The sequence below is a fragment of the Massilia sp. PWRC2 genome, assembly GCF_049896725.1.
Classification (GTDB): Bacteria; Pseudomonadota; Gammaproteobacteria; order Burkholderiales; family Burkholderiaceae_D; genus JAFCUW01.
Genome location: NZ_JAFCUW010000008.1, coordinates 227,152 through 282,788 on the forward strand (window position 1 = coordinate 227,152; position 55,637 = coordinate 282,788).

56 protein-coding genes and 1 tRNA gene (2 of these 57 only partly in view) are annotated in these 55,637 nt (G+C 64.5%); 24 read left to right on the forward strand and 33 right to left on the reverse strand.

Translation table 11 applies throughout. The features are described from left to right. Nucleotides 1–519 carry the 3' portion of a GNAT family N-acetyltransferase gene (locus ACP7BZ_RS16725; RefSeq protein ID WP_426115152.1) on the forward strand. 177 nt of this gene lie to the left of the window's left edge, so the window shows 519 of its 696 coding nt (coding positions 178–696); the start codon falls outside the window, past its left edge; its stop codon occupies nt 517–519. Here ACP7BZ_RS16725 and ACP7BZ_RS16730 read toward each other — a convergent pair. Then, complete coding sequence (locus tag ACP7BZ_RS16730) at nt 516–1,073, reverse strand: DNA-deoxyinosine glycosylase (RefSeq protein WP_426115154.1); 558 nt, start codon at nt 1,071–1,073, stop codon at nt 516–518. The two genes, ACP7BZ_RS16725 and ACP7BZ_RS16730, sit on opposite strands and share 4 nt — an antisense overlap. A 63-nt stretch (nt 1,074–1,136) precedes the next feature. Here ACP7BZ_RS16730 and ACP7BZ_RS16735 point away from each other — a divergent pair, with 63 nt between their 5' ends. Continuing rightward, nucleotides 1,137–1,574, forward strand: a complete 438-nt coding sequence (locus tag ACP7BZ_RS16735; RefSeq protein ID WP_426115156.1) for a DUF962 domain-containing protein — start codon at nt 1,137–1,139, stop codon at nt 1,572–1,574. 156 nt (nt 1,575–1,730) lie between these two features. Here ACP7BZ_RS16735 and ACP7BZ_RS16740 read toward each other — a convergent pair whose 3' ends face one another. After that, complete coding sequence (locus tag ACP7BZ_RS16740; RefSeq protein WP_426115158.1) at nt 1,731–1,892, reverse strand: hypothetical protein; 162 nt, start codon at nt 1,890–1,892, stop codon at nt 1,731–1,733. A gap of 155 nt (nt 1,893–2,047) precedes the next feature. Here ACP7BZ_RS16740 and ACP7BZ_RS16745 point away from each other — a divergent pair, with 155 nt between their 5' ends. Both ACP7BZ_RS16745 and ACP7BZ_RS16750 read left to right on the forward strand, forming a co-directional pair. Further along, nucleotides 2,048–2,995, forward strand: a complete 948-nt coding sequence (locus ACP7BZ_RS16745; protein ID WP_426115159.1) for a DMT family transporter — start codon at nt 2,048–2,050, stop codon at nt 2,993–2,995. Continuing rightward, complete coding sequence (locus ACP7BZ_RS16750) at nt 2,992–3,480, forward strand: GNAT family N-acetyltransferase (RefSeq protein WP_426115161.1); 489 nt, start codon at nt 2,992–2,994, stop codon at nt 3,478–3,480. Before ACP7BZ_RS16745 ends, ACP7BZ_RS16750 begins: the two co-directional genes overlap by 4 nt. Nucleotides 3,481–3,640: 160 nt before the next feature. Here ACP7BZ_RS16750 and ACP7BZ_RS16755 read toward each other — a convergent pair whose 3' ends face one another. From ACP7BZ_RS16755 to ada, 11 genes are all read right to left on the reverse strand, one after another. Continuing rightward, nucleotides 3,641–5,137 (reverse strand): glycine betaine ABC transporter substrate-binding protein, encoded by a 1,497-nt coding sequence (locus ACP7BZ_RS16755; protein WP_426115299.1) that lies wholly within the window; start codon nt 5,135–5,137, stop codon nt 3,641–3,643. Between the two features lie 59 nt (nt 5,138–5,196). After that, nucleotides 5,197–6,393, reverse strand: coding sequence for an imidazolonepropionase (gene hutI, locus ACP7BZ_RS16760; protein ID WP_426115301.1), 1,197 nt, complete (start codon nt 6,391–6,393; stop codon nt 5,197–5,199). Between the two features lie 35 nt (nt 6,394–6,428). Beyond that, entirely contained in the window at nt 6,429–7,106 is a 678-nt protein-coding gene (locus ACP7BZ_RS16765; protein ID WP_426115163.1) for a HutD/Ves family protein, read from the reverse strand. Then, a complete protein-coding gene (locus tag ACP7BZ_RS16770; RefSeq protein ID WP_426115165.1) occupies nt 7,103–8,473 on the reverse strand; it encodes a formimidoylglutamate deiminase in 1,371 nt (456 codons plus the stop codon). Before ACP7BZ_RS16770 ends, ACP7BZ_RS16765 begins: the two co-directional genes overlap by 4 nt. After that, nucleotides 8,470–9,288, reverse strand: coding sequence for an N-formylglutamate deformylase (hutG, locus tag ACP7BZ_RS16775; RefSeq protein WP_426115167.1), 819 nt, complete (start codon nt 9,286–9,288; stop codon nt 8,470–8,472). Before hutG ends, ACP7BZ_RS16770 begins: the two co-directional genes overlap by 4 nt. Before the next feature lie 36 nt (nt 9,289–9,324). Beyond that, complete coding sequence (gene hutH, locus ACP7BZ_RS16780) at nt 9,325–10,893, reverse strand: histidine ammonia-lyase (RefSeq protein WP_426115169.1); 1,569 nt, start codon at nt 10,891–10,893, stop codon at nt 9,325–9,327. Continuing rightward, nucleotides 10,890–12,590, reverse strand: coding sequence for a urocanate hydratase (hutU, locus tag ACP7BZ_RS16785; protein WP_426115171.1), 1,701 nt, complete (start codon nt 12,588–12,590; stop codon nt 10,890–10,892). Before hutU ends, hutH begins: the two co-directional genes overlap by 4 nt. Before the next feature lie 52 nt (nt 12,591–12,642). Continuing rightward, nucleotides 12,643–13,116, reverse strand: a complete 474-nt coding sequence (locus ACP7BZ_RS16790) for an NUDIX hydrolase (protein WP_426115173.1) — start codon at nt 13,114–13,116, stop codon at nt 12,643–12,645. Nucleotides 13,117–13,119: 3 nt separating this feature from the next. Continuing rightward, nucleotides 13,120–13,821, reverse strand: coding sequence for an alpha/beta hydrolase (locus tag ACP7BZ_RS16795; protein WP_426115175.1), 702 nt, complete (start codon nt 13,819–13,821; stop codon nt 13,120–13,122). A gap of 12 nt (nt 13,822–13,833) precedes the next feature. Next, entirely contained in the window at nt 13,834–15,525 is a 1,692-nt protein-coding gene (locus ACP7BZ_RS16800) for an amidohydrolase (protein WP_426115177.1), read from the reverse strand. Between the two features lie 126 nt (nt 15,526–15,651). Further along, nucleotides 15,652–16,755, reverse strand: coding sequence for a bifunctional DNA-binding transcriptional regulator/O6-methylguanine-DNA methyltransferase Ada (ada, locus tag ACP7BZ_RS16805; RefSeq protein ID WP_426115179.1), 1,104 nt, complete (start codon nt 16,753–16,755; stop codon nt 15,652–15,654). 184 nt (nt 16,756–16,939) lie between these two features. On the opposite strand from ada, the gene hutC reads away from it, so the two are divergent. The 7 genes from hutC (at nt 16,940) to ACP7BZ_RS16840 (ending at nt 22,676) form a co-directional block, all read left to right on the forward strand. Next, the gene (gene hutC, locus ACP7BZ_RS16810) at nt 16,940–17,659 is read left to right on the forward strand and encodes a histidine utilization repressor (RefSeq protein WP_426115181.1); all 720 of its coding nucleotides are present in this window, start codon (nt 16,940–16,942) and stop codon (nt 17,657–17,659) included. 250 nt (nt 17,660–17,909) lie between these two features. After that, nucleotides 17,910–18,236 carry a thioredoxin TrxA gene (gene trxA, locus ACP7BZ_RS16815; RefSeq protein WP_426115183.1) on the forward strand — a complete coding sequence of 109 codons (327 nt, stop codon included), beginning with the start codon at nt 17,910–17,912 and terminating at the stop codon, nt 18,234–18,236. Nucleotides 18,237–18,368: 132 nt separating this feature from the next. Continuing rightward, on the forward strand, nt 18,369–19,631 hold the full coding sequence (gene rho / locus ACP7BZ_RS16820) for a transcription termination factor Rho (protein ID WP_099787178.1): 1,263 nt from the start codon (nt 18,369–18,371) through the stop codon (nt 19,629–19,631). A gap of 178 nt (nt 19,632–19,809) precedes the next feature. Continuing rightward, on the forward strand, nt 19,810–20,079 hold the full coding sequence (locus ACP7BZ_RS16825; RefSeq protein ID WP_426115185.1) for a type B 50S ribosomal protein L31: 270 nt from the start codon (nt 19,810–19,812) through the stop codon (nt 20,077–20,079). 98 nt (nt 20,080–20,177) lie between these two features. Beyond that, entirely contained in the window at nt 20,178–21,959 is a 1,782-nt protein-coding gene (locus ACP7BZ_RS16830; protein WP_426115187.1) for an ArnT family glycosyltransferase, read from the forward strand. A 96-nt stretch (nt 21,960–22,055) separates the two neighbouring features. Then, nucleotides 22,056–22,526 carry a hypothetical protein gene (locus ACP7BZ_RS16835; protein ID WP_426115189.1) on the forward strand — a complete coding sequence of 157 codons (471 nt, stop codon included), beginning with the start codon at nt 22,056–22,058 and terminating at the stop codon, nt 22,524–22,526. A 65-nt stretch (nt 22,527–22,591) separates the two neighbouring features. Then, a tRNA-Leu gene (locus tag ACP7BZ_RS16840) sits at nt 22,592–22,676 on the forward strand. A gap of 57 nt (nt 22,677–22,733) precedes the next feature. On the opposite strand, the gene ACP7BZ_RS16845 is transcribed toward ACP7BZ_RS16840, so the two are convergent. From ACP7BZ_RS16845 to ACP7BZ_RS16870, 6 genes are all read right to left on the reverse strand, one after another. Continuing rightward, complete coding sequence (locus ACP7BZ_RS16845) at nt 22,734–23,681, reverse strand: ornithine cyclodeaminase family protein (RefSeq protein ID WP_426115191.1); 948 nt, start codon at nt 23,679–23,681, stop codon at nt 22,734–22,736. 13 nt (nt 23,682–23,694) lie between these two features. Continuing rightward, nucleotides 23,695–24,828, reverse strand: coding sequence for a glycosyltransferase family 4 protein (locus tag ACP7BZ_RS16850; RefSeq protein WP_426115193.1), 1,134 nt, complete (start codon nt 24,826–24,828; stop codon nt 23,695–23,697). Nucleotides 24,829–24,856: 28 nt separating this feature from the next. Continuing rightward, entirely contained in the window at nt 24,857–25,957 is a 1,101-nt protein-coding gene (locus tag ACP7BZ_RS16855; RefSeq protein ID WP_426115195.1) for a glycosyltransferase family 4 protein, read from the reverse strand. A 29-nt stretch (nt 25,958–25,986) separates the two neighbouring features. Further along, the gene (locus ACP7BZ_RS16860) at nt 25,987–26,916 is read right to left on the reverse strand and encodes an NAD-dependent epimerase/dehydratase family protein (RefSeq protein ID WP_426115197.1); all 930 of its coding nucleotides are present in this window, start codon (nt 26,914–26,916) and stop codon (nt 25,987–25,989) included. 1 nt (nt 26,917) lies between these two features. Next, nucleotides 26,918–27,961, reverse strand: coding sequence for a GDP-mannose 4,6-dehydratase (gene gmd / locus ACP7BZ_RS16865; RefSeq protein ID WP_426115199.1), 1,044 nt, complete (start codon nt 27,959–27,961; stop codon nt 26,918–26,920). Nucleotides 27,962–28,164: 203 nt separating this feature from the next. Continuing rightward, nucleotides 28,165–30,477 carry an NADP-dependent malic enzyme gene (locus tag ACP7BZ_RS16870; RefSeq protein WP_426115201.1) on the reverse strand — a complete coding sequence of 771 codons (2,313 nt, stop codon included), beginning with the start codon at nt 30,475–30,477 and terminating at the stop codon, nt 28,165–28,167. Nucleotides 30,478–30,707: 230 nt separating this feature from the next. On the opposite strand from ACP7BZ_RS16870, the gene ACP7BZ_RS16875 reads away from it, so the two are divergent. From ACP7BZ_RS16875 to ACP7BZ_RS16915, 9 genes are all read left to right on the forward strand, one after another. After that, a complete protein-coding gene (locus tag ACP7BZ_RS16875) occupies nt 30,708–31,190 on the forward strand; it encodes a rubrerythrin family protein (protein WP_426115203.1) in 483 nt (160 codons plus the stop codon). A 40-nt stretch (nt 31,191–31,230) separates the two neighbouring features. Then, complete coding sequence (locus ACP7BZ_RS16880) at nt 31,231–31,395, forward strand: rubredoxin (protein ID WP_426115205.1); 165 nt, start codon at nt 31,231–31,233, stop codon at nt 31,393–31,395. Continuing rightward, nucleotides 31,396–32,586 (forward strand): NAD(P)/FAD-dependent oxidoreductase, encoded by a 1,191-nt coding sequence (locus ACP7BZ_RS16885; protein WP_426115207.1) that lies wholly within the window; start codon nt 31,396–31,398, stop codon nt 32,584–32,586. It begins immediately after the preceding gene. A 34-nt stretch (nt 32,587–32,620) separates the two neighbouring features. Then, a complete protein-coding gene (gene thiL / locus ACP7BZ_RS16890; RefSeq protein ID WP_426115209.1) occupies nt 32,621–33,589 on the forward strand; it encodes a thiamine-phosphate kinase in 969 nt (322 codons plus the stop codon). Nucleotides 33,590–33,675: 86 nt separating this feature from the next. Beyond that, complete coding sequence (locus ACP7BZ_RS16895; protein ID WP_426115211.1) at nt 33,676–34,173, forward strand: CinA family protein; 498 nt, start codon at nt 33,676–33,678, stop codon at nt 34,171–34,173. A gap of 5 nt (nt 34,174–34,178) precedes the next feature. Then, the gene (locus tag ACP7BZ_RS16900) at nt 34,179–35,066 is read left to right on the forward strand and encodes a metallophosphoesterase family protein (RefSeq protein ID WP_426115213.1); all 888 of its coding nucleotides are present in this window, start codon (nt 34,179–34,181) and stop codon (nt 35,064–35,066) included. A gap of 47 nt (nt 35,067–35,113) precedes the next feature. Continuing rightward, complete coding sequence (locus tag ACP7BZ_RS16905; RefSeq protein ID WP_426115215.1) at nt 35,114–35,842, forward strand: hypothetical protein; 729 nt, start codon at nt 35,114–35,116, stop codon at nt 35,840–35,842. A 10-nt stretch (nt 35,843–35,852) separates the two neighbouring features. Beyond that, nucleotides 35,853–36,359 carry a hypothetical protein gene (locus ACP7BZ_RS16910; RefSeq protein WP_426115217.1) on the forward strand — a complete coding sequence of 169 codons (507 nt, stop codon included), beginning with the start codon at nt 35,853–35,855 and terminating at the stop codon, nt 36,357–36,359. Between the two features lie 9 nt (nt 36,360–36,368). Continuing rightward, a complete protein-coding gene (locus ACP7BZ_RS16915) occupies nt 36,369–37,391 on the forward strand; it encodes a cation diffusion facilitator family transporter (RefSeq protein WP_426115219.1) in 1,023 nt (340 codons plus the stop codon). 152 nt (nt 37,392–37,543) lie between these two features. On the opposite strand, the gene cysK is transcribed toward ACP7BZ_RS16915, so the two are convergent. From cysK to tcdA, 3 genes are all read right to left on the reverse strand, one after another. Then, a complete protein-coding gene (cysK, locus tag ACP7BZ_RS16920) occupies nt 37,544–38,476 on the reverse strand; it encodes a cysteine synthase A (protein ID WP_426115221.1) in 933 nt (310 codons plus the stop codon). A gap of 79 nt (nt 38,477–38,555) precedes the next feature. Next, nucleotides 38,556–39,035, reverse strand: coding sequence for an FKBP-type peptidyl-prolyl cis-trans isomerase (locus ACP7BZ_RS16925; RefSeq protein WP_426115303.1), 480 nt, complete (start codon nt 39,033–39,035; stop codon nt 38,556–38,558). Nucleotides 39,036–39,107: 72 nt separating this feature from the next. Beyond that, nucleotides 39,108–39,980: a tRNA cyclic N6-threonylcarbamoyladenosine(37) synthase TcdA gene (gene tcdA / locus ACP7BZ_RS16930; protein WP_426115223.1), complete on the reverse strand. Its 873-nt coding sequence runs from the start codon at nt 39,978–39,980 to the stop codon at nt 39,108–39,110. A gap of 94 nt (nt 39,981–40,074) precedes the next feature. On the opposite strand from tcdA, the gene pdxH reads away from it, so the two are divergent. Together pdxH and ACP7BZ_RS16940 are read left to right on the forward strand one after the other, a co-directional pair. Then, nucleotides 40,075–41,253, forward strand: a complete 1,179-nt coding sequence (gene pdxH, locus ACP7BZ_RS16935; RefSeq protein WP_426115225.1) for a pyridoxamine 5'-phosphate oxidase — start codon at nt 40,075–40,077, stop codon at nt 41,251–41,253. A gap of 115 nt (nt 41,254–41,368) precedes the next feature. Further along, the gene (locus ACP7BZ_RS16940; RefSeq protein WP_426115227.1) at nt 41,369–42,589 is read left to right on the forward strand and encodes a class I SAM-dependent methyltransferase; all 1,221 of its coding nucleotides are present in this window, start codon (nt 41,369–41,371) and stop codon (nt 42,587–42,589) included. 10 nt (nt 42,590–42,599) lie between these two features. On the opposite strand, the gene msrA is transcribed toward ACP7BZ_RS16940, so the two are convergent. Beyond that, the gene (gene msrA, locus ACP7BZ_RS16945) at nt 42,600–43,133 is read right to left on the reverse strand and encodes a peptide-methionine (S)-S-oxide reductase MsrA (protein ID WP_426115229.1); all 534 of its coding nucleotides are present in this window, start codon (nt 43,131–43,133) and stop codon (nt 42,600–42,602) included. 137 nt (nt 43,134–43,270) lie between these two features. Between msrA and ACP7BZ_RS16950 the strand changes: the two genes are divergently transcribed. Both ACP7BZ_RS16950 and ACP7BZ_RS16955 read left to right on the forward strand, forming a co-directional pair. Next, entirely contained in the window at nt 43,271–43,783 is a 513-nt protein-coding gene (locus ACP7BZ_RS16950) for a flavin reductase family protein (protein WP_426115231.1), read from the forward strand. Nucleotides 43,784–43,847: 64 nt separating this feature from the next. Next, on the forward strand, nt 43,848–45,044 hold the full coding sequence (locus ACP7BZ_RS16955) for an acyl-CoA dehydrogenase (RefSeq protein WP_426115233.1): 1,197 nt from the start codon (nt 43,848–43,850) through the stop codon (nt 45,042–45,044). Nucleotides 45,045–45,144: 100 nt separating this feature from the next. Here ACP7BZ_RS16955 and ACP7BZ_RS16960 read toward each other — a convergent pair whose 3' ends face one another. From ACP7BZ_RS16960 to ACP7BZ_RS17005, 10 genes are all read right to left on the reverse strand, one after another. Next, complete coding sequence (locus tag ACP7BZ_RS16960) at nt 45,145–46,299, reverse strand: hypothetical protein (protein ID WP_426115235.1); 1,155 nt, start codon at nt 46,297–46,299, stop codon at nt 45,145–45,147. A 174-nt stretch (nt 46,300–46,473) separates the two neighbouring features. Beyond that, on the reverse strand, nt 46,474–47,154 hold the full coding sequence (locus ACP7BZ_RS16965) for an OmpW/AlkL family protein (RefSeq protein ID WP_426115237.1): 681 nt from the start codon (nt 47,152–47,154) through the stop codon (nt 46,474–46,476). A gap of 91 nt (nt 47,155–47,245) precedes the next feature. After that, nucleotides 47,246–48,598, reverse strand: coding sequence for an SGNH/GDSL hydrolase family protein (locus tag ACP7BZ_RS16970; protein WP_426115239.1), 1,353 nt, complete (start codon nt 48,596–48,598; stop codon nt 47,246–47,248). Between the two features lie 147 nt (nt 48,599–48,745). Next, nucleotides 48,746–49,780: an L-threonylcarbamoyladenylate synthase gene (locus ACP7BZ_RS16975; RefSeq protein ID WP_426115241.1), complete on the reverse strand. Its 1,035-nt coding sequence runs from the start codon at nt 49,778–49,780 to the stop codon at nt 48,746–48,748. Next, nucleotides 49,777–50,967, reverse strand: a complete 1,191-nt coding sequence (locus ACP7BZ_RS16980; protein ID WP_426115243.1) for a 5-(carboxyamino)imidazole ribonucleotide synthase — start codon at nt 50,965–50,967, stop codon at nt 49,777–49,779. Before ACP7BZ_RS16980 ends, ACP7BZ_RS16975 begins: the two co-directional genes overlap by 4 nt. Beyond that, nucleotides 50,964–51,464 (reverse strand): 5-(carboxyamino)imidazole ribonucleotide mutase, encoded by a 501-nt coding sequence (purE, locus tag ACP7BZ_RS16985; protein WP_426115245.1) that lies wholly within the window; start codon nt 51,462–51,464, stop codon nt 50,964–50,966. Before purE ends, ACP7BZ_RS16980 begins: the two co-directional genes overlap by 4 nt. Further along, entirely contained in the window at nt 51,464–52,360 is an 897-nt protein-coding gene (locus ACP7BZ_RS16990; protein WP_426115247.1) for a phosphoribosylaminoimidazolesuccinocarboxamide synthase, read from the reverse strand. The genes purE and ACP7BZ_RS16990 overlap by 1 nt, the downstream gene beginning before the upstream one ends. Nucleotides 52,361–52,444: 84 nt before the next feature. Continuing rightward, nucleotides 52,445–53,509: a class II fructose-bisphosphate aldolase gene (gene fba / locus ACP7BZ_RS16995; RefSeq protein WP_426115249.1), complete on the reverse strand. Its 1,065-nt coding sequence runs from the start codon at nt 53,507–53,509 to the stop codon at nt 52,445–52,447. Nucleotides 53,510–53,572: 63 nt separating this feature from the next. Then, on the reverse strand, nt 53,573–55,021 hold the full coding sequence (pyk, locus tag ACP7BZ_RS17000; protein WP_426115251.1) for a pyruvate kinase: 1,449 nt from the start codon (nt 55,019–55,021) through the stop codon (nt 53,573–53,575). A gap of 60 nt (nt 55,022–55,081) precedes the next feature. Next, nucleotides 55,082–55,637, reverse strand: partial view of a phosphoglycerate kinase gene (locus ACP7BZ_RS17005; RefSeq protein WP_426115253.1) — the 3' end only. It continues 650 nt past the right edge of the window; only the last 556 of its 1,206 coding nucleotides appear in the window; the start codon falls outside the window, past its right edge — the gene reads right to left on this strand; its stop codon occupies nt 55,082–55,084.

Consider the following 55,637-nt stretch of genomic DNA (forward strand, 5'->3'; position numbering starts at 1 on the left):
TGCGCCGCCGGTGAAGTGTTTTATTGCGAGGGCTGGGACGGCGCCTGCCCGGACGGCTGGCGCATCGATGCCCAGACCAGCATGCTGCGCATGGTGTGGGAGGGCGGCCCTGGCCGCGCGGGCTGCGCGCCGGACGCCATCGCGCTCGGCGCCAGCGAAGGCGACGCCGCCGTCGCCCTGGCAGAACTGTGCCGCCCTGGCCCGTTCGGCCCGCGCACCCTCGAGCTGGGCGATTATTATGGGTATCTGGATAACGGCCGCCTGATCGCCATGGCTGGCCAGCGCATGCGGGTGCCCGGCTACACCGAAATCAGCGGTGTCTGCAGCCATCCCGAAGCGCGCGGCCGCGGCCTGGCGCGCCAGTTGATGGGCCGCTTGATCGACCAGCAGATGGCGCGCGACGAACGGCCGTTTTTGCACGTGATGCGCACCAACGCCGCCGCTCACGCCCTCTATCAGCGCATGGGATTTAGCGATGACATCGAGTCGACCGTGCGCGTGCTGACGCGGCTGGCTTAGCTGTCGCGGCCAGCAGACGTGCCCAGCGCTTCGTCGCGCAAGGCCAGCCAGGCCGCTAATTTTTCGCTGTAGGCCAGCGTGTAGGCAGGACTGCTCGACGGCAGGCTGACGATACGGTAGCGGCCCGCCTGCTGCTGCAAGGCCTTCATACCAATGCGCGCGGCCGTGCCGCCATTGAAGGCGATGGTGTGCAAGTGCGGCAGTGTCGCCAGCAGACTGACCAGGTCATTGTTGGCCCGGTCGCGGATATTGCCATCGAGGCTGCCGGCGCGGCGCGCTTCGGCGATCACATCCCACAGTCCGACATGGGCGGCGAGCAGGGCGGCCAGCCGCGCCGCATAGTCGAGCGGCGGCAGGTCGACGCCCACCACGGCGCCCATCAAGTGCCAGAAGCGGTTTTGCGGATGGCCGTAATACTGGCCCCGGGCCAGCGAAGCGTCGCCCGGCAAACTGCCCAGCACCAGCACGCGCACAGCGGCGTCGACGACGGGAGCGAAGCTGCGCTTGCGCGCCGCTGCGGGCGATGGCAAATCAGGCAAATTGACTAAAGACATGCGCCATTTTAGCCCAGCGACAGGTGTAGACTTAGTATAAAAAAACCACCAACGGAGACTCCCATGAACGACCCACGCCAGATCGACCGCCTGCTCGCCCAGTACAGCGCCAGCCATCTGCACCCGGCCAATGAACTGATCCACATGGTGTGCGTACCGCTGATCGTGTTTTCTCTGCTGGGCTTGCTATGGTGGCTGCATCCGCTCGTTGCCATCGCCCTCAGCGGCGCCGCCCTCGCCTATTACGTCGCACTGTCGCCGCCTTTCGCGCTGGGCATGCTGGCGATGCTGCTGGGCATGCTGGGACTGCTGTGGACGATGCCGCCGTTGACGGTGCTGCCGGTCTCCGCGTGCATCTTTGTGCTGGCCTGGATCGGCCAGTTCATCGGCCACCAGATCGAAGGCAAAAAGCCGTCGTTTTTCGACGACCTGCGTTTTCTGCTGATCGGTCCCCTGTTCGTGCTGGGCTTTCTGTATCGCCGCCTGCGGCTGGCATACTAAGTACTCGCCAGTAAATTATTGTGATTTCTAGCTGCTATAAACGGCGCGCTGCTGCGTTGCTCACCGCTAGCAATGCCCGCATTGCGTCGCGGCGAGCGCCTTGCATCGCAGCCGTTTCTGTTCGCTACAAATCCACAATAAATTTCCGGCGAGTACTTAGGCCGCACCGGCAGTAGCTGGTGGCGCTTGCTGCCGCTGCCGCTGCTGTCGCTGCTGTCGCTGCTCTTGCTGCTCCTGCTGCTCGAGCAGCACCAGTGCCGTGCACAGCGCCACATAGCCCAGCAATAACCATACTTTCAGGTGCAGCGATCGGCTCATCAAGGTCCCCGTCTTCGAACCATCGATGATAGCGGCGGCGGCTAGCGCCCCGCCAGCGAGCGCGGTCCCCTTGCGCCAGCTCACATCATCAGGCTGCGGCTGTCGTTTTCTTGTTGATGTCCACAAGAAACTATGAACTCCCATATACTTCTGGCATGCCCTCTCCCCTCCTATTCCTGCTCGCCTCGCTGATCTGGGGCTCGACCTTCTGGGCCATCACCTTGCAACTGGGCGAAGTGGCGCCGATGGTCTCGGTGGTGTACCGCTTCGCGCTGGCTGCTGCCGTCCTGTTTGGCTACTGCCTGCTGCGCGGCCAGCGCCTGATGCTGCCGTGGCGCACCCAGCGCTGGCTGATGGCGCAGGGCTTTCTGACGTTCGGCCTGTCGTATATCTGCACCTATACAGCCGAGCAATACCTGGTGTCGGCGCTGGTGGCGGTGCTGTTCGCCCTGATGGTGTTCTGGACGCCGATCTGCGCGCGCCTGCTGTTCGGCAGCGCCATCGGCTGGCGCGTGTGGGCCGCCGGCAGCGTTGCCATGGCCGGCGTCGGGCTGCTGTTTTCCCATGCGATCGGCACGGCACTGCACGACATCGGCAGCGGCGGCCACTTTCTGCTGGGCCTGGTGCTGGCGATCAGTGCCACCATCGCCAGTTCGGCCGGCAATGTGCTGGTGAGCAAGGTGCGGGCCGCCTCCAGCAATGTGTTTTTGACCACCGCCTGGTCGATGGCATGGGGTACCGCGCTGGTGCTGGCACTGATCGTCGTCAGCGGCACGCCGCTGGTGTTGCCATCAGCCCCGCGCTACTGGATCGGCCTGCTGTACCTGTCAATGTTCGGCTCGGTGATCGCCTTCATCGCCTATTTCACCCTGATCAACCGGATCGGCGCCCACAAAGCCGTGTACGTGGGTGTGACCTCGCCCGTCATTTCGGTGCTGCTATCGATCCGCCTCGAACACTACCGCCCGGGCCCCCTCGAATGGCTGGGCATGGCGCTGTGTCTGGCCAGCGTGGCCTGGGCGGTGCGCGCGCCCAGCCCGGCCAAAGTTGCCTTCGCCCCGCTTTCACCTCCTGTGTCCCCCCCTGTTACCGAGACCCCATGACCGCTTTTACCATCCGCCCTGCCCAGCCCACCGATGTGGCCCATATCCACGCCATGATCATCGAGTTGGCCGTCTTTGAAAAACTCGAACACCTGGTGGTGGCCACCGAGGCCCTGCTGGACGACGCGCTGTTCGGCGCCCGCCCGTCGTGCGAAGCGATCGTTGGCGAAGCCGATGGCGAGGTGGTCACCTTCGCCCTGTATTTCCACAATTTTTCCACCTTCCTGACGAAAAAAGGCCTGTATCTGGAAGACTTGTATGTCAAGCAGGCGCAGCGGGGCAAAGGCTTCGGCCGCCAGATGCTGGTGGCGCTGGCGCGCATCGCCACCGAACGGGGTTGCGGGCGCTTTGAGTGGTCGGTGCTGGACTGGAACGCGCCGGCCATCGCGTTTTATCAGGGTGTGGGCGCTGACGTCATGCCCGAATGGCGCATTTGCCGCGTCGCCGGCGACGCCTTGACGGCGCTGGCCAGCGGCGAACGCTAAAGCTGCCGCTGCGGCCAAAAAAATCCCACGGTGGTGGCACCGTGGGTAAGCCCATGCATGCGATGGGAGGGGAGATTGCTGGCGCCATGCAGTACTGCTGGCGTGAAAGCGATCTTACCCCCGAGCAAAATCTGGACGATTGACTGCGCTCAAACTGCGTTCAAACTTGAGACTGCTTGCGCCGGCGCGCCGGCGTCAGGCGCCGCTCCAGCAATTCAAAGCCGGCCTGGGTCAGCAGCGCCAGCACGGCAGCAGGAATCGCGCCCGCCAGCAGCATGGTGTTGTCATTTAAGGCCAGGCCAATGGTGATGCGTTCGCCAAAGCCGCCGGCCCCAATAAACGCGGCGATGGTGGCGGTGCCGACACTGAGGATGGCGGCCGTCTTGACGCCGGCCAGGATCACTGGCAAAGCCAACGGCAAATCGACATGCAGCAGGCGCTGGCGCGGCGTCAAGCCGAGCGCCAGCGCCGCCGTGCGCAGGCCAGCCGGTACCTGCAGGATGCCGGTACAGGTATTGCGCACGATGGGCAGCAGCGCATAGACGAACAGGGCGACCAGGGCCGGTACCGTGCCGATCATGCCCAGCAGCGCAATGAGCATCGCCAGCAGCGCCAGCGACGGCACCGTCTGCAGCACGCCGGTCAGGGCCAGCACCGGCTGGCGCAGGCGCGGCGCGAACGCCGCCAGCACCCCCAGCGGAATGCCGGCCAGGCAGGCCAGGCCGACGGCGGCGAATACCAGGAACAGGTGCTGGCCGGTCAGCTGCAGCAGCTTGTCGTCGAACAGGCGCGCCATCAGGGTGCTGCGTACGGGCGCGCCGGCGGCGGGCGCGTGGCGCAGCCAGTCGGCAGCAACGGTCGCAAAGCTGCGCTGCTGCACTTCGACAGCGGCGTTCATGGCGATCATGTCGGCGGCCGCGATGCGCCCTTCCAGCGCGCTAATTGCTTGCCACTGGGCGGGGAAGCGCTGCGGTGCATCGAGCCGGTACAGCAGCACGGCATCGTAGCGGGGAAAATAATGGAGGTCGTCGTCGAGCACGCGCAGTTTATATTGGGCGATCTTGGCGTCGGTCGAATAGATATCGATAACGTCGACCTGGCGCCCGGCCTGGGCGGCGTAGGCGATGCCGTGATCGAGCCCGCGCGGCGTTTGCGGCAAGCCGTAACGCTGGGCCAGCCCCGTCCAGCCATCGGCGCGGCCGATGAATTCGTGCGACAGGCCGAACTTGAGTTCAGGGTGCGACGCCAGCTGCGACAGGCGGCTGATGGCGCCACGGTCGGCGCTGTCTGCGCTGTCGCCGCGCACGGCCAGCGCGTAGGTATTATTAAATCCCAGCGGCACGCCGACCCCGAGGCCGATTTTTTGCAGCGCCACGCGCATCTGCGCCAGGCTGGTAGGTGTGGGATTTTTGAGGATTTCCAGATCGATGGTGCCCAGGTATTCGGGATAGACATCGATACTGCCCGCCTGCAGCGCCGCCAGCACGATGGCGGTATTGCCCAGACCCTGGCGGTGGCTGGCGCCACCATGCGGCGCCGCCGTTTGCGTGAGGATCTCGCCCAGCACGTACGACTCGGTAAACCGTTTCGAGCCGATTTTAAGGACGCCATCGTCGGCCCTCGCCAGCGGCGCCAACGCCAACAGAATGAGAACCATCGCGCTGCACCAGCGCGCCCCCGTCATCAATATAGTAGGCACGCGCGCTCCAGCCGTTGTCAATCGCGCCAGCTTACCACCGGCGGGCGCAGCACGCCCGCATTGACCACGCCGGTGCAGGGATTGGCGCCCATGGCGTAACACAGATCGGCCGGCCGCTCGATGCGCCACAGGGCGAAATCGGCGCGCTTGCCCACTTCGATGCTGCCGATATCGGCCTGGCGGCCGAGCGCGCGGGCAGCCTGCATGGTGCAGCCGCGCAGTGCTTCGGCGGGCGTCAGGCGCCACAGGGTACAGGCCATGTTCATCGCCAGCAGCAGCGAGGTCAAGGGAGAGGTGCCTGGATTGCAATCGGTGGCCAACGCCATCGGCACGCCGGCCGCGCGCAGCGCCGCAATCGGCGGGGCGAGCTGCTCGCGCAAAAAATACCAGGCGCCCGGCAGCAGCACCGCCACCGTGCCGGCCTGCGCCAGCGCCGCCACGCCGTCCATCGTCAGGTGCTCGAGGTGATCGGCCGACAGTCCCTGGTAGCGCGCCACGAGAACGGCGCCGCCCTGGTCGGACAGCTGTTCGGCGTGCAGCTTGACCGGCAGCTTCAAGGCGCGCGCCGCTGTAAACAGGCGCGCCGTCTGCGCCGCCGTAAAACCGATGGTTTCGCAAAAAGCGTCGACGGCGTCGACCAGCCCCTCGGCGGCCAGCGCCGGCAGCATGACCTTGATCAGGTGATCGATGTAAGCGTCGGCCCGGCCGCTAAATTCGGCGGGCAGCGCATGGGCGCCGAGAAAGGTGGTGACGATATCGACCGGCAGATGGCGCCCCAGCGCACGTGCGGCCAGCAGCATGGTGCGCTCGCTGGCAAGCGTCAAGCCGTAGCCCGATTTGACTTCCAGCGTGGTCACCCCTTCGGCCAGCAGGCGCAGCACGCGCGGCGCGCTCGACGCCAGCAGCTGCGCCACGCTGGCAGCACGGGTGGCCCTGACGGTGGCCATGATGCCGCCGCCAGCATGGGCGATGTCGGCATAGCTGGCACCGTGCAGGCGCGCCTCGAATTCGTCGCTGCGGTTGCCGGCGTGGACGATGTGGGTATGACAGTCGATCAGTCCGGGGGTGAGCCAGGCGCCATCGCCATCGATGACGGTGGCGCCGGCCAGCGGCGCATCAGCGCGCGCGCCCACCCAGCTGATGCGACCATGGTCGACGCGCACGGCGCCGTCGCGCCGTTCACCCAGGCCGCCCAGGCCAGCCACGTCAGCCATGCTGGCCAGGTGCAGATTGAGAAAAACGCTGGCGCTCACGCCGCGGCGTCCGGTCGCGCTGCCTGTTGTGCTGCCTGTTGTGCTGCCTGTTGTGCTGCTTGTTGTGCTGCTTGTTGTGCTGCCTGTTGTGCCTCCGGCCGCGCATACAGGTCGACAATAAACACGGTGGCGTCGAGCGCTTCCAGGGTCCACAGCGTGCCCGGTTCAAACACCACGGCATCGAAACGCACCAGGCCAATGCGTTCATCGTCGCTGCTGACGGTGAGACCTTCGCCGCTGGCGAGGAACACCAGGCTGCGCTGGCCAGCGGGCGCGAAGGCGGCGCTGCCCATGATGCGGCGGCGGCCGAACTTGTGCTGGCAGGTGGCCCGCCGCGTCATGACGTTGAAGTCGAGCGTAGGGCCGCCGTGCACGGTGGCGTTGACGGCGGCCTGGCCATCGAAGGCGATGGTGCTGTCGTCGACTCCTTGCAGCACATGGCGGGTGCCGTCGACATCGAGCGTGAGGGCGCCGCCCTCGACCAGCGCCAGCGTACGTTCAACCCCGGCAAATTGCGAAAACGGCCCGCTGTGGGAAATCGTCGCCAGGCTCACCCGCCAGTCAAAGTCGTGCACGGTGGCGCCCGGCGGGCCGATCGCCAGTTCCATGGTGCTGCCGGCGCCATTCTTCCATGGCACCGATGCCAGTGCGGCAAACGGAATCAGCGTCGTCATAGATCCTCCCGCAGTTGCGCCAGCGCCGCCCGATAACGGCTGGCTACCTGGTCCTGGGCCGCATGGCGGCCCCCCTCGATGACCCAGCGCCCGCCCACCAGCACGTCGCGCACCAGGTTGTCATTGCCGGCGAACAGAAACAGACCCATCACCTCACTGGCGGCGGCATCGGCCAGATGCGGGTGGCTGGCGTCAAGTACCAGCAGATCGGCGCGTCGACCCGGCGCCAGTGCGCCCAGCGGCCGTCCGCTGGCCTGGGCGCCGCCGCGCAGCGCTGCCTGCCACAGATAGTCGCCGACGCGGCGCTCGCGGCCATCGACGGCGATCGCGCGGCGCTGCCGCTGCAGGCGCTGGCCATACTCGAGCCAGCGCAACTCTTCGACCGGGCTGTGGCCGGCGTGGCTGTCGCTGCCGATGCCAAAGCGGCCGCCAGCGCCGATGAAGGGCGCCAGCGCAAACAGGCCGTCGCCCAGATTCGCCTCGGTCGATGGACACAGACCGGCGACGGCGCCGCTGGCGGCCAGCGCGGCGCATTCTGCCGTATCGAGATGGGTGGCGTGCACCAGGCACCAGCGCTCATCGATGGCGATGGCATCGAATAATGCGCTGAGCGGACGGCGGCCGCTGTACGCCAGGCAGGCGTCCACTTCGGCCTGCTGCTCGGCGATGTGGATGTGCAGCGGTCGTCCGGCCGGCAGCGCCGTCGCCAGCGCGGCCATTTGATCAAGCGAGGCGGCGCGCAGCGAATGGGGGGCGGCGCCCACTTCGAACTGGCCGTCGCGCAAGGAGGAAAGGCCATCGACCATCGCCAGCACGCTATCGACATCGCTGCGAAAGCGCTGCTGGTGCGGGCCCAGCGCCTGGCCTCCAAAGCCGCTGCAGGCGTACAGCACTGGCAGCATGGTCAGGCCGATGCCGCACTCACGCGCGGCCAGCGCAACGCGCTCGGCCATTTCGGCCGGCCGCGCGGCGGCGCTGCCAACGACGCTGCCATGCAGGTAATGAAATTCGCAGACAGCCGTAAAACCATGGCGCAGGCAATCGATGAACAGCTGCGCCGCCACCGCCTGCAGCTGGTCCGCGGTGATGCGGCCGGCAAAGCGGTACATCAATGCGCGCCAGCTCCAGAAATTGTCGTCGCCGGTCGTCGCCGCCGTCTCCGTCAATCCCGCCATGGCCCTTTGAAAAGCGTGCGAGTGCAGATTGATCATGCCGGGGATGACCCACTGCGCTGTGCTCATGGCAGCCCCACTGTGGCCAACTTCCACCGTGGTGATGACGCCGCCATCATCCCAGCCGATCAGGACATCGCCGGCCCAGCCAGCGGGCAGCAGCGCGTGGCGCGCCAGCAGGGTGCCGGCGCTCACTGCCGCACCCAGTCGACGGCGGCGCCCACCATCGCCTGCAGCAGCGGGCGAATCGCTGCCGCCAGGTCAGGACGATAGGCGAGCGGGGTGGCGTCCGCCCCTTGCAACAGTAAGGGGTCCATGTCAGGCTCGTTCATGTACAGGCACTGGCACATTTCTAACTGGATGGCGTGCACGCCTTGCTGCGGCCGGCCATAGCGGCGGGTGATATAGCCCCCCTTGAAGCGGCCATTGAGCGCCGTGCTGAACGCCGGCGGCACCGGCGCCAGCAGCGCTTCGGCCAGACCGCCACCGCAGGCGGCGCCATCGAAGGTGCCGATATTGAAGTCGGGCAGGCGGCCATCGAAAAAACGCGGCACGCGCGAGGCGATCGAATGCGCTTCCCACAGCACCACGGCGCCGTGTTGCGCCAGCAGGCGATCGAGTTCGGCCTGCAGCTGCTGGTGATAAGGCTGCCAGTAGAGCGTCAGGCGCTGCGCCACTTCGGCAGCATCGGGCGCCAGGCCGGGCAGGTACAGGGGCTCGCGCGCAAAACTGTCGAGTGGACACAAGCCGGTGGTATCCATGCCGGGATACAGATTGGTGTCTTCGGGCGGGCGGTTCACATCGATGACATAACGCGACTGCCGCGCCGCCAGCGTCGACGCCCCCATCGCACCGAGAAAATCGTACAGGCGGGGCAGGTGCCAGTCGCTATCGGTGCTGGCCCGGGCGCTGGCGGTCAGGCGCGCCGCCAGCGTTGCTGGCAGCGCGCTGCCGGCATGCGGCATCGACACCAGGATCGGCAAACTGCCAGCAGCGAAATCGAACTCCATGGACACTCCCGGTTGCGCAGCGGATGACGCGGCGCATTACAGCGCCGCCCGCTGCAAGCTACTAAACAGCGGCTGGCACGCAGCGCTCAGCGCGCCATCGAACACCAACTGCCGCGCTGCCTCGATGTCGGGCGCAAAAAAGCGGTCGGCGGCGTAAAACGCCACTTTATTGCGCAGCTGCGCATGCACATGCTCGAGGTGGCTCGAGCTGGTCAGCGGCCGGTGAAAGTCGATGCCCTGCGCCGCCGCCAGCAGTTCGATGCCGATGATGACAGCCGTATTGTGCGCCATATCGTCAAGACGGCGCGCCGCAAAGGTGGCCATGCTGACGTGGTCTTCCTGGTTGGCCGAGGTGGGCAGGCTGTCGACGCTGGCCGGGTGCGCCAGCGACTTGTTTTCCGACGCCAGCGCGGCAGCGGTGACATGGGCGATCATGAAGCCGGAATTGACGCCCGGCTCGCGCACCAGGAAGGGCGGCAGGCCGGACAGGCTGGCATCGATCAGCAGGGCAATGCGGCGCTCGGCCAGCGCGCCGATTTCGGCGAGCGCCAGCGCCAGCGTGTCGGCAGCAAAAGCGACCGGCTCGGCGTGAAAATTACCGCCCGAGATAATCTCGCTGGCGCCGCCGGCGCCCGTAAAAATCAGCGGATTGTCGGTGACGGCATTCGCTTCGATCAGCAGGGTGCGGCCGGCATTGCCGATCAGGTCGATCACCGCGCCCATCACCTGCGGCTGGCAGCGCAAACTGTAGGGGTCTTGCACGCGCTCGTCACCCACCAGGTGCGAAGCGCGGATGGCGCTGCCGGCCAGCAGCGCGCGGTAGACGGCGGCGGCCGCGATCTGCCCCGGCTGGCCGCGCACCGCGTGCACGCGCGCATCGAACGGCGCATCGCTGCCGCGCGCGGCATCGAGGGACAGCGCGCCGCTGACCATCGCCGCTTCCAGCAGGCGCTCGGCCATGAACAACCCGTGCAGCGCCAGCGCGGTCGACACCTGGGTGCCGTTGATCAGCGCCAGGCCCTCCTTGGCCGCCAGCGTCAGCGGGGCGATGCCGGCGGCCGCCAGCGCCACGCCAGCGTCGATCAGCACACCATCGACGCGCACCGGGCCGACTCCCAGCATGGCCAGGGTCATGTGCGCCAGCGGCGCCAGATCGCCCGAGGCGCCCACCGAACCCTTGGCCGGAATGGCTGGCATGATGCCGGCGTTGTAGAGGGCAATGAGGGTTTCGAGTACCAGCGGCCGCACCCCCGAATAACCGCGCGCCAGGCTGCCGATCTTGGTCAGCAGGATCAGGCGGACGACGGCGTCGGACAGCAGCGCGCCAGTGCCGACGGCGTGCGACAGGATCAGATTGCTTTGCAGCTGTTCGAGGCGGTCGTCGGCGATGCGGGTTGTGGCGAGGATGCCGAAGCCGGTGTTGATGCCGTAGGCGGCATCGCCCTTGGCGACGATGGCGCGCACGGCGGCGGCGGCGGCGGCGACAGCCGGCCAAGCGCTGTCATCGAGCTGCAGCGCTGCGTGCGCCTGCCAGGCGGCGCGCAGGTCGGCCAGCGTCAGGGCGCCCGGTGCCAACGTCAAGGCTGTCAACGTCAAGTTGGTCATGGGATCATCGGTAAATCGAGGTGGTGGCGCCTGGCGCAGGCGATGGCGGCCGGATAGCCGGCGTCGGCGTGGCGCATGACGCCCGAGCCGCTGTCGTTGACCAGCACGCGCGCCAGCCGGCGGGCGGCGCCGGCGCTGCCATCGGCGACGATGACCATGCCGGCGTGCTGCGAATAACCCATGCCGACACCGCCGCCGTGGTGCAGCGACACCCAGGTGGCGCCGCCCGCCGTGTTGAGCAGGGCATTGAGCAGCGGCCAGTCGGAGACGGCGTCGCTGCCATCCATCATCGCCTCGGTTTCGCGGTTCGGGCTGGCCACCGAGCCGGTGTCGAGGTGGTCGCGGCCGATCACGATGGGGGCCCGCAGTTCGCCCGTGCGCACCATCTCGTTAAAGGCCAGGCCGGCCAGGTGGCGCTCACCGAGACCGAGCCAGCAAATGCGCGCCGGCAGGCCCTGGAAGGCGATGCGCCGGGCTGCCATGTCGAGCCAGTGGTGCACTTCGGTCTGGTCGGGAAACAGCTGTTTGATCTTGGCGTCGGTTTTATCAATGTCGGCGGGGTCGCCCGACAGCGCCACCCAGCGGAACGGTCCGCGCCCTTCGCAAAACTGCGGGCGGATATACGCCGGCACGAAACCGGGAAAGGCAAAGGCGTCGGCCACGCCCTGGTCGAAGGCCACCTGGCGGATGTTGTTGCCGTAGTCGACCACCTCGATGCCCATCGCGTGAAAGTCGAGCATGGCCTGCACATGGCGGGCGCACGACGCCGCTGCCGCCGCTTTTAGTCCGGCATGCTGGGCCGGATCGCGGCGCGCCGCCTGCCACTGTGCGATGCTCCAGCCGGCCGGCAGGTAGCCGTTGATTAAATCGTGGGCCGACGTCTGGTCGGTGACCAGGTCGGGCGCGTGACCGCCCGCGCGCACGCGCGCGACCAGCTGCGGCAGCAGTTCGGCCGCGTTGCCCAGCAGGCCGATGGAAATGGCGTCGCCGTGCGCCGTGTGGTGGGCGACCAGCGCCAGAGCGTCGTCGAGATCGCGCGCCTGCTTGTCGAGGTAGCCCGTGCGCAGACGAAAATCGATGCTGCTTTGCTGGCACTCGATGGTCAGCGAGACGGCGCCGGCAAAGCTGGCCGCCAGCGGCTGGGCGCCGCCCATGCCGCCCAGGCCGGCCGTCAAAATCCAGCGCCCGCGCCACACGCCGCCAAAATGCTGGCGGCCCGCTGCGGCGAAGGTTTCGTAGGTGCCCTGGACGATGCCCTGGGTGCCGATATAAATCCAGCTGCCGGCGGTCATCTGGCCATACATGAACAGGCCCTTGCGATCGAGCTCGTTGAAATGCTCCCAGGTGGCCCACTTCGGCACCAGGTTCGAGTTGGCGATCAGTACGCGCGGGGCCTCGCTGTGGGTCTGGAACACGCCGACCGGTTTACCGGACTGGATCAACAGGGTTTGATCGCCCTCGAGCAGGCGCAGCGATGCCAGGATCTGGTCGAAACAGGCCCAGTCGCGGGCAGCGCGGCCGATGCCGCCATAGACCACCAGGTGCTGGGGATGTTCGGCGACGGCGGCGTCGAGATTGTTTTGCAGCATCCGATAAGCCGCTTCGGTCTGCCAGCTCTTGCAGGAGAGCGTGCTGCCGCGCGGGGCGCTGATGACACGGGCGGGGTCAAATCGCGGGTCGAAGCGGGGATCTGGCATGTCAGCTCCTGGGCAAGGGTGTCAGGAAGTCTAGGTTGTCTATACAAGCGCGTCAAGCGTTTTGCTGCGCCGTCGTCACACTGGCAAGAAGGCGCGACAAATCTTGCGGCCAGATGGTTTCGCACGTTTGCGCCAGATCAAGCATCGACCACCAGCGGTGCGCTGTCATGCAGCGTCGTTCGTAAGCGGTCCAGCCGGCGTGGCTGATGGCTTGCGCCGCCACTGGCACATGAAAATAGACTTCGTCGTCGCGCACGCTGGCGCCGCTGTCGACCATGAACAGTTGCTGGCGGCGCGCTACCGGTGCGCCGACGCTGGTGACGATGATGCCGGTTTCTTCGCGCAGTTCGCGGCGCGCGGCCGCTTCGCAGGTTTCACCGGGGTCGACGCCGCCGCCGGGGGTGGCCCAGTAGCGCTGGCCGGCGAGGGCGCCGTCGCGGTGCATAAACTGGAAGAGCAGCACGCGCCCGGCCGGGTCGGTGACCAGCAGGCGCGCGGTCGGACGGCTGGAAACCGCCGGCGTCATCGATTAACGACCCAGAAAAAACGCCACCGCCATCGTCACGATGGGGGCGGCGATCAGGTGCAAGCCATTAAATTCAACATAGCGGACGTCATAGCCGGCCGCCTGCAAACTGCGGGCATTGGCGCGCGCGCTGCTGTCGATGGGCAGTTGCTCATCGATCAGGCCGTGGGCAATGAAAATGGCGGGCGCGCCGTGCTGGCTGAACACGTTCATAAAACCGCCAGAGAAAGCGATGACGTGGCTGGCCACATCGCCATTGGTGACGCCGACCGACAGCGCGTAACTGGCGCCATCAGAAAAACCGGCCAGCGCCAGCTGCGCCAGATCGATCCGGTAATGGCTGGCGACCAGCCGCAGCGCCGTTTGCAGCCGTTCGAGATCGGGGCCGTGGCCGCCGATGACGATGTCCCAGGTAATAAAGGTCGAATGGGGCGCCAGCACCAGAAATTGGTGGCGTTCGGCGTGTTGTTCGATGAACGGCAGCACTTTTTCGGGAAAGCCGCCGGCGCCATGAAAAAACACCAACAGCGGCAGCGGCGCGTCAGCGGGCAAGCCGCCCGGCACGAACAGCACGGCATCGCGCTCGCCCGACAAACCCAGGCGGTGGCGACCGGGCATCAACGGCCCGGCCAGCGGCGCGGTGGCGGCCAGTTCGGCGCTCGTCAGCGCCATGCGGCCGAACAGCGCGTCATCGATCTCTGCCATGGTCAGCGGGCCTTATTTTTTCTGGAACACCTGCTTGCCGGCGACCCAGGTTTGCAGCACGCCGATCTTGTGGATGTCGGCCGGGGCAATCGTAAACAGGTCGCGGTCGATGACGATGAAGTCACCCCATTTGCCCGCTTCCAGCGAGCCCACCTGGTTTTCCTGGTGACCGGCAAAGGCGGCATCGAGGGTGAAGCAGCGGAATGCTTCCTGCAAATTCATCGCCTGTTCCTTGTGCCAGCCGGCGGCCGGCAGATTGGCGCTATTTTGGCGGGTGACGGCGGCATGGATGCCATAGAAGGGATTGGGCGACTCGACCGGGAAGTCGGACCCGCAGGCGATGCGCGAGCCCTGTTTCAGAAAGGTGCGCCAGGCGTAGGCGCCCTTGATGCGCTCGGCGCCCACGCGCTGCTCGGCCATGTTCATGTCGGAAGTGGCGTGGGTCGGCTGCATCGACGGGATCACGCCGATCTGGCGGAAGCGGACGATATCGGCGGGCGCAACCACCTGGGCATGTTCGATGCGGTGGCGCAGGCCGCCGGTGGCAGTTTTCGGCACCAGCTCCTGGTAACCGTCGAGGATCTGGCGGTTACCGGCGTCGCCGATGGCGTGCACATTGACCTGGTAGCCCTTGCGCATGGCCTTTTCCATCATGGCGCGCATCTGCGCATCGGTTTTGAATAACAGGCCGTGCGAGCCCGGTTCATCGCTGTAGGGGGCGATCAGGGCGGCGCCGCGGCTGCCGAGGGCGCCGTCCGAATACAGTTTTACGGCGCGCAGCATATACATGTCGCTGGCATAGGTTTTCAGGGGCCCCTTGGCGGCGAGGACATCGAAATCACGCTCGGTGCCGCCGATCATGGCGTAGACGCGGGCACTGAGTTTGCCGTTGTCGGCGTAATCGCGGTAGAGGGCATCGCTGGCGATGTCGACGCCGGCGTCGTGCACGCTGGTCAGACCGACGCGCGCCAGTTCGGCCAGCGCGCGGTCGAGGGCGACGCGGGCGCGCGCCTCGGTTTGCGGCGGCAGCACCCGTTCGACCAGCGCGCGGGCGGCATCGATCAGGATGCCGGTGGCATTGCCCTGGGCATCACGGACGATCTTGCCGCCGACCGGATCGGGCGTGCTGTTGGTGATGCCGGCCAGTTTGAGGGCGGCGCTGTTGGCCCAGCCGGCGTGACCGTCGACCCGCTCGAGCCAGACGGGGCGGTTCGGTACCACTGAATCGAGTTCGGCGGCGGTGGGGAAGCGGCCCAGTTTCCACACTTCCTGGTTCCAGCCGCGCCCGCGCAGCCAGGCGCTGCTGGCGCTGTTGCCCTCGACGACCGGATTGGCACGCGCATAGACCGCCGTCACCTTGAGGGCGTCGGCCAGGGTGACGGTGCTCGACAGGTCGAGCTGGGTCAGCATGTCGCCCAGGCCAAAGACATGGCCGTGGGCGTCGATCAGGCCGGGTAGCACCGTCTGGCCCTGCAGGTCGATGTGGCGCGCCGCCGGCGCTTTGGCCGCCACCTGGGCGGCGCTGCCGACCGAGATGAGGCGGCCAGCGTCATCGATGGCGAACGCCGTAAAGCGCACCAGTTCATTTTTGCTGTTGAGGGTGTAGCCGTTGGCATGGTCAAACACGGTGGCGGCTTGGGCCAGGCCAGCGGCGCCATGGGCGGCAACAACAGCGGCAACAAAAAACAGGGCAGTGGGGCGCATCGAATCATCTCCAGGTGGCGGGTGCGCGAACGCAAAGCCAGAGTGTACCCGGCCAGGGGGCGCCGTGAACGATGATCGCAATGATCGCCGACGGCGGCGCGCGCAAGAGACCGCCGTTACGAGCCGTTACGGCATGGAACGACGCTGGCCCGCTTCGCGCTCGAGCAGGGCCGCCTTGCGCTCGACGCCCCAGCGGTAGCCGGACAAACTGCCATCCTGGCGCACCACGCGGTGGCAGGGAATGGCCACCGCCACCGGGTTGGCGGCGCAGGCGCCGGCCACCGCGCGCGCGCCACCGGCCACGCCGACCCGCTCGGCCAGCACCGCGTAGCTGACGGTGTCGCCGGCTGGAATGGCGCGCAGCGCTTGCCAGACGCGCTGCTGGAACGCCGTGCCGCGCACATCGAGCGGCAAATCCAGGCCCAGCGCGGGCTGCTCGACCAGGCCGACCACGCGGGCGACGGTCGCTTCAAAGTCGGCCTCGGCACCGCGCAGCTCGGCGTGCGGAAAACGGTCCTGCAAGTCGCGCAGCAGCTGCCCGGCATCGTCACCGAGCAGGATGGCGCAGATACCAATCGCCGTTGCCGCCACCAGGATCGCCCCCAGCGAGCAGGCGCCGATGGCGAAGTGGATCGACGCCCCCGCGCCGCCGGCGCGAAAGGCGCGCGGGCGCATGCCCAGCACGGCGTCAGCGCCGGCATAAAAGCGTCCGCTCGACGAGAAGCCGGCGGCGTAGATGGCATCGAGCACGCTGCCCGCCTCGACAAGCGTTTCGCGCACGCGGCGCGTGCGCGCCGCCGCCACATACGCTTTCGGCGTGATGCCGGTATGGCGCTTGAAGAGGCGGTGAAAATAAAAACGGCTCAGGCCGGCAGCGCGGGCGATGGCGTCAAGATCGAGCACGCTGTCGGCGCTGGCAGCATCGATCATGCGGCAGGCGCCAGCGACGATGGCGGCATGGCGCTCACTGAGCGGCGGCTGCTCCGGCAGGCAGCGCAGGCAGGGCCGAAAGCCGGCTGCCAGCGCCACCTCGACGCTGTCGTGGAAGGCGACATGGCGGCGCAGCGCCGCGCGGGCACCGCACGACGGCCGGCAAAACACCCCGGTGCTGCTGACCGAATACCAGAAGCGGCCATCGCAGGCGGGGTCGCGGCGCTGCACCGCGTGCCAGCGGGCGGCGTCGTCCATGGCGGGGTTGTCGAGGGCGGGGTTGATCGTGGCGCGGTCCATGGGTGTCTCCTGACGGCGGCCAGGCGCGCCATCGAATCTAGCGCGGCACTGGCCAGTGGGGCGATCATGCACCCGCTGGCGGGCGGGCGCATCCCGGGTCTTGCTTTCGAACTCAGATGCTAGAATTGCCGATGGCGCCCGGCGCGACCGTGCCGGTGCGCCAGCATGTCACCCGGAGAGTAGTGTGGATCAGCAGAGCGCGCAAGCGAGCACCCCGATTTTTCAGCGCATCAAGGATTATCTGGTCGCCGAGATCGCCGCCGGTCGCTGGAAAGAAGGCGATGTGGTGCCGTCCGAACAGGCGCTGGTACGCCAGTTCGGCGTCTCGCGCATGACCGTCAACCGCGCCGTGCGCGAACTGACGGCCGAGCAGGTACTGACGCGCCGCCAGGGTTCAGGGACCTTTGTGGCCCCCAAAAAATACCAAGCGACGCTGGTCGAAATCCGCAGCATCGCCGAAGAAATCCGCGCGCGCGGCCACGTCCACGCCAGCCGTCTGCATTTGCTCGAGCAGGAACGCGCCGGCGCGGCGCTGGCGCAGCAGTTCGAACTGGCTGCCGACAGCCTGCTGTTTCACTCGATCATCGTGCATTTCGAGAACGGCCAGCCGATCCAGGTGGAAGACCGCTGGGTCAATCCGGCCAGCGCGCCCCATTACCTGGCGCAAGACTACAGCCGCATCACCCCGAATGCGCACCTGATGCAGGTGGCGCCGCTGCAGGGGGCCAGTTACAGTATCGAAGCGCTGGCGGCGCCGAAAGAGGTGGCGCTGATGCTGACCATCGCTGCCGGCGCCAGCTGCCTGGTGCTCAAACGGCGCACCACCTCGGCCGGCCAGGTGGCGTCGGTGGTGACCATGTGGCACCCGGGGCAGTTGTATCAGTACACGGGTCACATTGTCTGAGCGGTGTCGCGGTCGCATTGAGTAAAACTCAAGTTTTACGCAGCGCCCCGCCCCTGAATGAAAAAATCGGTTATGATTTCTTCCAATATCCCGCCTGAAGCCCCCTTCCTGTTCCCCGCTTATTGCATTTGCGTGATTCGTCGCCACAATAAGCGTTGCATAGCGCCTAATAAAAGCGTTACCAATCCGGAAGCTGGACGGCACGCCGCGAGGCATCATTTGACCCACACCTCGACTGAGGAAAAATAACATGAGCGAAAACATCAAACACATCACCGACGCATCTTTCGAAGCGGACGTCCTCAAATCGGAACGGCCGGTGCTGGTCGACTTCTGGGCCGAGTGGTGCGGTCCGTGCAAGGCGATCGGTCCGATCCTGGAAGAAGTTGCCAAGGAATACGATGGCAAGATCCTGATCGCCAAGATGGACGTCGATGCCAACCAGGCCATCCCGGCCAAGTTCGGCATCCGTGGTATCCCCACCCTGATTCTGTTCAAGAATGGCGTGGCAGCGGCCCAAAAAGTCGGCGCGTTGGCCAAAGGTCAATTGACCGCTTTCATCGAAAGCAACATCTGATATCATGATGCGATTCTGGCGCGCCCGCGCCGGAATCTGATTTGGACGGACGTGGCGCTCTCGCCTGCCTCCACTTGATAAACCCACGTAGTTCCCTCCCCTACCTTACTTTCCCGTCACGGGACTCAACACATGCACTTATCTGAACTGAAGGCAATGCACGTCTCGGCGCTTCTCGAGATGGCAATTGGCCTCGACATCGACAACGCGGCCCGCTTGCGCAAACAGGAACTGATGTTCGCGATCCTGAAAAAGCGCGCAAAGTCCGGTGAACAAATTTTTGGCGACGGCGCCCTCGAAGTGCTGCCGGATGGCTTTGGCTTCCTGCGCTCGCCCGACGCTTCCTACATGGCCTCGACCGACGACATCTATATCTCGCCGTCGCAAATCCGCCGTTTCAATTTGCACACGGGCGACTCCATCGAAGGCGAAGTGCGCACCCCGAAAGATGGCGAGCGCTACTTTGCCCTGGTGAAGGTCGACAAGGTCAACGGCGAATCGCCGGAAGCCTCCAAGCACCGCATCCTGTTCGAAAACCTGACGCCCCTGCACCCGAACGAGCCGCTGCGCCTCGAACGCGAGATGATGGGTCAGGAAAACATCACGGGCCGCATCATCGATTTGATCGCACCCATCGGCAAGGGCCAGCGCGGTTTGCTGGTGGCCTCGCCGAAATCGGGCAAATCGGTCATCCTGCAGCACATGGCGCACGCGATTACGGCGAACCATCCTGACTGCACCCTGATCGTCCTGCTGATCGACGAACGGCCGGAAGAAGTGACCGAAATGCAACGCTCGGTACGCGGCGAAGTGGTGGCTTCCACCTTCGACGAGCCGGCCACCCGCCACGTGCAGGTCGCCGAAATGGTGCTGGAAAAAGCCAAGCGCTTGGTCGAAATGAAAAAAGACGTGGTGATCTTGCTCGACTCGATCACCCGCCTGGCGCGCGCCTACAACACCGTCATCCCTGCCTCCGGCAAGGTCTTGACCGGTGGTGTCGACGCCAATGCGCTGCAGCGGCCGAAACGCTTCTTTGGCGCCGCCCGCAATATCGAAGAAGGCGGCTCGCTGACCATCATCGCCACCGCGCTGATCGAAACCGGTTCGCGCATGGATGACGTGATTTTCGAGGAATTCAAGGGCACCGGTAACATGGAAGTCCACCTCGAGCGCCGCCTGGCCGAGAAACGCGTCTACCCGGCCATCAACCTGAACAAATCGGGTACCCGCCGCGAAGAACTGCTGATCAAGCCGGACCAGCTGCAAAAAATCTGGATTTTGCGCAAGCTGCTGTACTCGATGGACGAGATCGAAGCGATGGAGTTCATCCTCGACAAGATGAAGGCCACTAAGAACAACAATGAGTTCTTTGACTTGATGCGCCGCGGCGGCTAATTCTGCCAGCCAATACAAGGACACTGCGGTGTCCTTTTTTTTGATGACCGCGCCGGCAAATCCTTGTACAATCGCGGGTTGCAGTATTTAACCCCCAGGCAAGTGAGCGGCAATCGGGTCACGAGGCAAGACGATCGACGAAGTGCTGTTTGGCTACCGACACTAATGAGGCAAGACCATGCGTAAAGATATCCACCCAGATTACCGCGATGTTGTGTTCCACGACGTTTCGTGCGACTTCAAATTCGTTTCCCGCTCGACCATCCAGACCCGTGACAAAATTACCCACGACGGTAAAGAGTACCCACTGGTGAAGATCGAGGTATCGGCTGAATCGCACCCGTTCTACACCGGCAAGCACAAGATCGTCGACACCGCCGGCCGCGTCGAGAAATTCCGCCAGAAATTCGGCACCGTCGGTTCGAAAACCGCCGTCGCCAACGGCTAAGTTGTTCGAAGCCGGTGAAAAAAGCAGCTACGGCTGCTTTTTTTTCGCGGATACTACGCACTATCAGAAATCAGGGCTGTGCCCGCCACTCCATGCCGATGAAGCCAGTCCGTCTCGCCGCCGCCGCCACCCTCGCCCTGCCCCGCTGGGCAGTGTTTGGCCTGGGCCTGTTGTACATCCTGCCGGGCCTGATTGGCCGCGACCCGTGGAAAGACGACGCCGCCAGCTTCGGCATCATGTGGACCATGGCGCACGGCGGCCTGAACGACTGGCTGCTGCCCAACATCGCCGGCCTGCCAGTGCCCGACGAGGGGCCGCTGGCGTTCTGGCTGGGGGCGCTGTGCATCAAGCTGTTTGGCTGGCTGCTGGGCGACGTCATGGCTGCGCGCGTGTCGACCATCGGTATCTTTGTCACCGGCGCCCTGTCGGTGTGGTACGCCGCCTTTCACCTGGGCCGGCGCGCCGATGCGCAACCGCTGCGGCTGGCCTTCGGCGGCCAGCCCGAACCGAACGACTATGGCCGCACGCTGGCCGATACCGCCCTGCTGATCTACCTGGGCTGCCTCGGCCTGTTGTTACACAGCCACGAAACGCTGGCAGTCACGCTGCAGGGTTCGTTACTCGCCTTGTTTGTCTACCGCGCCACCCGCTACGTGGAAACGGCCAGCAGCGGCAATGCCGTGCTGGTCGGCCTCGCCCTCGGCGGCCTGACTCTCACGCGCGGCTGGATCGCGCCGGCGGCACTGCTGCTGGCGCTGTTCTTTTGCACCCGCTTTCTCAACATCGCCGCCGTCGTCACCGTGCGCGACCTGGCGGTGGCCGGCCTGACCGCCGTGCTACTGACCATGCTGTGGCTGGTGCCGGCGGCACTGCTGCAGCCATATGGCATGGCGCCGGTCGATGGCTGGCTGGCGTGGAACCTGAGCCAGGTCGGCATGCCCAGCTGGCATTCGCTGAAATATCTCAGCCGCGTCGGCATGTGGTTTTTCTGGCCCGCCTGGCCATTTGCCCTGTGGGCCATGTATGCCTGGCGGCGCCAGCACCACCTGCTGCACATCGTTGTCCCGCTCAGTTTTGTCGGCGCCCTCACGGTGCTGATCCTGTGCGACCCGTCACCGGAAAACGGCGACCTGTTAAAACTGCTGGCGCCCCTGTCGATCATGGCCGCCTTCGGCCTGCCGGCGATGAAACGGGGCGCCATCAATGCCATCGACTGGTTTTCGGTGATGGTGCTGACCATGATTGCCGCCGGCGTCTGGGTCTTTTGGCTGGCCATGATGACCGGCTGGCCGACCCAGTTTGCCCGCAACGCCGCGCGCCTGTTGCCCGACTTCCATCCGCAGTTCGGCCTGCTTGCCTTCGCGGTGGCGGCGGCGGCCACCATCGGCTGGTTTTTCCTGGTGCACTGGCGCATTTCGCGCCACCCTGCCGTGTTGTGGCGGGCGGTGGTGCTGTCGTCGGGCGGACTGATCCTGTTCTGGGTGCTGCTGATGACCCTGATGCTGCCGGCGCTCAATTATGGCAAGAGCTACCGCAGCGTGGCCCAGCAGATCGCCGCCCACCTGCCCGCTGGCGGCGGTTGCATCATCACCAACGTGGCGCCAGCCCAACGCGCCGCCTTCGCCTATTACGGCGCGCTGGCGTTTGCCGGCCTCCAGCACAAGCAATGCCAGCTGTTGTTATTACAGGACAGTGTGCACCTGGAAGACGACCATGAAGTGAGCCAGGCCTTTCGCGGCCGGCAATGGTTGCCCCTGTGGGAGGGGCGCCGTGCCACCGATCGCGATGAGCGCTTCCGCCTGTTCCGCCGCGTCGATGCCCCTGCCGGCGAGGTCTTGCCAACGCTGCTGCCATCGACGGCATCGATGCACCCGCAATAGGGACCAGCTCGCTCGCCCGCTTGAGCAATATCAATCCGTTAGCGCACTCGTCGTCGAGAATAAAGCCTTCGCAGCAACGATTCGAAGGAGCGCATCATGAAAAGCGTCTCGCTCTCACCCGTCGTGCCCGTGCAGTGGGCGCCCCGCCTGCCGCATGAGCGGCAGTCATGGCGCCCACTGGCGGCGCTGGCGCTGGCCGTCTCGAGCGGGCTGGCACTCATCGCCGCGCTGATGATGCATCTCGATCCAACGGCGCCGGCGGCGTGGATCGTCATCCCGGTGCTGCTCGGCGGCAGCTTGCCATTATTGGCCGTCCTGCCGGGGCGTTTCGATGTGCACACCCGTTTCGACGCCGCCCACTTTGTCAATACGCTCGATCGCACGCTCGGCGAGATGGGCTACATCTCCGAAGGGTGCACCGACCCGCGCACGCGCAGCTACCGGCGGCGCTCGCGCCTGCCGCACTGGAACGATGGCACCATCGCGCTTACCGTGCACGCCCACGCCATCACGGTCGGCGGCCCGCTGCCCGCGCTGCGCCAGCTACAGCAACGGCTATCGGTATAAAACCCTCGTTTTATACGCCCGCCTCGTCTATAATATGTGGCTTGCGTTTGACGTGCTGTAATGCTGCCCGGATGGTGGAACTGGTAGACACAGCAGACTCAAAATCTGCCGCTTCGCGGCGTGCCGGTTCGATTCCGGCTCTGGGCACCAGCCTTCAACGCGATCAGTTACAAGTAATTTGTCAAGAAGCCCCTACAGCGTCAGCGGTCAGGGGCTTTTTTGCGTCTGCGCGATGGCTGCCTGCATTTGCATCACCAGCATCGCCGCCGCCAGATCTTCCAGCGCGCTGCCGACCGATTTGAAGACGGTGCGGGCGGCATCCCCGTTGCACCCTTCCCGCTCGCCGCGGCACAGTTGCGCCAGCGTGCCCTGGACGTCGGCGGCGCTAAACACGCCGCGCGCCATCGGCCCCAGCAGATCACCGGCTTTTTGCAAAGCTTCTTCGGTATCGACATAGATGGCAGCGCCGGCAAAGCAGGCGTCGTCGGCCTCCACCATCTGCGGCGTAAAACCGCCGATCAGGTCGAGGTGGCTGCCCGGCTGCAACCAGTCACCTCGGATCAGGGGGGCCGTCGACAGCGTGGCGCAACTGACGATGTCGGCCTGGCGCACGCCCGCTTCAAGGTCGGTGCACACGGTGGCGGCGTAGCCTTGGGCGCACAGGGTGCCAACCAGCGCCGTGGCGGCGTCCGGCGTGCGGCTCCATACCTGCACCTGGCGCAGCGGCCGCACGGCGCTGTAGGCCTCGGCCAGCAGGCTGGCAACGCGGCCCGCGCCGACCACCAGCAGGCGCCCGGCGTCAGGCCGGGCCAGGTAACGCGCCGCCAGGCTGGACGCTGCCACCGTGCGGCGCGCGGTGATTTCATCGCCGTCGATCTGCGCCAGCGGCGCACCACTGACAGCGTCATACAGCATGTAGGTGGAAAACAAGGCGGGCACAGCGCGCGCACGGTTGTCAGGAAAGATGTTGACGGTCTTGACGCCGAAATAGTCGGCCTGCCAGGCCGGCATGATCAGGCTGGTGCCGGTGGCGCCGATCCGGTGCACGTGGCGCGCCGGCGTCGTGCAACCGGCGATGAACAGCGCTTCGAGCGCAGCAATGAGCGCATCGAACGGCAAGGCCGCGCGGGTGGCGGCGGCGTCGATTATCTGCATCGCTGAGCCGGCGTCAAAGCCGCGCCTGATCGGCATGCCTGGCCATCAGTTCACGGTACAGCGCCATGTAATTGCTGGCCATGCGCTCGGCGGTGAACAGCGTGTTATAGCGTTCAAACGCCCGCAGTCCCATCACCTGCGCCTGCTGCGGGTTGTTCCACAACGTCACCATGGCCTGGCGCAAGGCGGGGGCATCGCTGGGCGGTACCACCAGCCCCGTTTCATCATGGACATTGATGTAGGACGTGCCGGTGCCAATTTCGCTGGATATGAGCGGTTTGCCGTACATGGCGCCCTCGAGCAGGGAGATGCCGAACGCTTCCGAGCGCAAGTGCGATGGGAACACCATGGCATAGCACAGGGTCAGCAGCGCGACCTTGTCGATATCGTCGAGAAAACCGAGGAATAGCACATGGGTCAAGCCCAGGCGGACGGCGTGCGCCTTCAGCTCGACTTCGCTGGGACCGGCGCCGACGATCACCACCGGGTAGTCGAGGTCGGCCACCGCATCGAGCAGGATGTGCAATCCCTTGTAATAGCGCAGCACGCCGACGAACAGAAAAAACTTCTCGCCCACCACGGCGCGCCACTTGGCCAGCAGGGCGGCATCGGCGCTCGGATAGATGGATTTGTCGAGCCCGTAAGTAATGGTGCGGGTCTTGTCACGGTAGCGCTCAAGCACGGTCGAGGTCGCCAGGTAATTGGGCGAGGTGGCGACGATGGTGTCCACGCTTTGCAAAAACCGGCGCTTCAAGGGCGTGTACAAGCGCAACAACATCTTTTGCCGCACGATGTCCGAGTGGTAGGTGACCACGGTGGGCTTGTTGATGCCAGCGGCAAAGTGCGCCAGATCCATGAAGGGCCACGGAAAATGGTAGTGCACGATATCGGCCTGCGCCGCCCGCCGCTTGAGCTCGCCGAACGCCGCCAGCGCGATCCCCGTCGAGGCAATATTCAGATCGCGATGCACGCGGTAAATGGTATGGCCCTCAAAGGCGATCGGCGCCAGCTGATCGCTGGTGGTGAGCGTGAGCACCTCGCTGGTGGCGCCAATGCGGCCCGTGCCCACGCAAATCTGGCGGATCACTTCCTCGATGCCGCCCGTTGAGTCGGGAAAGTAATCTTTATAAAAATGAAGAATTCGCATGGGAGGGTGCAGGTCGGCCGCGCCGCCTTCAGCGCGACAGGACACGGTGATAGACGGCGGCGGTCTGGCGCGCCGTTTCGCGCCAGGTCAGCGTTGCCGCACGCGCCACGCCTGCCGCGATACAGTGGGCGCGCAGGGCTGGCTGCTCGGCCAGCGCTTGCATGGCCGCGCTGAGGGCGTCCACGTCGAGCGGATCGACTTCGACGGCGGCGCCGGCACTCACCTCGGGCAGCGAACTGGTATTCGAGGTCACCACGGGCACACCGGCGCCCATCGCTTCAACTACGGGAATACCAAAGCCCTCGTAGAGCGACGGGAATACAAACACGCCGGCGCCCGCATACACGTGACGCAGTGCGGTGCTGTCGGTGAGCGCATTGAGCCAGACGATATGTTCGCCACGCTGGCGGGCGCCATCGATGCGGCGCACGGTGTCTTCGCAACGCCAGCCGCTGCTGCCAACGAGGACCAGTTGGCGCTCGGCACGGGTGGCCGTCGGCAGCCGCTGCCAGGCGGCGATGATGCGCTCGACGTTTTTACGCGGCTGCAAGGTGCCGACAAATAAAAAATATCCTTCGCGCAAGCCGTTGGCCGCCAGCGTGGCGCGCACCGCCGCCGGCGCCGGCGCCGCCAGCCAGCCGTCGTCGATACCGCATGGCACCACGCTGACGCGGCTGTCATCGATGCCAAAGCAGGACACCAGTTCATCGATGGCGAAATGCGACAGCGCGATGACGTGGTCGGCCTTGCGCGTGGCGCTGCGTTGCAGCCAGTTTTTCAGGCCGCGCAAGCGTGGATTGCACCACTCTGGATGGCTGATCGGCAAGGCATCATGCAGACTGGCCACCTGCGGGCAATCCATACGCACCAGGCGGTAGTCGGGGGTATGAAAAATGTCGACCGGCATGTGCATGCGATGGGCCTTCGGCGCGATCAGGTCGCGCAGGGTGGCCGCTTCGAATGATTGCGGCAGCGCCTGGCCGACGCTGATCACGCTGGCATCGGCGCCCCAGCGGGGATATGAAAACGCGCTCACCTGGCAGCCGGCGGCCGGCAAGTGGCGCTGCAGCGCTGCCGTGTAGACGCCGATGCCGTCCTGGCGGCCACCATTGAGCAAAGGCTCGATCATGGTGGTGCCCAGACCAACCCGCAAGGCACTCACTCCTCAACCATCCAGCGCAGGGTGGCGGAGAGAGGCAGCGAGTCAATCGGACCGATCGCCGCGATCAGCTTGGCATTATTGCCGGCCAGGGTCAGCACATCGTTGCTGCGCACGAAGGCGGGATTGACGTGCACGTCGATGCGGTAGCCGGCGATGTCGGCAAGCATATCGAGCGCAGCCTGCAGCGACACCGACTGGCCCGAACAGATGTTGTAGATTTCCCCAGCCTGGCCACCGTCGAGCAGGCGCCGGTAGACGGCAGCGACGCTGCGCACATCGGAAAAATCGCGGGCAATATTTAGCTGGCCCAGTTCGATCGTGGGCGCCCGGCGGCGGAAGTGCGCCACCATTTTCGGCAACAGAAACCGCTCATCCTGGCCGCGCCCTGTGTAATTGAACGGTCGCACGATGACGATCGGCAAGCGCTCGCCCCACAGGCGCGCCATGTATTCCATCGCCAGCTTGGAGACGGCGTAGTCGTTGGCGGGCGCGGGCGGCTGGGTTTCTTCGATCAGGCCCACATCGGCGTTGCCATACACGTTCGCAGACGACGCCAGCAGCACCTTGCGGCAACGGTGTGGCGAGGCAGCGAGCGCTGCCAGCAAATTGCGGGTTCCACCAATATTGACGCGATAAATGACATCGATATCGGCATGGGCGACAAAGGAAATGGCGGCCAGGTGAACGACGACGTCGGGCAGCACCTGCGCCACCACGGCCTCGAGCGCCGGTGCGTCGCCCAGATCGACGGCAAACTGCTGGCGGCCCGGGCGTTGCTGCGGGCTGACCGTACCGAATACCTGGTAGCCCGCCTGGCTCAGTTCAGCGGCAACATAAGCACCGGTAAATCCATTGATGCCGGTTACCAGTGCGCGCTGGCCGGCCCCCGCAGGCACTGCGGAAGCCTGGCTGGACACGAGCGCCATCCTAGAAGGAAAAACCGGATTTGTTGCGGCGCAGATCAGCCTCGACCATCATTGAAGCAAGCTGTTCCAGTGTGGTGGTCGGTTGCCATCCCAGCACGCTGCGCGCCTTGGCCGGGTCGCCGATGAGCAGCTCGACTTCGGCGGGGCGATAAAACTTGGGACTGATGCGCACCAGCTGCTTGCCGCTACGGGCGCAAAAGCCCCCTTCTGCTTCGGCGCTGCCACGCCACACGATGGCGACGTCGGCCGCCTCGAACGCCAGCTGCACGAAGTGCCGCACGGTCTCGGTGCGGTTGGTTGCCAACACAAAGGTGTCAGGTTGATCAGCCTGCAGCATGCGCCACATGCCATCAACATACTCCTTGGCAAAGCCCCAGTCGCGCTTGGCGTCGAGATTGCCCAACTCAAGCACGTCCTGCTGGCCGAGCACAATCTTGGCAACTGAATCGGTGATCTTGCGGGTAACAAATTCACGGCCGCGCAGCGGCGACTCGTGGTTGAACAAAATGCCCGAGGCGCCAAAAATACCGTACGACTCGCGGTAATTGATGGTCATCCAGTGTGCATACAGCTTGGCCACGCCATACGGGCTGCGTGGATAAAAAGGCGTGTCTTCCACCTGGGGAATCGCTTGCACCTTGCCAAACATTTCCGAAGTCGAGGCCTGGTAAAAGCGCGCGCTCGGCTTCACCACGCGAATCGCTTCGAGCAGGTGAACGGGGCCGAGGCCGGTAATCGCCGCGGTGGCCAGTGGCTGGTCGAACGAGACCCCCACAAAACTTTGCGCCGCCAGGTTGTAAATCTCATCGGGGTCGCATTGCTCGATCAAGCGGATCGACGACGACAGATCCGTCAAGTCATATTCGACCAACTTTAATTCGGGGTGCGCCTGAATACCGAGCTCTTCAATGCGCCAGAAATTGACAGAACTTGAACGGCGATAGGTGCCGGTGACGGCATAACCTTTTTCCAACAACAACTGCGCCAAATAGGCGCCATCTTGACCGGTAATGCCCGTAATCAACGCTTTTTTTCTTGTTTGCATATTTAAATAAGACTCGACGTCAAATGGTATATAGTTGCTGGATAACAATGTTACCATAAGGTCACATGTCCGCAGGCTGCCGCGCCAGATAAACTCTGTTACATATTATGACGTGTTTACCTCGCACAGCGGTGTGCTTTACCGATTGTTACTCTTTAAATACCGAACTCCGGCCGGAGTTTACTGTCCCGCCGGAGTTTGCGTCAGCGCTGGGCGACTGCGTCGACCACGCACAAGGCGGTCATGTTGACAATGCGGCGCACGGTGGCCGACGGCGTGAGGATGTGCACGGCCTTGGCGCAGCCGAGCAGCACGGGGCCGATGGCAACGCCGCTGCCGGCAGCGGTCTTGAGGAGATTGTAGGAAATATTGGCCGAGTCGATGTCCGGCAACACCAGCAGATTGGCATCGCCCTTCAAGGTCGAGTTCGGCATGCTGGCAGCGCGCAACTTCGAATCGAGCGCGGCGTCACCATGCATTTCGCCATCGACTTCCAGCTCGGGGGCTTTTTTCTGGATCAAGGCGAGCGCTTCGCGCATTTTCAGCGACGATGGCGTGTCCGACGAGCCAAAATTCGAATGCGACAACAAGGCCGCACGGGGCAGGATGCCAAAACGGCTCATTTCCTCGGCCGCCATGACGGTGATTTCCGCCAGTTGCTCGGCAGTTGGATTGTCGTTGACGTGGGTGTCGACGATGGCCAGCTGACGCTCTGGCAGGATGAGGAAATTCATGGCGCCATAGCAATTGACGCCCGCCCGCTTGCCCAGTACCTGGTCGATGTAGTGCAAATGCAGCCAGGTGGTGCCAAAGGTGCCGCAGATCATGCCATCAGCGTCGCCCTTGTGGATCATCATGGCGCCGATCAGGGTGTGACGGCGGCGCATTTCCAGCTTGGCCCATTCCTGCGTGACGCCCTTGCGTGCGCCCATCGCATAATAAGTCTGCCAGTAATCGCGATAACGCTCGTCGTGATCGGGGTTGATGACGTCGAAATGCTCGCCCACTTTCAGGCGCAGGCCGAATTTCGCAATCCGCTGCTCGAGCACGGCAGGGCGGCCCACGAGGATGGGACGCGCCAGTTTTTCATCGATCACCACTTGAACGGCGCGCAACACGCGCTCTTCTTCGCCCTCGGCGTAGACGATGCGCTTGAGTTCTGGCGCCACTTCCTTGGCCATCTGGAACAGCGGCTTCATGAAGTTGCCACTGCGATAGACGAAGCGCTGCAGGCTTTGCGCATACGCATGCAAATCGGCGATCGGCCGCGTTGCCACGCCCGATTCGACGGCCGCCTTGGCCACCGCCGGTGCGATATGGGTCAACAGGCGCGGGTCGAACGGCATCGGGATCAGATATTCCGGACCGAACGACAGGTTGTTGATGCCGTAGGTGGTGGCCACGATGTCGCTCTGCTCGGCATGGGCGAGGTCGGCGATGGCGTGCACCACGGCGATTTCCATCTCGCGCGTGATGGTGGTGGCGCCGCAATCGAGGGCGCCGCGGAAAATGTACGGGAAACACAGCACATTGTTGACCTGGTTCGGATAGTCCGAACGGCCAGTGGCCATGACGACGTCGTCACGCACCAGGTGGACTTCTTCCGGCAGGATTTCCGGATGGGGATTGGCCAGCGCCAGGATCAGCGGCCGTTTCGCCATCGCCGCCACCATGGCCGGCTTGAGCACGCCACCGGCCGACAGGCCGAGGAAAATATCGGCGCCAGGAATGACTTCAGCCAGGGTGCGGTGCGGCGTGTCCTGGGCGAAGCGGGCCTTGTCCGGATCCATCAGTTCGACACGGCCCTTGTAGACCACGCCAGCCAGGTCGGTGACTGTGATGTTTTCAATCGGAAAGCCCAAGTCGACCAGCAACTCCAGGCAGGCCAGCGCGGCAGCGCCGGCGCCCGACACCACCATTTTGCATTCGTCGAGTTTCTTGCCGCACACCTTGACGCCATTGATGATGGCAGCGCCGACGATGATGGCAGTACCATGCTGGTCGTCGTGGAAGACGGGAATCTTCATCTTTTCGCGCAGCTTGCGCTCGATGTAGAAGCACTCGGGCGCCTTGATGTCTTCCAGATTGACGCCGCCGAACGTGGGCTCGAGGGCGGCAATGATATCGACCAGTTTATCGGGGTCGTTTTCGGCAATCTCGATATCGAAGACATCGATACCGGCAAATTTCTTGAACAAGACAGCCTTGCCTTCCATCACAGGCTTGGCGGCCAGCGGCCCGATGTTGCCCAGGCCCAGCACGGCAGTACCGTTGGTAATCACGGCGACGAGGTTGCCGCGCGCCGTATATTTGTAGGAATTGGCGGGATCGCTGACAATTTCTTCACAGGGCGCGGCCACCCCCGGCGTGTACGCCAGGGCCAGGTCGCGCTGGTTAAGCACCTGCTTGGTGGGCGTGATGCTGATCTTGCCCGGACGCGGCAGCTCGTGATAATCGAGCGCGGCGGTGCGTAATTGCTGGCGCAGTTGTTCTTTATTGTCTGAGTTCGAATCCATGCTGTGCAGCCTTCCTTGCTATACGGGGACTGTCGATTTTATCAGACTGATTCTTTCAATAAGCTACGTATTTTTACCAAGCTCCGCCTGGACGACAGAACAATGCATAAAAGATAAATCATAAAAACTATCGACATCATAAAAACGATTCAATTTACCAATATGATGCCCGCAGGTATGATGGTTTCATTCGCCGCACAGCGTGCGGTTCACCTTCCCAGGAGTACATCATGAGCAACAACATCCAGTCAGTCACCATCGCCAACCTCGAAGCCGCCTTTGCCGGCGAATCGATGGCCCACATCAAGTACCGCTATTTTGCCAAGCTGGCGCGCGCTGCCGGCGCCATCGACGTCGCCGAGGCCTTCGAGGCGACCGCCGAGCAGGAAGTGGCGCACGCCTTTGGCCACCTCGACCTGCTGTACCCGAAAGACCAGATGACCCCGGCGCGCTCGCTGGAAATCGCCATCGAGGGCGAAACCTACGAATACACCGAGATGTATCCAAAGTTTCGTCACCTGGCGATCGAAGAAGGCAACCGCGCTGCCGTTGCCGAGTACGATGAACAGATCGAAGAGTCGAAAGTGCACGCGGCCCAGTTCAAGCGCACGCTAGAGATTGCTGCCAAGCGGTTTGCCGCCCTGGTCAATGTCGAACAGCGCCACGCCAATCACTACAAGGCGGCGCTCGACAAGCTCAACGCCGCCGCCTGAACCACCAGTCGCTACCCATTCATTTACCAAGGAAACCATCATGAAAACTTACCAGTGCATCGTTTGCGGCTTTATCTACGACGAAAGCGTCGGCTTGCCCGAAGAAGGCATTGCCGCCGGCACCCTGTGGAACGATATCCCGGCGGACTGGTCCTGCCCCGATTGTGGCGTCGCCAAGGCTGACTTCGACATGGTGGAACTCTAAATGAGCGATGCGCTGCCCCTGATCATCGTCGGCGCCGGCATGGCGGCCTACGCCGTCGCCCGCGAATTTCGCAAGCTCGACAAGACCACGCCGCTGCTGCTGGTCTCGAGCGACCAGGCCGGCTCGTATGCGAAGCCGATGCTGTCGAACGCGCTGGCGATGGGCAAGGGAGCGGCGCAACTGCTGTCGTTTAGCGCTGAGCAGATGGCAGCGACGCTGGGCGCCACCATCGTCGGCGGCGTGACCGTCAGCGACATCGACAGCAGCGCCCGCACCATCGGCTGCAGCGACGGCCGCACCCTGGCCTACCGCGACCTCGTGCTGGCGCTGGGGGCGACGCCGATCCGCCTGGCGCTGGCCGGCGACGCCGCCGAGCGCGTGCTGTCGGTCAATCACCTGGACGATTACGCCGTGCTGCGCCAGCGCCTCGCTGACCTGCCCGGCCCGGCCCGGGTGACCATTCTCGGCGCCGGCCTGATTGGCTGCGAATTCGCCGATGACCTCGTCGCTGGCGGTCACCAGGTCACCCTGATCGACCCGAATGCGCGGCCGCTGGCGGCACTGGCGGCGCCGGCGCTGTCGGACGCCCTGGTCAAGGCCTGGGCGGCGCTGCCGATCACCCTCAAAATGCGCACCACGGCCAGCGCGGTGCGCCGCGCTGAAGACGGCCTGGTGGTTGAGCTGGCCGACGGCAGCGCAGTCGCCGCCGATGTGGTGCTGTCGGCGGTCGGCCTGCGCCCCGCCATTGCGCTGGCCACGGCTGCCGGCCTGGCCACCGGCCGCGGCATCGTCGTCGACCAGTTCGGCGCCACCAGCGCCGCCGGCATTTATGCATTGGGCGACTGCGCCGAATACAGCACCGACCACGGCGGCACGGTGCTGCCGTATGTGGCCCCGCTGCTGCTCGCTGCGCGCGCCATCGGCGCCACCCTGGCCGGGACACCGACGCCGATCGTGCTGAAAACGGACGCCGTGGTGGTCAAGACGGCCAGCCTGAAACTGGCGCTGGCGCCACCACCGGTGGGCAGCACGGGGAGCTGGGTGGCGGTCGATGACGGCGAGCGCATCGTTGCCCGCTTTGTCGATCAGGCCGGCATAATGCGCGGCTTTGGTTTGACGCTGCACACGCCAGCGCTGCGCAGCGCCCTGATGAGCGAACTCGACAAGGCACACGCGACCGCCCTGTCCTGACCAACGGCGCGCCTGCGCCGTTGTAAAATCGGACATGCTCTCCGAATTCGACCTCATCAAGCAATACTTCGTGCGCGAGCGCCCCGGCCGCGCCATTCTCGGCATCGGCGACGACTGTGCCCTGCTGCAACCGTCGGCCGGCATGCAACTGGCTATTTCCACCGACATGCTGGTGGAAAACCGCCATTTCTTTGCCGGTGCCGATGCCCGCTGCCTTGGTCACAAGGCGCTCGCCGTCAATTTGTCTGATCTGGCCGCGATGGGCGCCACCCCGCTCGCTTTCACCCTGGCGCTGGCGCTACCCAAAGCCGATCGCGACTGGCTGGCCGGTTTCAGCGCGGGCCTGTTCGCCCTCGCCGACCGCCACGGCTGCGAGCTGATCGGCGGCGACACCACGCGCGGCCCCTTGAACATATGCATCACCGTGTTTGGCGAAGTCGCCCCCGGGCGGGCGCTGCGCCGCAGTGGCGCCATCGCTGGCGACGATGTCTGGGTGTCGGGCAGCCTGGGCGACGCCCGCCTGACCCTGGCCGGCCTGCGCGACGAGTTTCCCGTCGACCAGGCCACGCTGGTGCTGGCCAGTGAGCGCATGCACCTGCCCGAACCGCGCCTGGCGCTGGGGCAGGCGCTGGTCAGTGGCGACCTGGCCCATGCAGCACTGGATATTTCCGATGGTTTTGTTGGCGACCTCGGCCACATCCTGACAGCCTCGCGGGTGGGCGCCCGCATCAATCTCGACGCCTTGCCGGCCGGCCCGGCGCTGCTGCGCCAGGACCAGCGCACGCGGCGCCAGTTTTGCGCCCAGGGTGGCGACGACTACGAGCTGTGTTTTACGGCCAATGCGGCCCGCCGCGCCGCCATCGAAGCGGCCGCGCTCGCCTGCGGCACGGTGGTCACCCGGGTCGGCGTGATTGAAGCGGCGCCGGGTCTGCGCCTGGTCGATGGCGCCAACGGCGCAGTCGAGCTCGACGCCGCCGGTTTCGACCACTTTGCCCTGCCGTGAAAAATTCCTGCGCGCCCCTACAGCGGCGGCGGCCACCATGCTAAAGTAGTTCGCTATGCAATAACGCTGGCGCGCCCCTGTTAGCAATGAAAGGAATCAACGTGACAAACGAACTGATTGATTTGGCGACCCGGGTCGGCCAAGCCCTGCAGGCCAAAAAACTCATGCTGTGCACGGCCGAGTCGTGCACCGGCGGCGGCGTCGCCCAGGCAGTGACGGAAGTGGCGGGCTCGAGCGAATGGTTCGACTGCGGCTTCGTCACCTATTCCAATACCTCGAAAATGGAAATGCTCAACGTCTCGTACGCGCTGATCGCGCAGATGGGCACGGTCAGCGAAGAAGTCGCTGGCGCCATGGCCGAAGGCGCGCTGGCCAGCAGCAATGCCGACATCGCCGTCTCCACCACCGGCATCGCCGGGCCCACCGGCGCGGTGGCGGGTAAACCGGTCGGCACGGTCTGCTTTGCCTGGTCGCGCGCCGACCACACCCACACCGAACGCCTGGTATTTCAGGGCGACCGCGCCGCCGTGCGCGAGCAGACGGTACGTCATTCGCTGCAGGGCTTGCTGCGCTTCCTCGAGTAAGGCGCTTGCGCGCGCTGCTTAGCCTGCCGCTCGGGCTGGTCGTGGGCCTGCTGCCCCTTGGGCTGGCATGGGCGGCGGCGCCCGCCGTCACCGTCTACGCCGCCGGTGACATCGCCGACTGCGGCAGCCAGGCCCCGCGCTTTTCCGGCGCCGAACAAACCGCCAGCCTGATCGAAGGGGCGCTGCGCAGCGATGCCACCGCCGTCGTGCTGGCGCTGGGCGACCTGACCTATCCGCGTGGCCGCCTGGCTGAATTCACCGGTTGCTATCAGGCCACCTGGGGCCGCTTCAAGGCGCGCACCTTTCCCACTCCCGGCAACCACGAGTACGGCAGCGCCGGCGCCGCCGGCTACATGACGTATTTCGGCGCCCAGGCCGGCGCCGGCCACTACAGCGTCACGCTGGGCAACTGGCGCCTGATTTCCCTCGACAGCAACCTCGATGCGGCCGGCAATGCTCTCCAGCTGGCGTGGTTGAAACGCCAGCTGGCCGGCAGCAGCGCGCCCTGCACCCTCGCCTACTGGCATCACCCCATGTATAGTTCCGGACTGAAAGGCGTCGACCCGCGCATGCGGCCGGCGTGGGAGCTGTTGATGGCGGCCGGTGCTGCGCTGGTATTGTCGGGTCACGATCATTTGTACGAACGCTTCGCGCGCCAGGATGGCGGCGGCCGGCGCGACGATGCGCATGGCCTGCGCCAGTTCGTGGTCGGTACCGGTGGGGCCTATGCCACGCCCCTGCTGCTGCCACGGCCCAATAGCGAAGCAGGTGACAGCAATCATCGGGGCGTGCTCAAACTGGTGCTGCGCGCGGACAGCTACGACTGGGAATTTTTGCCAGTCGGTCACGACCCGTTGTTCAAGCCCGACCACGGCAGTGCCGCCTGCCATTGACCGCATGTTCGCCAACCGGCGCCAAGAACGACCAAGGGAGTACATCGATGCACAACACGGTACATTTTATTTTGCAGGGCAAGGGCGGCATCGGCAAGACGCTGGTCTCGACCATCCTCGCGCAGTGGCTTGCCGGCAAAGACGAGCGCCCCCTGCGCTGCTATGACACCGACCAGGAAAACGCCACCTTCTCGCGCTACAAGGCCCTGGCGGTCAAGCACGTCCCGGTGATGACGGACAGCCGCAACATCGATCCGAAACGCTTCGACGCCCTGATGATCGACCTGCTCGAACAGGACGGCAACTGCGTGGTCGACAATGGCGCCAACACCTTTTCGCCGCTGATGGGCTACCTGCTGGAAAACGACTGTTTCGACCTGCTCAAGGAATCGGGCCGCACGGTCTACATTCACACCATCGTCGGCGGCGGCGACACCTTGCACGATACGGCAATGGGCTTCGTCTCGACCGCCAAGGCCACCCGGGTGCCGCTGGTGCTGTGGGAAAACGAGCATTTCGGCCTGCTGCAGTCGGCCACCGGCAAGCAGTTTGCCGATTCTGCCACCTATGCCGAGCATGCCAGCCGGGTGATCGGCCGCGTCGTCCTCAGCCAGCGCAATGCCGACACCTTTGGCGCCGACATCAAGAAAATGAACATCGCCCGCATGACGGCCGACGAAGTGCGCGCCAGCGACAAATTCAATGTCATGGAAAAGCAGCGCATCAAGGTGGTGTTTCGCGACCTGTTCGAGCAGTTAGATAACGTCAGCTGGTAAGGGCGACGCCATGGACCAGCAACAACTGCGTACCCTGGTATTTGAAAAAACCGGCGTCAAGATCGACATCGACGACCCTGTTTTTGCTTTGGTTGCCCTCAACGAAGCGGTGCTGGCCGAGGCGGTCGAGCGCCATGTGGCACTGATCGACCGCGCCAGCGAAGCGATGGCGGCGCGGCTGGGGGCGCCGGTGGGATCAGCGCAGCCGGTACTGCCGTTGGTGACGACCGGGGTGCAGGCAGGGGCGGCGGCGCCAGCAGCCGAGGCCACCATCACGTATGATGCCGCTGCGGTGGCACTGGCCGCCGCCGCCGCCGTACTCGGTGCGGCGCTGGCGCTGGGCGGCCAGGCACTATGGTTCAAGCCGGCGCCACTGCCGGCGCCGGTGATCCAGGCCCGCCAATTGAGTGCAGAACAGAGCGCCGCCCTGCGCCAGGCCGAGAAACTCGATAAGATCGTGCAAAAACTTGATTCCAAGACCCGCGCCGCCATCCGCGCCGAGATGCAAAAGCCTTAAAGAAGAACCATGAATCACGACCACCACCACCACCACGACCACGGTCATCAGCACGACAGCAAGCACAAGCCCGCCCGAACTGACCACGGCCACGATCACGGCGGCCACGGCCACCAGCACAGCGTCGACCCCGGCAACATGGGGCGCGCCTTCGTCATCGCGATTGTCCTCAACACCATCTTTGTCGCCGTCGAATTCGGCTACGGTTTCGTCGCCAACTCGACGGCGCTGATGGCCGACGCCGGCCACAACCTGTCAGATGTGCTGGGCCTGGCGCTGGCCTGGGGCGCCGCCCTGCTGGCGCGGCGCGCGCCGAACCAGCATTTTACGTATGGCTTGCGCAGCTCGTCGATTCTGGCGGCGCTGGCCAATGCACTGCTGCTGATGGTGGCCTGCGGCGCCATCGCCTGGGAAGCGGTGCAACGCTTTCATGAGCCCGCGCCCGTGGCCGGCTGGACCGTGTCCATCGTCGCCCTGATCGGCGTCGCCATCAACGGCATTTCGGCATGGCTGTTTATGTCCGGCAGCAAGGACGACATCAACGTGCGCGCCGCCTACCAGCACATGGCGGCCGATGCCGCCATCTCGCTGGGCGTGGTGGTGGCTGGCCTGGTCATCATGGGCACCGGCTGGGCCTGGGTCGATCCGGCCGTCAGCCTCGCCATCGTTGCCCTCATCGTGGTGTCGACCTGGTCGGTGCTGCGCGAATCGCTGCGCATGGTGCTGGCGGCGGTGCCGGCGAGCATCGATCCGCACAAGGTCGATGCCTACCTGTCGACTCTGCCAGGCGTGAGCGAGATTCACGACTTGCATATCTGGTCGATGAGCACGACGGAAACGGCGCTCACGGCGCACCTGGTGATGCCGGCCGGCTACCCCGGTGACGCCGAGATCGATGCCATCACCACGCGCCTGAAAAACGATTTCGGCATCCACCATTGCACCCTGCAAATCGAACAGGGCACCACCGATCACGCCTGCTGCCTGCTGGTGGCGCCGCCGCTGGATTTGCATGCGGGGCATGCACACTAGATCGTTCAAACAAAAGTAAAAACCACTTTTTGTTTGGTTCGAATCGATAAAAATCCTCGGCGGAGCCGTGGATTTTTTGGTGTACGCAAATCCGATTCTGTTCGTCGTTTGCCTCGGGGCGGCACGGCGGCCCTGGGAATTGGGGGTTGCCGTTATGCCAGGTTGGCGAACAGCGGGGTGCTCAGGTAGCGCTCGCCGAAGGAGGGGATGATCGTCACGATCAGCTTGCCTGCGTTGGCGGGGCGGCGGGCCAGGCGCAGTGCTGCCCACAGGGCGGCGCCGGAGGAAATGCCGACCAACAAACCTTCTTCGCGGGCGGCCGCGCGCGCACTGGCAAAGGCATCGTCGTTGCTCACGGCAATGACTTCGTCGTAGATGGCGGTGTTGAGGACCTGCGGCACGAAGCCGGCGCCGATGCCCTGCAAGGGGTGCGGCCCTTTGGTCCCCTTGGAGAGCATCGGTGAAGCTTCCGGTTCGACGGCGACGATTTGCACACCCGGCTTGCGTTCCTTGAGCGCCTCGCCAATGCCGGTGATGGTGCCGCCGGTGCCGATGCCGGCGACCACGATGTCAACTTGACCGTCAGTATCGTTCCAGATTTCTTCGGCGGTGGTGCGCCGGTGGACCGCCGGGTTGGCAGGATTATTAAACTGCTGCGGCATGATCCAGCCCGGATTGGCCCCCACCAGTTCCTCGGCGCGGCGAATCGCGCCCAGCATGCCTTCGGCGCCGGGAGTGAGCACCAGCTGGGCGCCATACGCACGCAGCAGCAGACGCCGTTCCAGACTCATGGTTTCGGGCATCACCAAAGTGCACTGGTAACCGCGGCTGGCGCACACCATCGCCAGGGCGATGCCGGTATTGCCGCTGGTGGGCTCGACGATGACGGTGTGCGGGCCGATCTGGCCCGCCGCTTCGGCCGCTTCGATCATCGACAGGCCGATGCGGTCCTTGACGCTGTGCGCCGGATTATAAAACTCCAGCTTGCAGACCACGTCGGCGCCGCCCTGCGCCTGGCCCATGCGGCGGATCCGCACCAGCGGGGTATTGCCGATCAATTCAGTGACGTCATTGGCGATGCGCATGCTGTCTCCTCCCCCACCGGTGAATGAACATTCAGCTCAAGGCGACCTCGACAAACCTGATGAACGCTGCCGCCCGGATTTATCTTACGCCTAACAACTCCACATCGAAGATCAAATCGGCATCAGCAGGAATCGACCCGCCACCAGCGCCGCGCTTGCCGTATGCCAGTTCGCTGGGAATGATGAGGGTGCGCTTGCCGCCCACTTTCATGCCGACCACGCCCTGGTCCCAGCCCTTGATGACCTTGCCAGCGCCGAGCTGGAATTCGAGCGGCTCGCGGCCGCCATCGAGCGACGAATCGAACTTGCGGCCGCGCTGGCGCAACGCCAGCGGCTTGTAGAACCAGCCCGTGTAATTGACCACTACATTGCTGCCGACGCCAGCTTCCTTGCCGGTGCCGACAACGTTGTCGATTTTAACGAGTGTGTTGGCGTCGGCTGGTGCCGGCAGCACGGCAGCTGCGGGCGCGCTGGCGTCCGCGGTCTGGGCCACGGCGACAGTCGCAAACGAGGCCAGGGTGGCGCACAAGGCAAGCGGCAGCAAGGTAGAACGCATCATCATTTTTTCCAATAGATAAAAATTCAAATCAAAAATCCCAAGCCGATCGACAGCGACGGCTACGCGGTGAAGCTATGATACCGCGAGCCTGTCGCCCTGCACAGCCGCGTCCATCAGTGCGGCATCGGCCAGCTGGCGCAGCACGTGGGCGGCGGCCACCATGCCAAAGCTGGCGGTGACGACCACGCTGGAACCGAAGCCGGCGCAATTGATGCCGGTGATGCCGCGCTGGTCCGCATCGAGCGAACAGTCCGCTTCACCTTCCGGGTAGCGCAGCGGCTCCATCGAAAACACGGCATCGACGTGAAATTTGGCTTTTTCTCCACGCGCAAAACCGTACTGGTTGCGCAGCAGTTTGCGCACCCGCTTCAGTAACGGCTCCTGCTCGGTGCGGGCAAGGTCGCGCACGGCGATCTTGGTGGGGTCGGTCTGACCGCCGGCGCCGCCGATGATCAACAAGGGCAGGCTGTGGTCGCGGCAATAGGCAATCAGCGCCGCCTTGGCGCGCGCGCTATCGATGGCATCGATGACGTAATCGAAGCCCTTGTTGGCCAGCATGGCGTCGAGATTGTCGGCGCCAATAAAATCTTCCACCAGCGTCAGCTGGCAGGCCGGATTGATCTGGCGGACGCGCTCGGCCAGCGCATCGATCTTGGCCTGGCCCAGGGTACTCGACAGCGCCTGCACCTGGCGGTTGATATTCGATTCGGCCACGTTGTCGAGGTCGATCAGGGTCAGGTGGCCGATGGCACTTCTCGCCAGCGCTTCGACGATCCAGGAACCGACGCCGCCGACGCCGATCACGCACACGTGGCTGGCGGTAAAGCGGGTCAGCGCCGCCTGGCCGTACAGGCGGGCAAGGCCGCCGAAGCGGCGCGCATGGTCGGCTTCAAACAGGTCGGCAGGTGCCGGCGCGGGGACTACTGTGGTATCAGGTGCATTCATCACGCCATTTTAGCGGAGCGTGCGCGGCATTCGCCTATCTACTCTAAAATGAACACCATGTAGTTTTAGTTAAGATCACCCACGAAAGCTTGCCATGACAGACGCTCTGCCCGACACCGCCCCGGGATTCGACCAGCCAATCGCCGTGCTCAAGCACTGCCACGACCGCATCCGCAAGCAGCTCGACACCTTGCAGCGCCTGCCCGAGCACCTGGCCCGCCATGGCGCCGACGCGCAGGCGCGCCAGGCCACCGCTGCCGTCGTCAAGTACTTCGACAAAGCCGCGCCGCTGCACCACGCCGATGAAGAAGAAAACCTGGTACCGATGCTCACCACCGTGGCCGTCGGCGACGACGCCGCCACCCTGCAGGCGCTGGTGCCCGGCATCCTGCTCGACCACGATGCCATGGATGCGATGTGGCAGACGCTGCACGAGCAGCTCAGCGCGATCATCAACAACGCCGGCAGCTTCCTCGACGCCGCCGTCGTCAGCGCCTTCGCCGAACGCTACCTGACCCACATGGCCACCGAAGAGGCGCACATCGCACCAATGGCCAAGCGGCTGTTCTCGACGGCCCAGATGCTGACGCTCGGCAATGCCATGCAGCAGCGGCGCGGCCTGGGGCCAGCCACCGGCGATGCCGTTGCCGCCCTGCGCAAGGATTACGGCCACGCCACCCTCGACGCCGCCGATGTGGCGAGCGACCCGTTTGACCAGTTCAATGCCTGGTTCGAGCAGGCGCTGGCAGCCCAGGTCAACGAGCCCAATGCGATGAGCGTGGCCACCGTCGATGGCGATGGCAAGCCCACTTCGCGCATCGTCCTCATCAAGCAATATGACCAGCGCGGGTTCACCTGGTACAGCAATTTCGACAGCCAGAAAGGGCGCCAGCTGGCGGCCAATCCGCATGCCGCGCTGCTGTTTTTTTGGCCGGAACTGGAGCGCCAGGTGCGCATCGAAGGCACCGTCGAGTACACCAGCGATGCCGAAAGCGACCGTTATTTCCACAGCCGCCCCGTAAAAAGTCGCCTGGCGGCAATCGCCTCCGCGCAAAGCACGCCCATCGCCAGCAGGGCTGCGCTGGAACAGAACTTCGCGGCGGTCGAGGCGCAGTATGGCGAAACGCCGCCCCGTCCGGCACACTGGGGCGGCTTCCGCCTGGTGCCGCATCGCATTGAATTCTGGCAGGGCCGGCGCTCCCGTTTCCACGACCGCATCGTGTATGTGCGCGACAGCGATGGCAACTGGAGCACGCAGCGCCTGCAGCCCTGAGCGAGTACCGATTAGCGATTAGCGATTAGCGATTGGCAGGCAGTACCATCAAGTAAGCGTTGCACCACCGATTCACCACCGTTTCACCACCGATTCACCACCGATGGAGGCGAGCGTGTTCAAACAGATGCGATTGACCAGTTGGCGTAACGCGGTGTGCGGGCAGGTGGCGGTGCCCTTGCGGGTGGTCTTGTGGAACGGCCAGCAGCTCGATTTTTCGCACCAGGTGCCGAAGGTGACGGTGCATGTGCCCAAGCCATCGGCGCTGCGCTACCTGCTCTCGCCGTCGCTGTACAACCTGGGCAGCGCGTATGTCGAAGGGTTCATCGACGTCAAGGGCCGCGCCGCCGACATGATCGCCGTCGTCAACACGCTGGCGGCAGCCACCCTGCGCCAGCGCGGGCTGCTGGCGCGCGCCGTTGGCAAGTTCATTCACACGCGCGAAAAAGATGCCGCCGCGGTGCGCTATCACTACGACGTCTCCAACGAGTTTTACCAGGCCTGGCTCGATCCGGCCATGCTGTACTCCTGCGCCTACTTCGAAAACGGTGACGAAGACCTGGCCACGGCGCAGCGCAAAAAAATCGACCACATCCTCGCCAAGATCGACTTGCGCCCTGGCCAGCGCCTGCTCGATATCGGCTGCGGCTGGGGGGGGCTGGCGATTCGTGCCGCCCAGCAGCACGGCGTGCAAGTGCTGGGGGTGACGCTGTCGAAAAACCAGCATGCACTGGCGCGCGAACGGGTGCGCCAGGCCGGCCTGCAAAAGCTGGTCGAAATCCGCCTGCAGGATTACCGCGACGTCGGCGGCGCCTTTGACCGCATCACCAGTGTCGGCATGTTCGAGCACGTCGGCGTGCGCCACCTGGGCGCCTACTTCGGCAAGATCCGCGAGCTGCTCACCGCCGATGGCATCGCCATGAACCACGGCATTACCACCACCGATACGGGCGAACGGGGCACGCCGTATGACGGCGGCAAATTCATACACCGCTATGTGTTTCCACATGGCGAACTGGCGCACCTGGGCACGGTGGTGCGGGCCATGCAGGAAGGGGGCCTGGAAGTGCGCGACGTTGAAAACCTGCGCCGTCATTACGCCCGTACCTGCGCGCTGTGGACGGAAAACTTCGAGAGCAACGCCGCCCGTATCGGTACCCTCACCGATGCGCGCCGTTTCCGCATCTGGCACGTCTACCTGGCCGGCTGCAGCTATGCCTTCCAGCACGACTGGATCAGCCTGTACCAGATCGTCTGCGGCAAGGCCGGTGGCGCGCCCGTCATGCCGTGGTCGCGCCGCGCCATGTACGCAGGGCCGCTGGGACGTCAGCCTTGACGTCCCAGGCTCACCTGGCGTGGCGGGCGAAAATCTGGCGGAATTTGATCACCTTCGGTTCCACCACCAGCGCGCAATAGCTCTGGTCCGGATGTGTGCTGCAATAGTTCTGCTGCGCCGCTTCGGCCTTGTACCAGCTCGATGCGGGCGCGATCCCGGTGACGATGGGCGCATCCCACACGGCCGCCATGGCGGCAGCGACGTGGCGCGCTACCTCGGCCTGCTGCCCGGTGGTGGTAAAGATGACCGAGCGATACTGCGAGCCGACATCCTTGCCCTGGCGGTTCAGGGTGGTCGGGTCGTACAACGTAAAAAACACTTCAAGCAGGTCGCGGTAACTGATGACGGCGGCATCGAATTCGAGGCGCACCACCTGGGCATGGCCACTAGTGCCACTCTGGCCGCTGGCACCAGCGGGGTCGGCCGGTTGCCCGCCCATATAGCCCGACTCGACCGACGTCACGCCGCGCGCCTGCTGGTACACCGCTTCGAGGCACCAGAAGCAGCCGCTACCGAGGAATGCCACCTCCATTTGCGTCGTCATGTGAATTTCCAGCAATGCATGTCTGATGTGTTCAATGTACTCCAAACCCGGGCGGGTTGCAGCAATGGCGTCGCAACCGCGTAGCAACGGCGAAGGTGGCAAAAGTTAGGCATAATAGAAACAATCTTAAGGTCCCCATGAATACTCGTTCTCCTCGCGCCGCCGCGCCCGCTTTCGATGCGGCCCAATTTCGCCAGGCACTGTCGCAATTTGCCACTGGCGTCACCGTCATTACCACCCGCCTCGCCGACGGCACGTTTCGTGGCCTGACGGCCAGTTCCTTCAATTCGGTGTCGCTCAACCCGCCACTGGTGCTGTGGAGCTTGTCCGGCAACGCCAACAGCATGCCCATCTTTAACGGCAACTCGCACTACGTCATCAACGTCCTTTCGGCCGAGCAGGCGGCGCTGGCCGAGCGCTTCGCGCGCCGCGGTGATGATCCATTCGCCACCACCGAATACGAACTGTCGCGCACCGGCCAGCCCATCATCGCTGGCGCTGTCGCTTGGTTCGAATGCCATAACCGCAGCCGCTATCCGGAAGGCGACCATGTGATTTTTGTTGGCGAGGTCGAGCAATGCGCGGTCCAGCCGCAAGCGCCCCTGGTGTTCCACGGCGGCCGCTTCGGCAGCGTGGTTCCGGTAAAATAAACCACTGCTGGCAGCGCCACTACCGGGCGCGCCCATTCGACTGACACTTCCGACAGGATCTTCCATGAACAAACCCGAATCGCACCGCAAGGCCCAGTTTCATTGGGACGACCCGCTGTTGCTCAGTGAGCAGTTGACCGACGACGAGCGCATGGTGCGCGACGCTGCCAATGCCTATTGCCAGGACAAGTTGCAGCCGCGCGTGCTCGAAGCGTTCCGTCACGAAAAAATGGACACCACCATCTTCCGCGAAATGGGCGAGCTGGGCCTGCTCGGCCCCACCATTCCGGAAGCTTACGGCGGCCCTGCCCTGAACTACGTCAGCTATGGTTTGATCGCGCGCGAAATCGAACGGGTCGATTCCGGCTACCGCTCGATGGCCAGCGTGCAGTCGTCGCTGGTGATGGTGCCCATTTACGAATTCGGGACCGAGGCACAGCGCCAGAAATTTCTGCCGAAACTGGCCACCGGCGAGTGGATCGGCTGCTTCGGCTTGACCGAGCCGAACCATGGTTCCGACCCCAGCTCGATGATCACCCGCGCGCGCGCCGTACCCGGTGGTTATGCGCTGTCAGGCGCCAAGATGTGGATCACCAATTCGCCGGTGGCCGACGTCTTCGTGGTGTGGGCCAAGGACGATGAAGGCGCCATCCGCGGCTTCGTGCTGGAAAAAGGCATGAAGGGGCTGTCAGCCCCCGCCATCCATGGCAAGTTCGGCCTGCGCGCTTCGGTCACCGGCGAAATCGTCATGGACAATGTGTTCTGCCCGGAAGAAAATGCTTTCCCCGATGTACGCGGCCTCAAAGGGCCGTTTACTTGTCTCAATTCGGCGCGTTACGGCATCGCCTGGGGCGCGCTCGGTGCTGCCGAGTCGTGCTGGCACACGGCGCGCCAGTACACCATGGACCGCCAGCAATTCGGCCGTCCGCTGGCGGCCAATCAGCTGGTGCAAAAAAAGCTGGCCGACATGCAGACCGAAATCACCATTGCCCTGCAGGGTTGCCTGCGCCTGGGCCGCATGAAGGACGAGGGCAGCGCCGCCGTCGAGATCACCTCGATGATGAAGCGTAACTCGTGCGGCAAGTCGCTGGACATCGCCCGGGTCGCCCGCGACATGCTCGGTGGTAACGGCATCTCCGACGAGTTCGGCGTCATCCGCCACATGGTCAACCTCGAAGTGGTCAACACCTACGAAGGCACGCACGATATCCACGCCCTGATCCTCGGCCGCGCGCAGACCGGCATCCAGGCATTTCAATAATGCAGACGGGCGCAGTTGCAACACTGCGCCCTCGTCAAAAAGCGTTGCCGGATTACTCGGGCAACGCTTTTTTTTGGTCTGGCCGTTGTCGTCGAACCGTTCAGCGACGCCGACGCAGGCGGCGCGCCACGGCCAGCACCGCCAGCGCCAGCACGGCCAGCAGGGCCGCGTTCGGCTCGGGCACGGTGACGGTGGCTTCAGGCGTCGCCGCCAGCGGTCGCACCGGCGTGAAGGTGGGCGCCTCGATGAACGGCGCTTCCGGTGCGGCAGCGGGCGGCAAGCGGGTGGCAACATCGATCGGTAACGCCGGCACGGCGGCAGGGACGGTGTCGAGCACGGGAAATAGCGGCGTGGCGGGGAGTACTGGCGTCAGTGCAGTGGGCGTGAGCGGCAATGGGGTGATTGTCAGCGGCGTGCTTGTCGGCGGCACCGGCGTGCTTGTCGGCAGCAACGCAGGGCTGACGGCATCGATCAGCACGGCCGGCGCGGCGCGCGGACCGAGCACCGTCACGCCGGGCAGCGTCGGCACCCCGGGCAGCGCAATCAAGGCGGGCGGGCCAAAACGCTCTGCCAGCGGCGGCGTGGCGGGCACGGCAGCCAAAGCGCTGGGCGCCACCGGGTTGCCGGGAGCGGGCAGCAGCGGCATGCCGCCCAGCGCGGCCATGCTGACCGTCTGGTCGATCAAGTCCTCGGCCGACACAAAGGCCGTTTCCAGCACTTCCGGCGGCGGTTCATTGAGCAGCACCGGGCCTTCGATGGTATCGGCAATGCGGTTGCCACAGCGGGCGCGAATCAGGTGCTCGCCATCGGAGAGCAACGATTCACCGAGCGCCAGCCGGACCTTGTTTTTGGTCCAGTAGATCTGGTTGCCGATGCGGTAAGAGACATGCACCATGCGCGAATTTTCCACCTGCACCAGATGCGCCGCAGCCACCTTGAAATCGGCGTAATGGGCGGCGGCCACGGGGTCGCGGGCGATCACGGCGGACAGTTCAGCGGCACTGTGCACGCCACCGGGCACCACCGAATTGCGATACACCAGCCGCAGCGGCTTGTCGGCGGCGCGCGCCGGCGCACTATTCATCAGCGGCGGGGTGGGCAGGCGAAACTCCGGCAATACCTTGCGGGTCGACGGTGTCGACGCTGTCAGCGTCAGAAAAGCAGCAACCGCGATAATTGCAGCCGCACCACCGACCAGCATGGCGCGCGGCAACTTGGCAATTTCAGCGGTTTTATTGTGCTTTGAGTAACGCATGTCTGGATGTTTTATTACGAAACTTTTAATGTTCAACGGTAACACATTTTTTACAATCCACCTTCCATGACGGCGCAATTTTGTATAACTTGTTGGTGCGCTGCGACAAACATTCCCGTTCGCAACAGGCGAAAAAAACCCGCCGTGGCGGGTTTTTCAACAAGAACAAATTATTTAGAACTTGTAGCCCACTGCCAGCACCAGGCCGACCGGATCGAGCGCCACCTTCTGGGTTTGCCCGGTCGAGTAGGACGTATCGGTTTTCAGATAGGTCTTGGTGACGGTAAAGTCGACAAACCATTTCGGGTTGATGTTCACTGCCACACCGGCTTGGATGGTAGGCGCCACCTTGTTTTTGATGTGGAAGCTGGTGCCCGGACCGCCAGTGTTGAGGATGGAGGTCAGCTGGCCCGTGCCGGTTTCCTTGCGGAAATATGCATAGGTCGCACCGGCGCCGACAAAAGGACGCACCATGGTGTCGGGCGAAAAGAAGCGGTACTGGGCAAACAGGCTGGGCGGCAGCGACTGCACGGTACCGAGCTGTCCGGTGCCGGCAATCGAGCCATCACCGGACAGCTTGTGCTTGTACGGCAAGCCCAGCGCCAGTTCGGTCGAGAAATTGTCCGTCACGCCATACGCAAAAATCAGAATCGGCTGGGTGTCAGCAGCCACTGCCACCTTGCTGCCTGGCAGAGCTGGTGCACTGACATCGCCCGAGTCGACTTTCGGGGTGATCTTGCCGACGCCAACCTTGGCGGTGAATTGGCCGGCGCTTTGGGCCGAGGCGTTGCCCGCAAGCGCCAGCGCTACCGATGCCGCCAGCAAGGCTGCGGCGTGGTTGAAACCTTGTTTCATGTGTTCTCCTGATCATTATGGGCGTGGCCAAAGCCACGCCGGTGGGGTCTTGTGGTGCTGCCGCAGGCGGCAGCGAACAGCGGGCGCTCGCTTACAGCCAGCCCTTCTGGACCATGTACTTCGACACATAGCGCGCCAACAACAGCTGGACAAACGGGGTCGGGTGAACATCATCGGCGAACGAATAGTGGCTGACGTCACCGGCGATCACGTTACCGCCATTGCAGCCCAGTGAGCTGGCCAGCGGATTGACCGTGGTGCTCAGGTTGCAGGCCGGGGTGGTCACATTGGTCAAGCCATACGGCGCCGGATTGGTGGCCTGGTCATGGCTGACGCTGAAAGTGTCGACGTACAGAATCTTGCTTTCGCCGGCAACGCCCGCTGCCAGGGTGTCATTGAAACTCTTGACCATGGCATTGATCAGGGCCTGGACGTCGGCGGTCTTGCTCAGCGCCAGCGGCGTGGTGCCGATGTCAGGCACGTTGTTGATGACGACGTAATTGGCGCCCTTGGCAACGATTTGCGTTTTTACCAGGGCCACCAGTTCGGTCGCCGTGCTGGCCATGGTGGCCACCAGTTTCGGTGCGTTGACGCTGAAATAATCCGCACCAGCCTTGGCACCAGCGGCCTGGGCGGTGGCCACAAACGGGCCGTACACGGTGGCCGATGCAGCCGCCGTGTTACCGGCGGCCACGGCAGCGCCAACGGCGGCGGCGACCACCGATGCATCGGTATGGCCGGCTTTGACCGACTCAGCCTGCAGGGCAGCGCCGATGCTGGCAGCGGCCGTTTGTGGATTGGTGGCACCGGCGGCCAGCGACAGCGTCAGGCTGGTGCCGAACGCGCTGGTACCGGCGGCCGTGGCCGAGGTCGACAATTGGGACAGACCGAACAGCACATCATTGGCGCCCGCCATGACGATTACCAGCTCGGTACCGGTGAACTTGCCGCCCGCCAGGGCCAAGTGATTGGCGACCTGGGTGACGACCGGCACGGTCAGCGCGCCCAGCGCACTGCCGGCCAGCTTGTTGCCGGGACCGACAGGGTTGGTCACGCGGGCGCCGCCCTGGGCGTAAATATAGCAACCGGCGTGCTGCACCACGGGCACGGAAAAGCCCTGGCTGGCCAGGCCGTCAAGGCCCGTGTAAGCGGCGCAGGCGGCTGGCAGACCGAGTTGGGTGGCCAGCAGCTCGGTGTAATTTTTGCCGGTCAGGGTGCTGTTGATGGCGGTATTGTCGCCGTTGATGGTGAACTTGCCGCCCTTCAAAGCGGCGACGGTGCCGACATTGTAGGTACCGACGTCTGACAGGCTGTCGCCAAACGCTACCTGGGAACTGAATTTGACCTTGACGGACTGGTCGCCCGCTTCGCTGCTACCGCCGCCGCCGCACGCGGACAGCACGGCTGCCGTCAGCAATGCCAGTGCAAAATTTGTTTGACGCATTTTTCTTGTCTCCAGTTTTTCGTGTTGAATGTAATCGAACGCTCGTGCTATTCGGAACCTGACTAATATGCCAGTGTTGCGACCGCTTGTATAGGGAAACGCAGCGCCCGGCTGTTCCGCGCCTGCAACAGCGGGGGCGTCATTAAATCACGGCGTATCGGTGTTGAGCAAGCCGTGCACGATGCCGCTCGAGCCGTGCGCGGCGCGGCGCAGGCGATCGTTCACCCCCGTCCACAAGGCATCGCGCGGTGGTGCTTCCACCAGGATCAGCTCGGCGCCACTGCCATCCATGCTGCGCAAGGCCGCGTACAGGGCATGGGCGAAGCCGGCCGGAGCGGCGGGCAGCCGCAGTGCCGCGTGGCTGGCCGGCATCGCCGAGTAATGGATCAGCGCCACTTTTTTGCCCGCCGCCTGCAAGCGCGCCACGGTAACAGCGAGTTGCGCGCTCTCTTGCATGGCGACCGGCGTGTGCGGGGCATAGTGCGATTCGAGGGTGCCGGAAGCGCGCGGGGCGGCCGCATCGGCACTGGCCGGCAGGCGGTCGATGACGGCGGCGATGGCGTCGGCACTGATGTGACCGGGACGCAGCAGCACCGGCCCATGGGTGGCCAGGCGCGACAGGTCGACGATGGTCGACTCGATGCCGACCTCGCTGGCGCCGCCATCGAGCACCATGGCAACGCTGCCATCGGCGGCAAATTCATCGCGCACGTGTTGCGCCGTGGTGGGGCTGACATGGCCGAACTTGTTGGCCGATGGCGCCGCAATGCCACCGCGGCCGTGCCTGAAGGCTTGCAGCAGGGCGATCGCCAGCGGATGGGCGGGACAGCGCACACCAATGGTGTCCTGGCCGCCAGACACGTCGGCAGGCACGCCGGGAGCGCGCTTGAGGATCATGGTCAGCGGCCCCGGCCAGAAAGCGGCGGCCAGCTGGTGGGCTTCGGGCGGAATGTCGCTGGCCCAGTCGGCCAAATCGGCCCCGGGCGCCAGGTGGACGATCACCGGGTGGTCTTGCGGACGGCCCTTGGCAGCATAAATGGCCGCCACCGCCGCCGGGTTGCTGGCGTCGGCACCCAGGCCATACACGGTCTCGGTGGGGAACGCCACCAGCGCGCCCTGCTCGAGCGCACGGGCGGCCGCGGCGATGCTGGCGGCGTCACCGCCAGTGCGAGCTACTGTCATGCAGCAATGCCCAGGATGGCGCAGGCCGCCTGCAGTTGCGCCTGCGCTTGCGCCAGGGTCGGCGCCACGAAGGTGATGTGACCCATTTTGCGGCCGCGCCGCGCCTGTTCCTTGCCATACAGGTGCAGGCAGGCGCCCGGCAGTTCGAGCACCTGGTCCCAGGCCGGTTCGCGCGCCAGCGCGCTACCCGCATCGAACCAGACGTCGCCGAGCAGATTGAGCATGACGGCCGGCGAGTGCTGGCGGGCGTCACCGAGTGGCAGGCGCGCCATCGCCCGTACTTGCTGGGCAAACTGGCTGGTGATGCAGGCATCCATCGTGTAGTGACCACTGTTATGGGGCCGCGGCGCCATTTCATTGACCACCAGCGAGCCGTCGTCGAGCACGAAAAATTCGATGCACAGCACGCCGACGTAACCGAGGCGGGCGATCATGGCGCGCGCTGCGTCCTGCGCCTGCAGCGCGCGCGCTGCCGACACATGCGGTCCCGGCACCGTGGTGGTAAACAGCACGCCATCGCGGTGAACGTTTTCGGCGATCGGATAGACCACCGCCTCGCCATCTTCGCCACGCGCCGTCAGCACCGACACCTCATAGGCCAGCGGCAGCATTTTTTCCAGCAGACAGGGCACGCTTCCACCCGCCTCGAAAGCGGCGCGCACCTCGGCGCGGGTGGCAACGCGCGACTGGCCCTTGCCGTCGTAGCCCAGGCGTACCGTTTTCAGGATGCCCGGCAGCAGGTGGTCGGCAATGCTGTCGAGGTCGGCCAGCGTGGCGATCAGGTGATGCGGCGCCGGCATCACGCCCGATTCGGCGTAGCAGTCGACAAAGAAGCGCTTTTCGGCAACGCGGTCCTGGGCAATCGATACGCAGGCGGCCGATGGCGCCACAAAACTGTGCTGCGCCAATTGCGCCAGGCTAGGGGCCGGCACATTTTCAAACTCGGTGGTGACTGCCGCGCACTGCTGCGCCAGCGCCGTCAGCGCGGCGCCATCATCGTAGGCGGCGTTGACGAGCTGTTCGGCCACCTGCCCGGCCGGACAATCGGCAGCAGGCTCGAGCACGGCAACCCGAAAACCCATGGCCTGGGCGGCATGGGCAAACATGCGGCCGAGCTGGCCGCCGCCCATCACTCCCAGCCAAGTCGGCGGGGTGGCGGCAGGTAAAAGCGCGGGCAACTTGTTCATACGGGCGGTAAGGTCATGGCGCGCGCAGCGGCGCTTTGGGCCAGGCGAAACGCTTCGAGGCGATTGGCCAAGTCTTCATCGCCGGCGGCCAGCATGGCGATGGCGGTCAGGGCGGCATTGGCCGCGCCCGCTTCACCGATGGCAAAGGTGGCCACCGGTATGCCCTTGGGCATCTGCACGATCGACAGCAGCGAGTCTTCGCCGCGCAGATACTTGGACGGCACCGGCACCCCCAGCACCGGCACGATGGTCTTGGCGGCCAGCATGCCCGGCAAGTGGGCAGCGCCACCGGCACCGGCGATGATGGCGCGCAAGCCGCGGCCGCGCGCCTGTTCGGCGTAACTGAACATGTCGTCGGGCATGCGGTGGGCGGAAATCACCTGCGCTTCGTGGGCAATGCCAAACTGCTCGAGCATGGCAACGGCGTGCTGCATGACATCCCAGTCGGACGAGGAACCCATCACCACGCCGACCAGCGGTTTTACGGTAGCGGTCATCAAGCTTCCAGTTTCTTGCCGGTCAAGCGTTCAATCGCTTCGAAATATTTCGCCTGGGTGTTGTCGATGACGTCTTGCGGCAGGCTCGGCGCGGGCGCGGTCTTGCCCCAGCCGGTCAGGGTTTCCAGGTAGTCGCGCACGAACTGCTTGTCGAACGACGGCGGCGAGATGCCGACGCGGTACGAGTCGGCCGGCCAGAAGCGCGACGAATCGGCGGTCAGCACTTCATCCATCAGGTGCATGACGCCATCGTCGTCAAGGCCGAATTCGAACTTGGTATCGGCGATGATGATGCCGCGCGTGGCGGCGTACTCGGCGGCAGCCTGGTACAGGGCGATGGCGGTGTCGCGCATCTTTGCCGCCAGCTCGACGCCGATGCGCTGTTCCATCTCCGCAAAGCTGATGTTCTCGTCATGCTCGCCCAGCTCGGCCTTGGCAGCCGGCGTGAAAATCGGTGCGTCCAGCTTTTGCGCCTGCTGTAAACCTGCCGGTAAAACGATGCCGCAAATCGATCCCGTCTGCTGGTAATCCTTCCAGCCCGAGCCGATGATATAGCCACGCACCACCGCTTCGACCATGATCGGCTTTAAACGCTTGGCGACAACGGCGCGCCCGCGCACCTGTGCCACTTCGGCCGCTGCGACCACCGATTCGGGTGCGATGCCGGTCAGGTGGTTGGGCACGATGTGGCCGAGCTTGTCGAACCAGAAATTGCTCATCTGGTTCAAGACCATGCCCTTGCCGGGAATCGGCTCGTTCATGATGACGTCGAAGGCTGACAGGCGGTCGGTGGTAACGATCAGAATTTTATCGTCGCCGACGGCGTAATTGTCGCGCACCTTGCCATGACCGAGCAGAGGCAGGGAGGCAATGGTGGTGGTGTAAAGGCTGTTCATAGGCTACCGCAATAAGGCCGGCGACGGGCGCCGCCGGCGGGGAAAAAATCAGGCCGCGCATACATCGGGCGGCCTGTTCGATACTTACTTGACGATCTGCGACAATTCGCCGCGCGCATAACGCTCCGCCATTTTTTCCAGCGGAATCGGCTTGATCTTGGCAGCCTGCCCCTCGCAACCGAAGGCCTGGAAGCGTGCCTTGCAAATTTGCATGGCGCCTTCGCGGGCCGGCTTGAGCCAGTCGCGCGGATCGAATTTCGACGGGTTTTCGAACATGAACTTGCGCACGGCGGCCGTCATGGCCAGGCGGATGTCGGTGTCGATATTGATCTTGCGAACGCCGTGACGGATGCCTTCCTGGATTTCTTCGACTGGCACGCCGTAGGTTTCTTTCATGTCGCCGCCGAATTCGCGGATGATCGCCAGCAGTTCCTGCGGCACCGACGACGAACCGTGCATCACCAGGTGGGTGTTCGGAATGCGCGCGTGGATTTCCTTGATGCGGTCGATGGCGAGAATGTCGCCGGTCGGCTTGCGGGTGAACTTGTAGGCGCCGTGCGAGGTGCCGATGGCAATGGCGAGGGCATCGCACTGGGTGCGGGCGACGAAGTCGGCAGCCTGGGTGGCATCGGTCAACAACTGTTCGCGGGTCATCAAGCCGTCGGCGCCGTGGCCGTCTTCCTTGTCGCCCTTCATGGTTTCGAGCGAACCGAGCACGCCCAGTTCGGCTTCGACGGTGATGCCGATCGCGTGGGCGAACTTGACCACTTCACGCGAGGTTTCGACGTTGTACTCGTAGCTGGCGACGGTCTTGCCATCGGCTTCGAGCGAGCCATCCATCATCACGGAAGTAAAACCGGAGCGGATCGCGGTCATGCAGACGGCCGGCGACTGGCCGTGGTCCTGGTGCATGACGATGGGGATGTGCGGATAGGCTTCGACGGCGGCGTCGATCAGGTGGCGCAGGAAGGCTTCACCGGCATACTTGCGGGCGCCGGCCGACGCTTGCATGATGACGGGGCTGCTGCTGGCATCGGCCGCGGCCATGATGGCTTGCACCTGTTCGAGGTTGTTGACGTTAAAGGCGGGCAGACCATAGCCGTTTTCGGCGGCGTGGTCGAGAAGCTGACGGAGTGAAACGAGTGCCATGGTAATGCTCCAAACAATAAGATCAATGGAAAAATCGGGCGCCTGCGGGCAGGCGATGGTTGTTTAGCTGAACTCGCCTACGCGAACAATTTTAAGGGCGTTGGTGCCGCCCGCCTGCCCCATCGGCTCGCCCCAGGAACAGACGATCAAGTCGCCCTTGCTGACGACGCTCCTGGCAATCAACAGCGCTTCGGCCTGGCGCAGGACAGCGCTGCCATCGCCCTGCTGGGTCAGGTGACAGGCGTGCACATTGCGGTACAGGGACACTTTACGCTGGGTGGCAATAATCGGCGTGATGGCAAAAATCGGCGCCTCGACCCGGTGCCGGCTCATCCACAATGCAGTCGAGCCCGACTCCGTCAGGGCGGCGATCGCCTTCACGCCCAGGTGGTGGGCCGTAAACAACGCGCCGTAGGCGATCGACTGGTCGATGCGGGTGAATTTAACGTTGAGGAAATCGGCGTCGAGGCGGTTGTACTCGGACTGCTCCGCTTCGACGCAGATGGCGGCCATCATTTCCACCGTCTCGATCGGATACTTGCCGGATGCCGTTTCGGCCGAGGTCATGACGGCATCGGTGCCGTCGAGTACGGCGTTGGCCACATCGGACACTTCGGCGCGGGTGGGCACGGCATTGAAAATCATCGATTCCATCATCTGGGTGGCGGTGATGGTCAGTTTGTTCGACGCCCGCGCCATGGCGATCATGCGTTTTTGCAGTGCCGGCACGGCGGCGTTGCCCACTTCCACCGCGAGGTCGCCGCGCGCGACCATGATGCCGTCGGAGGCGTCGAGGATTTCCTGCAGCGCGGGAATTGCTTCGGCGCGCTCGATCTTGGCGATCAACATCGGTTTATGCTGCCACGGCTCGCCGGCGATATTGGCCAGCTGGCGCGCCATTTCCATGTCGGTGGCGCTTTTCGGGAAGGAGATGGCGAGGTAATCGGCCTGGAACGACATCGCCGTCTTGATGTCTTCCATGTCTTTCGAGGTCAGCGCCGGCGCCGTCAAGCCGCCGCCCTGGCGGTTGATGCCCTTGTTGTTCGACAGGATGCCGCCGACCCGCACGGTGGTAAAGATTTCCGCGCCCACCACCCGGTCGACGATCAGCACGATCAAGCCGTCATTGAGTAACAGCTTGTCGCCGGCGCGTACGTCGCGCGGCAAGGCCTTGTAATCGAGGCCGACGCGCTCCTGATTGCCCAGTTCGCCATTACTGCCCCACTTGGCGTCAAGAATGAAGGAAGCGCCCGGTTCGAGCAGCACCTTGCCTTCTTCAAATTTGCCAACGCGGATTTTCGGTCCCTGCATGTCGGCCATGATGGCCACTTCGCGTCCGCATTCGGCGGCAGCGCGGCGCACCAGGGCGGCGCGGTCGATGTGGTCCTGGCCGCTGCCGTGCGAAAAATTCAGGCGCACCACGTCGACGCCGGCGCGGATCATCTTGACGAGCATATCGAAGTCGGACGACGCCGGGCCGATGGTTGCAACAATCTTGGTGCCACGTAGCATGGGATGGGTCCTCAGGAAGGGAACGTCGGACAACGAGTCAAATCAAGAAATTCAGGAAATTCAGGCAGCCTTACGTTGCAGCAGGATCTCAACGGCTGGCAAGGTTTTGCCTTCCAAAAATTCAAGGAAGGCGCCGCCACCCGTGGAGATATACCCGATTTTATCGGTAATGTCATATTTTGCAATCGCTGCCAGCGTATCACCGCCGCCGGCGATCGAGAACGCGTTTGATGCGGCAATCGCCAGCGCCAGCGTCTTGGTGCCACCGCCGAACTGGTCGAATTCGAACACGCCGACCGGGCCGTTCCAGACGATGGTGCCCGCCGCGCTGATCTGCGCGGCCAGCGTGGCGGCCGTGTGCGGGCCGATGTCGAGGATCATGTCGTCGTCTTCGACGTCGGCGACGTGCTTGGTGGTGGCCACCGCCGTTGCCGAAAATTGCTTGGCGCAGACCACATCGGTCGGGATCGGCACGGTGGCGCCGCGCGCGGCCATCATGTCGATGATGGCGCGCGCCTCAGCGACCAGCTCGGCCTCGACCAGCGACTTGCCGATGTTCAGGCCGACCGCTTTCATGAAGGTATTGGCGATGCCGCCGCCGACGATCAGGTTGTCG

Excerpts from the sequence above, each read along its gene's own strand:
- ACP7BZ_RS16730 (WP_426115154.1), bottom strand. The coding sequence starts at position 1,073 with ATGTCTTTAGTCAATTTGCCTGATTTGCCATCGCCCGCAGCGGCGCGC.
- ACP7BZ_RS16735 (WP_426115156.1), top strand. The coding sequence starts at position 1,137 with ATGAACGACCCACGCCAGATCGACCGCCTGCTCGCCCAGTACAGCGCC.
- ACP7BZ_RS16740 (WP_426115158.1), bottom strand. The coding sequence starts at position 1,892 with ATGAGCCGATCGCTGCACCTGAAAGTATGGTTATTGCTGGGCTATGTG.
- ACP7BZ_RS16745 (WP_426115159.1), top strand. The coding sequence starts at position 2,048 with ATGCCCTCTCCCCTCCTATTCCTGCTCGCCTCGCTGATCTGGGGCTCG.
- ACP7BZ_RS16750 (WP_426115161.1), top strand. The coding sequence starts at position 2,992 with ATGACCGCTTTTACCATCCGCCCTGCCCAGCCCACCGATGTGGCCCAT.
- ACP7BZ_RS16755 (WP_426115299.1), bottom strand. The coding sequence starts at position 5,137 with ATGGTTCTCATTCTGTTGGCGTTGGCGCCGCTGGCGAGGGCCGACGAT.
- hutI (WP_426115301.1), bottom strand. The coding sequence starts at position 6,393 with ATGGCTGACGTGGCTGGCCTGGGCGGCCTGGGTGAACGGCGCGACGGC.
- ACP7BZ_RS16765 (WP_426115163.1), bottom strand. The coding sequence starts at position 7,106 with ATGACGACGCTGATTCCGTTTGCCGCACTGGCATCGGTGCCATGGAAG.
- hutG (WP_426115167.1), bottom strand. The coding sequence starts at position 9,288 with ATGGAGTTCGATTTCGCTGCTGGCAGTTTGCCGATCCTGGTGTCGATG.
- hutH (WP_426115169.1), bottom strand. The coding sequence starts at position 10,893 with ATGACCAACTTGACGTTGACAGCCTTGACGTTGGCACCGGGCGCCCTG.
- hutU (WP_426115171.1), bottom strand. The coding sequence starts at position 12,590 with ATGCCAGATCCCCGCTTCGACCCGCGATTTGACCCCGCCCGTGTCATC.
- ACP7BZ_RS16790 (WP_426115173.1), bottom strand. The coding sequence starts at position 13,116 with ATGACGCCGGCGGTTTCCAGCCGTCCGACCGCGCGCCTGCTGGTCACC.
- ACP7BZ_RS16795 (WP_426115175.1), bottom strand. The coding sequence starts at position 13,821 with ATGGCAGAGATCGATGACGCGCTGTTCGGCCGCATGGCGCTGACGAGC.
- ACP7BZ_RS16800 (WP_426115177.1), bottom strand. The coding sequence starts at position 15,525 with ATGCGCCCCACTGCCCTGTTTTTTGTTGCCGCTGTTGTTGCCGCCCAT.
- ada (WP_426115179.1), bottom strand. The coding sequence starts at position 16,755 with ATGGACCGCGCCACGATCAACCCCGCCCTCGACAACCCCGCCATGGAC.
- trxA (WP_426115183.1), top strand. The coding sequence starts at position 17,910 with ATGAGCGAAAACATCAAACACATCACCGACGCATCTTTCGAAGCGGAC.
- rho (WP_099787178.1), top strand. The coding sequence starts at position 18,369 with ATGCACTTATCTGAACTGAAGGCAATGCACGTCTCGGCGCTTCTCGAG.
- ACP7BZ_RS16825 (WP_426115185.1), top strand. The coding sequence starts at position 19,810 with ATGCGTAAAGATATCCACCCAGATTACCGCGATGTTGTGTTCCACGAC.
- ACP7BZ_RS16830 (WP_426115187.1), top strand. The coding sequence starts at position 20,178 with ATGAAGCCAGTCCGTCTCGCCGCCGCCGCCACCCTCGCCCTGCCCCGC.
- ACP7BZ_RS16835 (WP_426115189.1), top strand. The coding sequence starts at position 22,056 with ATGAAAAGCGTCTCGCTCTCACCCGTCGTGCCCGTGCAGTGGGCGCCC.
- ACP7BZ_RS16845 (WP_426115191.1), bottom strand. The coding sequence starts at position 23,681 with ATGCAGATAATCGACGCCGCCGCCACCCGCGCGGCCTTGCCGTTCGAT.
- ACP7BZ_RS16850 (WP_426115193.1), bottom strand. The coding sequence starts at position 24,828 with ATGCGAATTCTTCATTTTTATAAAGATTACTTTCCCGACTCAACGGGC.
- ACP7BZ_RS16855 (WP_426115195.1), bottom strand. The coding sequence starts at position 25,957 with ATGATCGAGCCTTTGCTCAATGGTGGCCGCCAGGACGGCATCGGCGTC.
- ACP7BZ_RS16860 (WP_426115197.1), bottom strand. The coding sequence starts at position 26,916 with ATGGCGCTCGTGTCCAGCCAGGCTTCCGCAGTGCCTGCGGGGGCCGGC.
- gmd (WP_426115199.1), bottom strand. The coding sequence starts at position 27,961 with ATGCAAACAAGAAAAAAAGCGTTGATTACGGGCATTACCGGTCAAGAT.
- ACP7BZ_RS16870 (WP_426115201.1), bottom strand. The coding sequence starts at position 30,477 with ATGGATTCGAACTCAGACAATAAAGAACAACTGCGCCAGCAATTACGC.
- ACP7BZ_RS16875 (WP_426115203.1), top strand. The coding sequence starts at position 30,708 with ATGAGCAACAACATCCAGTCAGTCACCATCGCCAACCTCGAAGCCGCC.
- ACP7BZ_RS16880 (WP_426115205.1), top strand. The coding sequence starts at position 31,231 with ATGAAAACTTACCAGTGCATCGTTTGCGGCTTTATCTACGACGAAAGC.
- ACP7BZ_RS16885 (WP_426115207.1), top strand. The coding sequence starts at position 31,396 with ATGAGCGATGCGCTGCCCCTGATCATCGTCGGCGCCGGCATGGCGGCC.
- thiL (WP_426115209.1), top strand. The coding sequence starts at position 32,621 with ATGCTCTCCGAATTCGACCTCATCAAGCAATACTTCGTGCGCGAGCGC.
- ACP7BZ_RS16895 (WP_426115211.1), top strand. The coding sequence starts at position 33,676 with ATGAAAGGAATCAACGTGACAAACGAACTGATTGATTTGGCGACCCGG.
- ACP7BZ_RS16905 (WP_426115215.1), top strand. The coding sequence starts at position 35,114 with ATGCACAACACGGTACATTTTATTTTGCAGGGCAAGGGCGGCATCGGC.
- ACP7BZ_RS16910 (WP_426115217.1), top strand. The coding sequence starts at position 35,853 with ATGGACCAGCAACAACTGCGTACCCTGGTATTTGAAAAAACCGGCGTC.
- ACP7BZ_RS16915 (WP_426115219.1), top strand. The coding sequence starts at position 36,369 with ATGAATCACGACCACCACCACCACCACGACCACGGTCATCAGCACGAC.
- cysK (WP_426115221.1), bottom strand. The coding sequence starts at position 38,476 with ATGCGCATCGCCAATGACGTCACTGAATTGATCGGCAATACCCCGCTG.
- ACP7BZ_RS16925 (WP_426115303.1), bottom strand. The coding sequence starts at position 39,035 with ATGATGCGTTCTACCTTGCTGCCGCTTGCCTTGTGCGCCACCCTGGCC.
- tcdA (WP_426115223.1), bottom strand. The coding sequence starts at position 39,980 with ATGAATGCACCTGATACCACAGTAGTCCCCGCGCCGGCACCTGCCGAC.
- pdxH (WP_426115225.1), top strand. The coding sequence starts at position 40,075 with ATGACAGACGCTCTGCCCGACACCGCCCCGGGATTCGACCAGCCAATC.
- msrA (WP_426115229.1), bottom strand. The coding sequence starts at position 43,133 with ATGACGACGCAAATGGAGGTGGCATTCCTCGGTAGCGGCTGCTTCTGG.
- ACP7BZ_RS16950 (WP_426115231.1), top strand. The coding sequence starts at position 43,271 with ATGAATACTCGTTCTCCTCGCGCCGCCGCGCCCGCTTTCGATGCGGCC.
- ACP7BZ_RS16955 (WP_426115233.1), top strand. The coding sequence starts at position 43,848 with ATGAACAAACCCGAATCGCACCGCAAGGCCCAGTTTCATTGGGACGAC.
- ACP7BZ_RS16960 (WP_426115235.1), bottom strand. The coding sequence starts at position 46,299 with ATGCGTTACTCAAAGCACAATAAAACCGCTGAAATTGCCAAGTTGCCG.
- ACP7BZ_RS16965 (WP_426115237.1), bottom strand. The coding sequence starts at position 47,154 with ATGAAACAAGGTTTCAACCACGCCGCAGCCTTGCTGGCGGCATCGGTA.
- ACP7BZ_RS16970 (WP_426115239.1), bottom strand. The coding sequence starts at position 48,598 with ATGCGTCAAACAAATTTTGCACTGGCATTGCTGACGGCAGCCGTGCTG.
- ACP7BZ_RS16975 (WP_426115241.1), bottom strand. The coding sequence starts at position 49,780 with ATGACAGTAGCTCGCACTGGCGGTGACGCCGCCAGCATCGCCGCGGCC.
- ACP7BZ_RS16980 (WP_426115243.1), bottom strand. The coding sequence starts at position 50,967 with ATGAACAAGTTGCCCGCGCTTTTACCTGCCGCCACCCCGCCGACTTGG.
- purE (WP_426115245.1), bottom strand. The coding sequence starts at position 51,464 with ATGACCGCTACCGTAAAACCGCTGGTCGGCGTGGTGATGGGTTCCTCG.
- ACP7BZ_RS16990 (WP_426115247.1), bottom strand. The coding sequence starts at position 52,360 with ATGAACAGCCTTTACACCACCACCATTGCCTCCCTGCCTCTGCTCGGT.
- fba (WP_426115249.1), bottom strand. The coding sequence starts at position 53,509 with ATGGCACTCGTTTCACTCCGTCAGCTTCTCGACCACGCCGCCGAAAAC.
- pyk (WP_426115251.1), bottom strand. The coding sequence starts at position 55,021 with ATGCTACGTGGCACCAAGATTGTTGCAACCATCGGCCCGGCGTCGTCC.